Origin of the sequence: Aureimonas glaciei, assembly GCF_014643375.1 — a bacterium.
Lineage (GTDB): Bacteria > Pseudomonadota > Alphaproteobacteria > Rhizobiales > Rhizobiaceae > Plantimonas > Plantimonas glaciei.
In genome coordinates this window covers 162,602-216,810 of sequence record NZ_BMJJ01000010.1, presented here as the reverse complement: position 1 = coordinate 216,810, position 54,209 = coordinate 162,602, and the positions used below count along the sequence as shown (strand labels likewise).

The 54,209-nt window shown below is 67.8% G+C and carries 62 protein-coding genes (2 of these 62 running past the window's edge); 26 read left to right on the top strand and 36 right to left on the bottom strand.

Going from position 1 to position 54,209, the window contains the following annotated elements; all coding sequences use genetic code 11:
• The 4 genes from prmC to IEX88_RS19890 form a co-directional block, all read right to left on the bottom strand.
• On the bottom strand, positions 1-580 hold the 5' portion of the coding sequence (gene prmC / locus IEX88_RS19905; RefSeq protein WP_188854082.1) for a peptide chain release factor N(5)-glutamine methyltransferase. It extends 317 nt beyond the left edge of the window; the window shows 580 of its 897 coding nt (coding positions 1-580); it begins with the start codon at positions 578-580; the stop codon falls past the left edge of the window.
• 44 nt (positions 581-624) lie between these two features.
• On the bottom strand, positions 625-1,704 hold the full coding sequence (gene prfA / locus IEX88_RS19900) for a peptide chain release factor 1 (RefSeq protein ID WP_188854080.1): 1,080 nt from the start codon (positions 1,702-1,704) through the stop codon (positions 625-627).
• Positions 1,705-1,800: 96 nt separating this feature from the next.
• The gene (ptsP, locus tag IEX88_RS19895) at positions 1,801-4,068 is read right to left on the bottom strand and encodes a phosphoenolpyruvate--protein phosphotransferase (RefSeq protein WP_188854140.1); all 2,268 of its coding nucleotides are present in this window, start codon (positions 4,066-4,068) and stop codon (positions 1,801-1,803) included.
• A 114-nt stretch (positions 4,069-4,182) separates the two neighbouring features.
• A complete protein-coding gene (locus IEX88_RS19890) occupies positions 4,183-5,436 on the bottom strand; it encodes an aspartate kinase (protein ID WP_188854078.1) in 1,254 nt (417 codons plus the stop codon).
• A 223-nt stretch (positions 5,437-5,659) separates the two neighbouring features.
• Between IEX88_RS19890 and IEX88_RS19885 the strand changes: the two genes are divergently transcribed.
• From IEX88_RS19885 to IEX88_RS19860, 6 genes are all read left to right on the top strand, one after another.
• Positions 5,660-5,971, top strand: coding sequence for a BrnT family toxin (locus tag IEX88_RS19885; protein ID WP_188854138.1), 312 nt, complete (start codon positions 5,660-5,662; stop codon positions 5,969-5,971).
• The gene (locus IEX88_RS19880) at positions 5,922-6,188 is read left to right on the top strand and encodes a CopG family antitoxin (RefSeq protein ID WP_188854076.1); all 267 of its coding nucleotides are present in this window, start codon (positions 5,922-5,924) and stop codon (positions 6,186-6,188) included. The genes IEX88_RS19885 and IEX88_RS19880 overlap by 50 nt, the downstream gene beginning before the upstream one ends.
• Before the next feature lie 86 nt (positions 6,189-6,274).
• A complete protein-coding gene (ubiG, locus tag IEX88_RS19875; RefSeq protein ID WP_188854074.1) occupies positions 6,275-7,018 on the top strand; it encodes a bifunctional 2-polyprenyl-6-hydroxyphenol methylase/3-demethylubiquinol 3-O-methyltransferase UbiG in 744 nt (247 codons plus the stop codon).
• A gap of 125 nt (positions 7,019-7,143) precedes the next feature.
• Complete coding sequence (locus IEX88_RS19870; RefSeq protein WP_188854072.1) at positions 7,144-7,599, top strand: hypothetical protein; 456 nt, start codon at positions 7,144-7,146, stop codon at positions 7,597-7,599.
• A 182-nt stretch (positions 7,600-7,781) separates the two neighbouring features.
• Positions 7,782-8,252, top strand: a complete 471-nt coding sequence (locus IEX88_RS19865; protein WP_188854070.1) for a Dps family protein — start codon at positions 7,782-7,784, stop codon at positions 8,250-8,252.
• Between the two features lie 455 nt (positions 8,253-8,707).
• On the top strand, positions 8,708-9,718 hold the full coding sequence (locus IEX88_RS19860) for a sensor histidine kinase (protein WP_188854068.1): 1,011 nt from the start codon (positions 8,708-8,710) through the stop codon (positions 9,716-9,718).
• A 78-nt stretch (positions 9,719-9,796) separates the two neighbouring features.
• Here the strand turns inward: IEX88_RS19860 and IEX88_RS19855 are convergent, their stop codons facing one another.
• The 6 genes from IEX88_RS19855 to IEX88_RS19830 form a co-directional block, all read right to left on the bottom strand.
• Entirely contained in the window at positions 9,797-10,081 is a 285-nt protein-coding gene (locus IEX88_RS19855) for a DUF1289 domain-containing protein (RefSeq protein WP_188854066.1), read from the bottom strand.
• Positions 10,082-10,380: 299 nt separating this feature from the next.
• Complete coding sequence (locus IEX88_RS19850) at positions 10,381-10,671, bottom strand: DUF1289 domain-containing protein (protein ID WP_373289627.1); 291 nt, start codon at positions 10,669-10,671, stop codon at positions 10,381-10,383.
• A 69-nt stretch (positions 10,672-10,740) separates the two neighbouring features.
• The gene (locus tag IEX88_RS19845) at positions 10,741-11,154 is read right to left on the bottom strand and encodes a DUF1178 family protein (protein WP_188854062.1); all 414 of its coding nucleotides are present in this window, start codon (positions 11,152-11,154) and stop codon (positions 10,741-10,743) included.
• Complete coding sequence (locus IEX88_RS19840; RefSeq protein ID WP_188854060.1) at positions 11,151-12,014, bottom strand: carbon-nitrogen hydrolase family protein; 864 nt, start codon at positions 12,012-12,014, stop codon at positions 11,151-11,153. Before IEX88_RS19840 ends, IEX88_RS19845 begins: the two co-directional genes overlap by 4 nt.
• A gap of 119 nt (positions 12,015-12,133) precedes the next feature.
• Positions 12,134-12,391, bottom strand: coding sequence for a glutaredoxin 3 (grxC, locus tag IEX88_RS19835; RefSeq protein ID WP_188854058.1), 258 nt, complete (start codon positions 12,389-12,391; stop codon positions 12,134-12,136).
• 41 nt (positions 12,392-12,432) lie between these two features.
• Positions 12,433-13,197, bottom strand: a complete 765-nt coding sequence (locus IEX88_RS19830) for a ComF family protein (protein ID WP_188854056.1) — start codon at positions 13,195-13,197, stop codon at positions 12,433-12,435.
• Between the two features lie 89 nt (positions 13,198-13,286).
• Here IEX88_RS19830 and IEX88_RS19825 point away from each other — a divergent pair, with 89 nt between their 5' ends.
• Complete coding sequence (locus IEX88_RS19825) at positions 13,287-14,162, top strand: class I SAM-dependent methyltransferase (RefSeq protein WP_188854054.1); 876 nt, start codon at positions 13,287-13,289, stop codon at positions 14,160-14,162.
• Positions 14,163-14,287: 125 nt separating this feature from the next.
• On the opposite strand, the gene IEX88_RS19820 is transcribed toward IEX88_RS19825, so the two are convergent.
• The 5 genes from IEX88_RS19820 to IEX88_RS19800 form a co-directional block, all read right to left on the bottom strand.
• Positions 14,288-14,569, bottom strand: coding sequence for a hypothetical protein (locus IEX88_RS19820; RefSeq protein WP_188854052.1), 282 nt, complete (start codon positions 14,567-14,569; stop codon positions 14,288-14,290).
• Positions 14,570-14,773: 204 nt separating this feature from the next.
• Positions 14,774-15,181: a (deoxy)nucleoside triphosphate pyrophosphohydrolase gene (locus IEX88_RS19815; protein ID WP_188854050.1), complete on the bottom strand. Its 408-nt coding sequence runs from the start codon at positions 15,179-15,181 to the stop codon at positions 14,774-14,776.
• Positions 15,182-15,243: 62 nt separating this feature from the next.
• Complete coding sequence (locus IEX88_RS19810) at positions 15,244-16,011, bottom strand: GNAT family N-acetyltransferase (RefSeq protein ID WP_244640376.1); 768 nt, start codon at positions 16,009-16,011, stop codon at positions 15,244-15,246.
• A gap of 4 nt (positions 16,012-16,015) precedes the next feature.
• Positions 16,016-17,257, bottom strand: a complete 1,242-nt coding sequence (gene argJ, locus IEX88_RS19805) for a bifunctional glutamate N-acetyltransferase/amino-acid acetyltransferase ArgJ (RefSeq protein ID WP_188854046.1) — start codon at positions 17,255-17,257, stop codon at positions 16,016-16,018.
• An 81-nt stretch (positions 17,258-17,338) separates the two neighbouring features.
• Positions 17,339-18,262, bottom strand: coding sequence for a peptidylprolyl isomerase (locus IEX88_RS19800; RefSeq protein WP_188854044.1), 924 nt, complete (start codon positions 18,260-18,262; stop codon positions 17,339-17,341).
• A gap of 387 nt (positions 18,263-18,649) precedes the next feature.
• Here IEX88_RS19800 and secA point away from each other — a divergent pair, with 387 nt between their 5' ends.
• Positions 18,650-21,337, top strand: coding sequence for a preprotein translocase subunit SecA (secA, locus tag IEX88_RS19795; protein WP_188854042.1), 2,688 nt, complete (start codon positions 18,650-18,652; stop codon positions 21,335-21,337).
• A gap of 424 nt (positions 21,338-21,761) precedes the next feature.
• Here secA and IEX88_RS19790 read toward each other — a convergent pair whose 3' ends face one another.
• From IEX88_RS19790 to IEX88_RS19775, 4 genes are all read right to left on the bottom strand, one after another.
• Positions 21,762-22,766, bottom strand: coding sequence for a L,D-transpeptidase family protein (locus tag IEX88_RS19790; protein ID WP_188854040.1), 1,005 nt, complete (start codon positions 22,764-22,766; stop codon positions 21,762-21,764).
• 353 nt (positions 22,767-23,119) lie between these two features.
• A complete protein-coding gene (locus tag IEX88_RS19785; protein WP_188854038.1) occupies positions 23,120-24,073 on the bottom strand; it encodes an acetyl-CoA carboxylase carboxyltransferase subunit alpha in 954 nt (317 codons plus the stop codon).
• A 235-nt stretch (positions 24,074-24,308) separates the two neighbouring features.
• The gene (locus tag IEX88_RS19780) at positions 24,309-25,313 is read right to left on the bottom strand and encodes a site-specific tyrosine recombinase XerD (RefSeq protein ID WP_188854036.1); all 1,005 of its coding nucleotides are present in this window, start codon (positions 25,311-25,313) and stop codon (positions 24,309-24,311) included.
• On the bottom strand, positions 25,310-25,492 hold the full coding sequence (locus tag IEX88_RS19775) for a hypothetical protein (RefSeq protein WP_188854034.1): 183 nt from the start codon (positions 25,490-25,492) through the stop codon (positions 25,310-25,312). The genes IEX88_RS19780 and IEX88_RS19775 overlap by 4 nt, the downstream gene beginning before the upstream one ends.
• A gap of 205 nt (positions 25,493-25,697) precedes the next feature.
• Between IEX88_RS19775 and IEX88_RS19770 the strand changes: the two genes are divergently transcribed.
• On the top strand, positions 25,698-26,276 hold the full coding sequence (locus tag IEX88_RS19770; RefSeq protein WP_188854032.1) for a shikimate kinase: 579 nt from the start codon (positions 25,698-25,700) through the stop codon (positions 26,274-26,276).
• A complete protein-coding gene (aroB, locus tag IEX88_RS19765; protein WP_188854030.1) occupies positions 26,273-27,418 on the top strand; it encodes a 3-dehydroquinate synthase in 1,146 nt (381 codons plus the stop codon). The genes IEX88_RS19770 and aroB overlap by 4 nt, the downstream gene beginning before the upstream one ends.
• Before the next feature lie 12 nt (positions 27,419-27,430).
• Here the strand turns inward: aroB and IEX88_RS19760 are convergent, their stop codons facing one another.
• Both IEX88_RS19760 and IEX88_RS19755 read right to left on the bottom strand, forming a co-directional pair.
• Positions 27,431-28,147 (bottom strand): YoaK family protein, encoded by a 717-nt coding sequence (locus IEX88_RS19760; protein WP_210319302.1) that lies wholly within the window; start codon positions 28,145-28,147, stop codon positions 27,431-27,433.
• Positions 28,144-28,452, bottom strand: coding sequence for a BolA family protein (locus IEX88_RS19755; RefSeq protein ID WP_373289626.1), 309 nt, complete (start codon positions 28,450-28,452; stop codon positions 28,144-28,146). The genes IEX88_RS19760 and IEX88_RS19755 overlap by 4 nt, the downstream gene beginning before the upstream one ends.
• 147 nt (positions 28,453-28,599) lie before the next feature.
• Here IEX88_RS19755 and IEX88_RS19750 point away from each other — a divergent pair, with 147 nt between their 5' ends.
• The 5 genes from IEX88_RS19750 to IEX88_RS19730 all read left to right on the top strand — a co-directional run bounded on the left by IEX88_RS19750 (position 28,600) and on the right by IEX88_RS19730 (position 33,813).
• Positions 28,600-29,220 carry a J domain-containing protein gene (locus IEX88_RS19750; RefSeq protein WP_188854028.1) on the top strand — a complete coding sequence of 207 codons (621 nt, stop codon included), beginning with the start codon at positions 28,600-28,602 and terminating at the stop codon, positions 29,218-29,220.
• A gap of 184 nt (positions 29,221-29,404) precedes the next feature.
• The gene (gene cobS / locus IEX88_RS19745) at positions 29,405-30,391 is read left to right on the top strand and encodes a cobaltochelatase subunit CobS (protein WP_188854021.1); all 987 of its coding nucleotides are present in this window, start codon (positions 29,405-29,407) and stop codon (positions 30,389-30,391) included.
• A 35-nt stretch (positions 30,392-30,426) separates the two neighbouring features.
• Complete coding sequence (locus IEX88_RS19740) at positions 30,427-30,873, top strand: hypothetical protein (RefSeq protein WP_188854016.1); 447 nt, start codon at positions 30,427-30,429, stop codon at positions 30,871-30,873.
• A gap of 4 nt (positions 30,874-30,877) precedes the next feature.
• Positions 30,878-32,779 (top strand): cobaltochelatase subunit CobT, encoded by a 1,902-nt coding sequence (gene cobT, locus IEX88_RS19735; protein ID WP_188854014.1) that lies wholly within the window; start codon positions 30,878-30,880, stop codon positions 32,777-32,779.
• A gap of 14 nt (positions 32,780-32,793) precedes the next feature.
• Positions 32,794-33,813: an esterase-like activity of phytase family protein gene (locus IEX88_RS19730; protein ID WP_188854005.1), complete on the top strand. Its 1,020-nt coding sequence runs from the start codon at positions 32,794-32,796 to the stop codon at positions 33,811-33,813.
• Positions 33,814-34,073: 260 nt separating this feature from the next.
• Here the strand turns inward: IEX88_RS19730 and IEX88_RS19725 are convergent, their stop codons facing one another.
• A complete protein-coding gene (locus IEX88_RS19725; RefSeq protein WP_188854002.1) occupies positions 34,074-34,760 on the bottom strand; it encodes a queuosine precursor transporter in 687 nt (228 codons plus the stop codon).
• Between the two features lie 122 nt (positions 34,761-34,882).
• On the bottom strand, positions 34,883-35,185 hold the full coding sequence (rpmB, locus tag IEX88_RS19720) for a 50S ribosomal protein L28 (protein ID WP_188854000.1): 303 nt from the start codon (positions 35,183-35,185) through the stop codon (positions 34,883-34,885).
• Between the two features lie 282 nt (positions 35,186-35,467).
• Here rpmB and IEX88_RS19715 point away from each other — a divergent pair, with 282 nt between their 5' ends.
• Positions 35,468-36,256 carry a DUF3108 domain-containing protein gene (locus IEX88_RS19715; RefSeq protein WP_188853998.1) on the top strand — a complete coding sequence of 263 codons (789 nt, stop codon included), beginning with the start codon at positions 35,468-35,470 and terminating at the stop codon, positions 36,254-36,256.
• 84 nt (positions 36,257-36,340) lie between these two features.
• Here the strand turns inward: IEX88_RS19715 and IEX88_RS19710 are convergent, their stop codons facing one another.
• From IEX88_RS19710 to gloB, 3 genes are all read right to left on the bottom strand, one after another.
• The gene (locus IEX88_RS19710) at positions 36,341-37,159 is read right to left on the bottom strand and encodes a potassium channel family protein (RefSeq protein WP_188853996.1); all 819 of its coding nucleotides are present in this window, start codon (positions 37,157-37,159) and stop codon (positions 36,341-36,343) included.
• Positions 37,160-37,445: 286 nt separating this feature from the next.
• Entirely contained in the window at positions 37,446-37,895 is a 450-nt protein-coding gene (locus IEX88_RS19705; protein WP_188853994.1) for a cupin domain-containing protein, read from the bottom strand.
• Complete coding sequence (gene gloB, locus IEX88_RS19700) at positions 37,895-38,665, bottom strand: hydroxyacylglutathione hydrolase (RefSeq protein WP_188853992.1); 771 nt, start codon at positions 38,663-38,665, stop codon at positions 37,895-37,897. The genes IEX88_RS19705 and gloB overlap by 1 nt, the downstream gene beginning before the upstream one ends.
• 171 nt (positions 38,666-38,836) lie before the next feature.
• On the opposite strand from gloB, the gene IEX88_RS19695 reads away from it, so the two are divergent.
• Positions 38,837-39,586, top strand: a complete 750-nt coding sequence (locus IEX88_RS19695; protein ID WP_188853990.1) for a class I SAM-dependent methyltransferase — start codon at positions 38,837-38,839, stop codon at positions 39,584-39,586.
• 95 nt (positions 39,587-39,681) lie between these two features.
• On the top strand, positions 39,682-40,665 hold the full coding sequence (locus IEX88_RS19690) for an aldo/keto reductase (RefSeq protein WP_188853988.1): 984 nt from the start codon (positions 39,682-39,684) through the stop codon (positions 40,663-40,665).
• Positions 40,666-40,716: 51 nt separating this feature from the next.
• On the opposite strand, the gene IEX88_RS19685 is transcribed toward IEX88_RS19690, so the two are convergent.
• The 4 genes from IEX88_RS19685 to metX are packed head-to-tail and all read right to left on the bottom strand — an operon-like array spanning position 40,717 to position 43,086.
• Positions 40,717-40,959, bottom strand: a complete 243-nt coding sequence (locus IEX88_RS19685) for a BrnA antitoxin family protein (RefSeq protein ID WP_188853986.1) — start codon at positions 40,957-40,959, stop codon at positions 40,717-40,719.
• The gene (locus tag IEX88_RS19680; RefSeq protein WP_188853984.1) at positions 40,934-41,206 is read right to left on the bottom strand and encodes a BrnT family toxin; all 273 of its coding nucleotides are present in this window, start codon (positions 41,204-41,206) and stop codon (positions 40,934-40,936) included. The genes IEX88_RS19685 and IEX88_RS19680 overlap by 26 nt, the downstream gene beginning before the upstream one ends.
• Positions 41,207-41,239: 33 nt before the next feature.
• Positions 41,240-41,899 (bottom strand): methionine biosynthesis protein MetW, encoded by a 660-nt coding sequence (gene metW, locus IEX88_RS19675; protein WP_188853982.1) that lies wholly within the window; start codon positions 41,897-41,899, stop codon positions 41,240-41,242.
• Complete coding sequence (gene metX, locus IEX88_RS19670; protein WP_188853980.1) at positions 41,899-43,086, bottom strand: homoserine O-acetyltransferase MetX; 1,188 nt, start codon at positions 43,084-43,086, stop codon at positions 41,899-41,901. Before metX ends, metW begins: the two co-directional genes overlap by 1 nt.
• 150 nt (positions 43,087-43,236) lie before the next feature.
• Between metX and pheA the strand changes: the two genes are divergently transcribed.
• Genes pheA through IEX88_RS19655 form a run of 3 tightly spaced genes read left to right on the top strand, consistent with a single transcriptional unit; the run spans position 43,237 to position 46,214 of the window.
• Positions 43,237-44,055, top strand: a complete 819-nt coding sequence (pheA, locus tag IEX88_RS19665) for a chorismate mutase (protein WP_188853977.1) — start codon at positions 43,237-43,239, stop codon at positions 44,053-44,055.
• 39 nt (positions 44,056-44,094) lie between these two features.
• The gene (hisC, locus tag IEX88_RS19660) at positions 44,095-45,204 is read left to right on the top strand and encodes a histidinol-phosphate transaminase (protein ID WP_188853976.1); all 1,110 of its coding nucleotides are present in this window, start codon (positions 44,095-44,097) and stop codon (positions 45,202-45,204) included.
• Complete coding sequence (locus IEX88_RS19655) at positions 45,201-46,214, top strand: prephenate/arogenate dehydrogenase family protein (protein ID WP_188853975.1); 1,014 nt, start codon at positions 45,201-45,203, stop codon at positions 46,212-46,214. The genes hisC and IEX88_RS19655 overlap by 4 nt, the downstream gene beginning before the upstream one ends.
• On the opposite strand, the gene IEX88_RS19650 is transcribed toward IEX88_RS19655, so the two are convergent.
• Positions 46,180-47,211: a DUF2125 domain-containing protein gene (locus IEX88_RS19650; protein ID WP_188853974.1), complete on the bottom strand. Its 1,032-nt coding sequence runs from the start codon at positions 47,209-47,211 to the stop codon at positions 46,180-46,182. The two genes, IEX88_RS19655 and IEX88_RS19650, sit on opposite strands and share 35 nt — an antisense overlap.
• A gap of 56 nt (positions 47,212-47,267) precedes the next feature.
• On the opposite strand from IEX88_RS19650, the gene IEX88_RS19645 reads away from it, so the two are divergent.
• Entirely contained in the window at positions 47,268-47,780 is a 513-nt protein-coding gene (locus IEX88_RS19645; RefSeq protein ID WP_188853973.1) for a gamma-glutamylcyclotransferase, read from the top strand.
• A gap of 3 nt (positions 47,781-47,783) precedes the next feature.
• Here the strand turns inward: IEX88_RS19645 and IEX88_RS19640 are convergent, their stop codons facing one another.
• From IEX88_RS19640 to ftsE, 4 genes are all read right to left on the bottom strand, one after another.
• Positions 47,784-48,560 (bottom strand): lysophospholipid acyltransferase family protein, encoded by a 777-nt coding sequence (locus tag IEX88_RS19640; RefSeq protein ID WP_188853972.1) that lies wholly within the window; start codon positions 48,558-48,560, stop codon positions 47,784-47,786.
• Between the two features lie 115 nt (positions 48,561-48,675).
• Positions 48,676-49,440 (bottom strand): YdcF family protein, encoded by a 765-nt coding sequence (locus tag IEX88_RS19635; protein WP_188853971.1) that lies wholly within the window; start codon positions 49,438-49,440, stop codon positions 48,676-48,678.
• Between the two features lie 93 nt (positions 49,441-49,533).
• Positions 49,534-50,523 carry a cell division protein FtsX gene (locus tag IEX88_RS19630; protein WP_188853969.1) on the bottom strand — a complete coding sequence of 330 codons (990 nt, stop codon included), beginning with the start codon at positions 50,521-50,523 and terminating at the stop codon, positions 49,534-49,536.
• Positions 50,516-51,175: a cell division ATP-binding protein FtsE gene (gene ftsE / locus IEX88_RS19625; protein WP_188853967.1), complete on the bottom strand. Its 660-nt coding sequence runs from the start codon at positions 51,173-51,175 to the stop codon at positions 50,516-50,518. The genes IEX88_RS19630 and ftsE overlap by 8 nt, the downstream gene beginning before the upstream one ends.
• Before the next feature lie 208 nt (positions 51,176-51,383).
• On the opposite strand from ftsE, the gene IEX88_RS19620 reads away from it, so the two are divergent.
• From IEX88_RS19620 to IEX88_RS19610, 3 genes are all read left to right on the top strand, one after another.
• Positions 51,384-52,157 carry a hypothetical protein gene (locus tag IEX88_RS19620; RefSeq protein WP_188853965.1) on the top strand — a complete coding sequence of 258 codons (774 nt, stop codon included), beginning with the start codon at positions 51,384-51,386 and terminating at the stop codon, positions 52,155-52,157.
• Entirely contained in the window at positions 52,154-52,690 is a 537-nt protein-coding gene (gene hpt, locus IEX88_RS19615) for a hypoxanthine phosphoribosyltransferase (RefSeq protein WP_188853963.1), read from the top strand. The genes IEX88_RS19620 and hpt overlap by 4 nt, the downstream gene beginning before the upstream one ends.
• A 192-nt stretch (positions 52,691-52,882) precedes the next feature.
• Positions 52,883-53,296, top strand: coding sequence for a response regulator (locus IEX88_RS19610; RefSeq protein WP_188853961.1), 414 nt, complete (start codon positions 52,883-52,885; stop codon positions 53,294-53,296).
• A gap of 107 nt (positions 53,297-53,403) precedes the next feature.
• Here the strand turns inward: IEX88_RS19610 and tlpA are convergent, their stop codons facing one another.
• Positions 53,404-54,066, bottom strand: coding sequence for a thiol:disulfide interchange protein TlpA (gene tlpA, locus IEX88_RS19605; protein ID WP_188853959.1), 663 nt, complete (start codon positions 54,064-54,066; stop codon positions 53,404-53,406).
• Between the two features lie 44 nt (positions 54,067-54,110).
• On the opposite strand from tlpA, the gene argH reads away from it, so the two are divergent.
• Positions 54,111-54,209 carry the 5' portion of an argininosuccinate lyase gene (argH, locus tag IEX88_RS19600; protein WP_188853958.1) on the top strand. 1,359 nt of this gene lie beyond the right edge of the window, so the window shows 99 of its 1,458 coding nt (coding positions 1-99); the start codon lies at positions 54,111-54,113; its stop codon lies off the right edge, out of view.

Genomic DNA, 54,209 nt, shown 5'->3' with positions numbered 1-54,209 from the left:
TATCGCCGCTGGGGATATAAGGCGGGTTCGACACGACGAGGTCGAGCGGCGCGGCGACGGCGCTGAGATAGTCGCTGGCGACGGCGTGGAATCGCGCCGCGACGCCCGCCGCTTCCGCATTGCCGCGGGCGGTAACGAGCGCCCCCGGCGATAGGTCGACGGCGACGACCCGCAGCGCCGGATAGAGCGCCAGCAGCGAGACCGCGATGGCGCCCGTGCCGGTACCGACATCCGCCAGGAGGCAGGCGCCGCGCTCGGCAAAAACCGCCTCGATCGGCGCCCGGCAAAGCTCGACCAGGGCCTCGGTGTCCGCGCGCGGCTCGAGCGTCTCCGCCGACATCGCGAAATCATGCGCGTAGAAGGCGCGCCGGCCGAGAATGCGGTGCACCGGCTCGCCTTGCAGACGCCGCGCCGTCATGGCGCCGAGCCGCGCCGTCGCGGTCGGGTCGACCGCCTCCCCCGCGCGCAGGATCAGCCCGCCGGCCTCGCAGCCGAGTACCGCGGCGAGCATCAGCCGCGCATCGGCCTCGGGACTGTCCACGCCCGCTCCCCGCAGCGTGGCGCGCAGTGCGGCCAGCACCGAGGCGACCGTCTCCGCGGGTGTGTCTGTCGCCGGTGAAATGGTCAGGCCTCGCCGCCGACGCTGGCCAGAAGCCGCGCCTGGTGATCGGCGATCAGCGCCCCGACCAGTTCGTCGAGATCGCCCTCCATCACCTTGTCGAGCTTGTAGAGCGTCAGGTTGATGCGGTGATCCGTCACCCGCCCCTGCGGGAAATTGTAGGTGCGGATGCGCTCGGAACGGTCGCCCGAACCGACCTGGCTGCGGCGCGCCTCGGAGCGTTCGTCGTCGGCGCGCTCGCGCTCCATGTCGTAGAGCCGGGCGCGCAGCACCTGCATGGCGCGGGCGCGGTTCTGGTGCTGCGACTTCTCGGCCGAGACGACCATGATGCCGGTCGGCAGATGGGTGATGCGCACGGCCGAGTCCGTCGTGTTGACGTGCTGGCCGCCGGAGCCGGAGGCGCGCATGGTATCGATGCGGATGTCCTCGGGCCGGATCTCGACGTCGATGTCCTCGGCCTCGGGCAGCACCGCCACCGTCGCCGCGGAAGTGTGGATGCGCCCGCCCGATTCCGTCGCCGGCACCCGCTGCACCCGGTGCACGCCCGATTCGAATTTCAGCTTGGAGAAGACGCCTTTGCCGTTGATCGAGGCGATGACTTCCTTGTAGCCGCCGACCTCGCCCTCGCTCGCCGACAGGACCTCGACCTTCCAGCCGTTCACCTCGGCATAGCGCTGGTACATGCGGAAGAGATCGCCGGCGAAGAGGCCTGCCTCCGAGCCGCCGGTGCCGGCGCGGATTTCGAGGATGGCGCTCTTTTCGTCGGCGGCGTCCTTCGGCAGCAGGAGAAGCTGGATCTCCTCGGTCAGGGCCGCGTCCTGCGCGCGCAGGTCCGCGACCTCCGCCGTGGCGAGATCGCGCATTTCCCGGTCGGCGCCGGAATCGTCCATCATCGCGCGCATATCGCGCAACTCGTCCTGGATACGGCGATGGCGTTGGATCGCGGCGACGATCGGTTCGAGCCCGGCATATTCGGAAGCCAGCGCGGCAAAGCTGTCGCGGTCTCCGCCCTTGGCCATCTCGGCCTCGATGTAGGAAAAGCGTCGGACGATCTCGTTCATCGTGTCGGAAGGCAGCGTCGCCATGGAATCCTGGAATCTCTGAAGGTCTGGGTGCCGTCGCGTCGGCGGCGAACGACGTGGTCGCCGCGTCGCGTCGGGACGATGGGCGCTTGAGCCTCGCTAATGCGGGATGGAATGCGCCACGGCAAAATCCGTCAGCAGCTGGCGCATCGTGCCCTGGCGTCGCGGATCGGCCATATGCTCGGCCATCAAGCGCTCCAGCTTCGCCAGTTCCAGCTCGATCATCATCGCCTTCACCGGGCCGATCGCCGAGGGCGTCATCGAGATGGAGCGGAAGCCGAGGCCCATCAGGGCCATGGCCGCCAGCGGCTTGCCGGCCATCTCGCCGCACAGGCTCACCTCGACGCCGTTGCGCGTGCCGGCGTCCAGAATGCTCTTCAGCGCCGAGAGAAAGGGCGGCGACAGGTCGTCGAAGCGGCCGGCCATGCGGGCATTGCCGCGATCGACGGCGGAGAAGAACTGGAACAGGTCGTTCGAGCCGATCGAGACGAAGTCGACCAGCGCCATCAGCTCGTCGAGCTGGAACAGCAGCGAGGGCACCTCGATCATGGCGCCGAGCTTCAGCTGGCGCGGCATGAGGTGGCCGAACTTGGTGAGGTGGCTGAGCTCGCGGGCGATGAGATCGCGCGCCCGGTGCAGTTCGGAAAGCTCCGTCACCATCGGAAACATGATGCGCAGCTCCCGCCCGCGCGCCGCCTTGAGGAGCGCGCGCAGCTGCGTGCGCATCAGGCCGGGACGGTCGAGCGCGAGCCGGATGGCACGGTAGCCGAGCGCCGGGTTCTCCTCGGCCGACTGGTGGAGATAGGGAAGGAGCTTGTCGCCGCCGATGTCGAGCGTGCGGAAGGTCACCGGCTTGTCGCCGGCCGCGTCGATCACCGCGGAATAGAGGCGCTCCTGCTCGCTCGCCTTCGGCATCGACGAGGCGATCATGAACTGCAGCTCGGTGCGGAACAGGCCGATGCCGGCCGCGCCGGAATCGACGAGCTGCGGCAGGTCGACGAGGAGGCCGGCATTCATGAGAAGATTGACCGCGACGCCGTCGCGCGTCTCGGCCGGCACGTCGCGCAGAGCGCGGTACTGTTCCTGCCGCTTGGCGCGGAACTGCACCTTTTCCACGAACACCGCCTCGACCTCGGGCGAGGGGCGCAGGTGCACCCCGCCATCGGCGCCGTCGACGATGATCGCGTCGCGGTTCTCCGACATCGACACCACGCCCTTGGCCTGGCCGACGACGGGAAGGCCGAGCGCCCGGGCGACGATGACGACGTGGCTGGTGGCCGTCCCCTCTTCTAGGATCAGGCCGCGGATCTTGTCGCGGCGATAGTCGAGAAGCTCGGCCGCGCCCATCGAGCGGGCGACGATGATGGCGTCGGACGGCTCGTCGTCGCCCTCGCCGATCTCGGTGCGGCCCATCAGCTGGCGCAGCAGCCGGTTGGCGAGGTCGTCGAAATCGTGCAGCCGCTCGCGGATATAGGGATCGGTCATGTGCATCATGCGCGCGCGCATGTCGCTCTGCACCTTCTCGACCGCCGCCTCGGCGGTCAGGCCGTTGCGCACCGCCTCTTCCAGCCGCCGGACCCAGCCGCGGTCGTGCGCGAACATGCGGTAGGCCTCGAGCACGGCACGATGCTCACCCTCGGCGGCGATGTCGCGCCGCGACAGCATATCCTCGATCGAGATGCGCAGGAACTGCAGCGACTGCTCGAGCCGCGTGATCTCGGCGTCGACATCCTCGTTGAAGAGGTTGGTCACCACCACCCGCGGCTCGTGCAGGACGACATGGCCAAGGCCGATGCCGTCGGCGAGGGCGACGCCGTTGAAGGAGACCGGACGCGACAGGTCGAGCACGACGCCGGGGCGCGACAGGCCCTCGAGGCTGCCGGCGGCGATCATCTCGGCGACGACCATGGCGACCGTCTCGAGCGCCTCGACCTCCTCCTCGCGGTAGACGCGCTTGGCGCGGTTCTGCACGTCGAGAACGCCGAGGGTGCGGCCGGCCCGGAGGATCGGCACGCCGAGAAAGGCGTTGAACGGCTCTTCACCGGTGCCGGGGATAAAGGTGAAGGCCGGGTGCTTCTGCGCTTCCGACAGGTTCAGCGAGCGCGCGGTGGCGGCAATCGTGCCGACGAGGCCCTCGCCGAGCTTCAGCTGGGCCAGGTGCACGGAACCCGGGTTCAGGCCCTCGGTGGCGTAGAGCTCCAGCACGGCGTCGGCGCGCAGCACATAGATCGAGCAGACCTCGGCGACCATGTTCTGGGCGATCTGGCGCACGATTTCGTCCAGACGCGCCTGCGGCTGCAGGGGCTCGGCCATGAGCTCCCGGATCTTGCGCATGAGCACGCGGGGACCGGACGAATCGCTTCTGATCAAGGTCGTCTTCCAAAGGGCGGCAGAGAGCCACCGCCGTCGGCCACGAGGAAACGACCGCCCGGCGCGCCCGGACGATCCAAGGTTGTGGTCTGCGGCAGACCCGTCACCCGGTCAAGCTTTGTCGAGACCGTAGACCGAATGCAAGCTGCGCACCGCCAGTTCCGAGAACTCGCCGTCGATCAGGATCGAGATCTTGATCTCCGAGGTGGTGATGGCGCGGATGTTGATCCCGCGCTTGGCCAGCGCCTTGAAGGCCGTGGCTGCGACGCCGGTGTGGCTGCGCATGCCGACGCCGATGACCGAGACCTTGGTCAGGCCGAGCTCGCTCTGGATGACGTCGAAACGCATCTCCGGCTTGGCCTTTTCCAGGATTGCCGTCGCCTTCGGCAGATCGCTCGCCGGCACCGTAAATGTCATGTCGGTGCGGGTGCCGTCCTCGGAAATGTTCTGGACGATCATGTCGACATTGACGCCGGCGTCGGCCAGCGGCCCGAAGATGGCCGCGGCGACGCCCGGCTGGTCCTCGACCCGCCGCAGCGAGATCTGCGCCTCGTCCTTGGCATAGGCGATGCCGGTCACGACCTGCTGTTCCACGATTTCATCCTCGTCGCAAATGAGTGTTCCCGGCGGATTCAGGAGATCCCCCATGCCCGGCGCGTCCGGATCCTCGAAGGAGGAGCGCACGAACAGCCGGACCTTGTGCACCATGGCCAGTTCGACCGAACGGACCTGCAATACCTTGGCCCCGAGCGAGGCCATTTCCAGCATCTCCTCGAAGGAAATCTTCGCCATGCGCCGCGCCTTCGGCTCGATGCGCGGGTCGGTGGTATAGACGCCGTCGACATCGGTGTAGATGTCGCAGCGGTCGGCCTTGATCGCCGCGGCGATCGCCACCGCGGAGGTGTCCGAGCCGCCGCGGCCGAGCGTGGCGATGCGGTTGTCCGGCGCGATGCCCTGGAAGCCGGCAACGACAGCGACCTGGCCTTCGGCGAAGCGGCGGACGATTTCCTCGCCCTCGATCTCCTGGATGCGCGCGGCGCCGTGCGCACCGTCGGTGCGGATGGCGATCTGCCAGCCCATCCAGGACCGGGCGTTGACGCCCATGCCCTGCAGCGTGATGGCCAGAAGCCCCGCGGTGACCTGCTCGCCACTGGCGACGACCGCGTCATATTCGCGCGCGTCGTGCATCGGCGAGGCCGCCCGGCACCATTCGACGAGTTCGTTGGTCTTGCCGGACATGGCCGAGACGACGACGGCGACCTGGTGACCGGCGTCCACTTCGCGTTTGACGTGGCGCGCGACGTTCCGGATTCGGTCGATGTCGGCGACAGAAGTGCCGCCGAATTTGAGAACGAGACGCGCCATGAATAATGCTAGCCCGGACGGCGGGCGTGAAGCCACCCGCGGTGTGTCGAAAAGGAAGCTGGCGGAAACGCCATAGTCTTCCGCAGCGCGCCGGAGTTAGCCGAAATGCGCGGACACTGCAAGAAAGCCGGTCGCAACGCCCCTGCGGCGCGGCTTCGCCTCGCATCCTGTCTTGGCGTCGACGGCGCTTTTGTATATACGAACGTCAACCAGTTCGGACGAGGTGGATGTGCTTGCTGGATTCGATTGGGATGCAGGCAACTGGCCCAAATGCGGCAAGCATGGCGTGTCGCGTGCAGAGATCGAAGCGCTGTTCGGCCGCCAGCCATACGTCTTGCCTGATCGCACGCAAAGCGACGAGACCCGCTACAATGCGATCGGCGAAACGGACAGCGGTCGCTGTGTCTTTATCGTCTTCGCCATTCGGCAGGATCGCATCCGCCCGATCTCGGCTCGCTTCATGCATGAAAAGGAACGGCGAAACTATGAGCGACAAAAGAACCTTAAAGCCGTTCCCAACCCACCGGAGCGATGAGGAGGCAGAGGAATTCGTCGCGACGGCGGATCTGTCGGAATACGACTTCTCCGGCTTCAAGCCGATGCGGTTCGAGTTCGAGAAGAAGGCCGCCCAGTTGAACATGCGAATCCCGCAGGGCCTCCTCGACGCCGTCAAATCGAAGGCGGAGGCCAGGGGCATGCCCTTTACCCGCTACATCCGGATGCTGATGGAGGAGGACGTATCGAGACCGTGAACCCCGTCGCGTCGTTCCCTCGCTTGACTTTCGCCCCCTGGGGCGAACATGCGGAGGGTGAAGACAGCGATGGCGGGACCGGGATCATGAGCGAAGCGCGGCAGACGACGATCGACGCCTCGGAAGTCGAGCGCTTTTCGCGCCTGGCGGCCGAATGGTGGAACCCGGCGGGAAAGTTCAAGCCTCTGCACAAGTTCAACCCGGTGCGGCTCACCTATATCCGCGAGCAGCTCGGCATGAACTTCGGACGCGAAACGCAAGGCATGCGCCCGTTCGAGGGTCTCAGCCTTCTCGACATCGGCTGCGGCGGCGGGCTGATCGCCGAGCCGATGGCGCGACTCGGGGCCTCCGTCGTCGGCGCCGACGCGTCGGCGACCAATATCGAGGTGGCCAAGATCCACGCCGCGCAGAGCGGGCTCGCCATCGATTACCGCGCGACGACGGCCGAGGCGATCGCCGAGGGCGGCGAAACCTTCGACGTCGTGCTGGCGCTCGAAGTCGTCGAGCATGTCTCCGACGTGCCGTTTTTCCTCACCACCTGCGCCCATCTGGTGAAGCCGGGCGGGCTCCTCCTCGTCTCCACCATCAACCGCACGATGAAGGCCATGGGCCTTGCCATCATCGGGGCGGAATACGTGCTGGGCTGGCTGCCCAAGGGCACGCATCAGTATGACAAGCTGGTGCGTCCGGAGGAGATCCGCGCGCCGGTGGAGGGGGCGGGCCTGTCGGTGATCGACGAGACCGGCGTCGTCTATCACCCGCTCGCCGATGCCTGGCGCCGATCGAGCGACATCAGCGTCAACTACATGGTCCTCGCCCGCCGCAACTGATCGCCCCGACGACGCGGATCGGCCATCGTGCCGCGCTCGCGACGATTGCTTCCGATCTTGCTCATGTTTATATCGAAGGTGACGGGCACGCAGTGCAGGCGCCCTTGCGGGCGACGGGAGTTCATATGGCAACAGCGCTGAAGAACCAGTCGACCGTGGTGGCTTTTCCGGCCTGCCCTGCGGCCGCGGTCGCCCGCAGCTTCGTGCCGACGACGGCCGAGCGCATCGATCTCGACCGACTGCGCTGGCTCGCGCTGCGCAGCCTGATCGCGCCCAAGCCCGATCTCGAGCGTGCCTGCTTTCTCCTTTCCGGCGAGCCGGACGTCTCACTCTCCCGCTTTTCCGTCGCCTTCTTCCGTGGTCTCGCCGACAAGGCGCGGCGCGAAATGGTGTTCTACCGGCCGGGCACGAAGACCGTCAGCGACGACGAGATCTGGCTCCTGCGCCTTGCCGCGGCCTGCCGCGCCGGCGACGACAGCGGCGCGCGCGCCCTCATCGCCTGGCGCGTACAGCCGGACGGCCAGCGTTGGCTGCGGTTTCTCGCCGCCGGCATGGTGCGGATGCTGGGCACCACCGACTAACCATCGCGCGGAACCGCGACCCGTCAGGAACCCTTCTACCTTTGATCCGCCCCGTGGATATCGCGGCTGGACCGCCGCCAGTTTAGAATGATTCAAAACAGGGTTGCCATTGCCGGGCCGACCGCCTAGTTTGGAATTATTCCAGGAATAGACGCCGGCGCGACCGGCCAAAGGAGAGACCGATGGGACTGACCGCCGCCAAGATCGAGCCGAGCGCCAAGCAGGAACTCGTCGAGGGCCTGACCCAGGCGCTGGCCGAGACCTCCGTCGAGACGATGAAGGCGCAGAATTTTCACTGGAACGTCACCGGCATGTCCTTCGGGCCGCTGCACGAGCTGTTCCAGAAGATGTACGAGGATCATTTCGAGGGACAGGATCTGCTCGCCGAGCGGATCAAGCAGTTCGACATGCATGCCGAAGGCCGCTACTCTGTCTACCTCGCCCGCAGCGCGGTGAAGGAGCATGACGGCCACGCCGACGCCAAGGAAATGATCGCCGCCCTCCTCGCCGACCAGGAGCAGATCTCCACGACGCTCTCGGCTCTCTGCGAGATCGCCGACCAGCACGGCGATTGGGCGACCAACGACCTCGCCACCGCCCGCATCGAGGCGCATGACAAGTTCGCCTGGATGCTGCGCGCCCACCTGAAGTAGGCGCCGCGTCCCATCCGTTCTGCAAGCGGCCCTGCCAGGGATGGCGGGGCCGCTTTCGTTTGGGCATATCGCGGCACCGGCCGGATTCCCCCGGGCCGAAGAGCAGCGCCCCGTTTCGCCCGCCCGGATGCCGACGCGTCGCGGCTGTCGAAAAGAGCCCTCGCGGGTCGGCCGCGGCAAACGCGAGCCGTACGATTGCGAGGCCGAAAGCAGGTCCGGAACCGCAGCAGGACGCGTCCTCCGCCGGTCCATCCCGCCAGATGGACGGCGGAACAGCCTTTTTGTCGAAAAGCGGGTATAGCTACGGGTTATTGCGCCCAGTCGCCCGTCGGTCGCTACAAGAGCGCGGCACTTGTCCCCTCAACGAGCCATCTCTTCTGGCGAGCCGTTCGTAGCCGGCTGCGGTGACCTGGCACATTTGCCCGGTCGCGGGGTGGCTGCATTTTGGAGAGTTCATGACCACGACAGCCGAGACGCTGAAGCCCCTTCTGTGGGAATCGAAGAACCTCGTGCGCGCCATCCAGGCGGCCGGCGTCACCCTGTGGTCGTGGAACGTGGACACCGACGCGCTGGCGATGGACGACCTGGCCTACGATCTGTGGGGTATTCCGCACGGCATCGACGTCACCTTCGAGGATCTGTCCGACCACATTCATCCTGCCGACCGGGACCGGGTCCGCGCCGCCTTCACCGCGACGCGGGCGATCGTCGGGGCTTTCGAGATCGACTTCCGGATCATGATCGGCGACGAGCTCAAGTGGATATCCGCCCGCGGACAGGGCGACGATGCCGGCATGGTCCGGCGGCTCATGTTCGGCATCTTCATCGACGTCACCGGACGCAAGCAGGCCGAGGAAGGTCGCGAACTCCTGGCCGGTGAGATGAGCCACCGCGTCAAGAATCTCCTGGCGATCGCCTCCGGCCTCACCGCCATCACCTCGCGCTCGACCAAAACCACGACCGACATGGCGCGCGATCTCACGCTGAGGCTGACGGCCCTGGGTCGCGCGCATGATCTGGTGCGTCCCGTGCCCGCGCAGACCAGGGCCCCCTCGGCCCTGCTCGGGGATCTGCTCACGGTCCTTCTCGCCCCCTATGACGATCTCGGCGCCTTCAGTGGTCGCATCCGGGTCTCCGTTCCGCGGATGAGCGTCGGGGACGCGGCGACGACAATTCTCGCGCTGATCGTTCACGAACTGGCGACGAACTCGCTGAAATACGGGGCTCTCTCCGTCGATACCGGCACCCTCGACGTGTCCTGCTCCGCCCAGGACAAGGCGGTGACGGTCGTCTGGACGGAAAACGGCGGCCCGAAGGTCACCGCACCCGTGGGCAAGGGCGGCTACGGAAGCAAGCTCGTCGAGCGCAGCGTGAACGGCCACCTGCAGGGCTCGATCCACTACAACTGGGCCGAAACCGGCCTCGTGGTGACCCTAAAGGTCTCGCCCGGGCGTCTGGCGATCTGAGGCCTGGATCAGCCCCGTTGACAGGCCGCCATCTCCCCGACGGCGGCGGCCGCGCAGCGACCCGCATGGCTCGGCTCCTTAAACCTCGTCGTCCTCGGCGATCGGACACGGCACACCCTCGATCGCGCATTTCCGCTGATAGGCCATCACCCAGAAGGCGGGATTGCGCGTCGAGTCCGCCAGCCGCCCCATCAGCGTCTCGATGAATTCCTTCTTCGCCGCGCCGCTGCCGTTGCGCGGAAAGGACTGCTTTTCTTCCTTGGTCATCGCGCAGCCGACGCAGCGGCCCTGGCGCTTGTATTTGCACACGTCGACGCAGGGGCTCGGCGCGTCGGCCCAGAGGTCGAGTTCGGTGTCGGACATGGGCATTTCCTCAGGCGTTACGCAGCAAGGCAGGCTCGGGCGACAGTCGTGCCGGGCTCGGCAGGGACGCTGCTTCTTCTCCCCGGCGGGGAGTAGGTTGCGGCAGCGGGATGAGGGGGCGGCGCAGCCGCGCGCCGCGTGACGACTGTGATCTGGACACTCACTCCGACCGCCTCGGGCGCTCCCCTCATCGGCCTGCCGGCCACTTCTCCCCAGAGGGGCGAAGAAGGCGCGGTGCCGTTGCGGCTTGCCTTCAAGTTCCGCGGTTCCAGAACGCTCAGCGAACCGCAGACCCCGATCTAGGCAGCCCGATCCGCTTTTTCCAGCTTGTCGAGCGGACAGGGGGCGTCCTTGCGGTCGCATTTGCGGCGGTACATGCGCGTCCAGTAGCCGAGCTTGCCCATCGCCGCGAGCCGCTGCTCCAGCATCACGAAGAAGGCCTGCTTCTTCGATTTCTTGGACAGGCGCTTGAAGGACTTCTTCTCGGGCTTGGTCATGGCGCAGCCGACGCAGCGGCCGGCATCGCGGAACTTGCACACGTCGATGCAGGGGGACGGCGCCTTCGCCCAGGTCTTGGCCAATCGAAACACTCCGGGAAATTTTGGGCAACGCCGACGACAGCGGCGGGAGATCGGTGGGCGCCAGCCGCGCGGGCGAGCCTAGTTCTTGTCTTCCGGCAGCGGCGGCATCGGCAGGACGGCGATGCCCTCCTCGACGAGGCCCTTCACCTCCGGCGGCGAGGCCTCGCCGTAGATCTGCCGCGCCGGCGTCTCGCCATAGTGGATGCGGCGCGCCTCCTCGGCAAAGCCCGGGCCGACATAGTCGGCCCTGGCGCGGGCCTCGCGTGCCATCTGCTGCAGCGCCGTCATCATCTTCGCCGCGTCCTCGGGTCCGGTCTCGCGCCGCGTGCCGCTCACCGCCGGCCGCATCAGCGCCTTGTCGACCGACGTCGTGCCGCAAACCGGGCAGCCGACGAGATGGCGCGCGTTCTGCGTCTCGAAATCCTCGCTGGAACGGAACCAGGCGTCGAAGGAATGTCCCGCGGGCTCGCACCGCAGGGCGAAGGTGATCACTCGGCGGCCTCGCTGGAGGCGACGGCCGCGACGGTGAAGTCGCGGGCATTGCGCAGGTTCGGGATCTTCTGGCGCGCCTCGGCCACCGCGGCGGTATCGATGGTCGCCAGCGCCACGCCGGGCGCATCGCCGTCGACCTCGGCCAGGATCCGGCCCCAGGGGTCGATGATGATGGAATGGCCATAGGTCTCGCGGCCGTCCGCGTGCACGCCGCCCTGCGCGGCGGCGACGACGAAGGCGCCGTTCTCGATCGCCCGGGCGCGCAGGAGCACGTGCCAGTGCGCTTCGCCGGTCTGGCGGGTGAAGGCGGCGGGCGCCGTCAGCACCTCGGCGCCCGCCAGCGCCTCGGCGCGGAAAAGCTGGGGAAAGCGCATGTCGTAGCAGACGGCAAAGCCGAGCCGGGCGGCGCCGCCGGCCATGGCCAGATCAGCGACGGCAGCATTGCCGCCCGGGCGATAGGTGGCCGACTCGCGCCAGCTCTCGCCATTGTCGAGATCGACATCGAACATGTGAATCTTGTCGTAGGTCGCCTGAAGGCTGCCATCGGGGCGAAACAGAAAGGCCCGGTTGGCGACCATGCCGCCCTCGACGGCGACGGCGACCGAACCGACATGCAGATGGATGGCGTGGCGGCGGGCGAGTTCGGCGGCCGTGCGCACGATCACGTCCTCGGGACCGACCTTCAGCTTGGCCATCAGCCCCGCCTTGTCGCGCTGCACCATGCCGGTCATTTCAGGGCTCTGCACATAGGTGGCGCCGCCGGCCACCGCCTTTTCGACGAGGGCAGCGAAGTCTTTAGCATTGGCATCGGGATCGACGCCGGAACGCATCTGCAGGACGGCGGCGGTGAAGACGGCCATGTCGGTTCCTCTAGGGGCCGATCCGGAGAAGCGCGCGCCGGGCCTCTCCAGGGATCATGCGATAACGAAAGACCGGGCGACCGAGGCTGAGCGCCCTAGCTGCGCCCGGCGCTGCCGGGTCAGGCGGCGAGCAGCGGATCGAGCTTGCCGGCGCGCTCCAGCGCATAGAGATCGTCGCAGCCCCCGACATGGGTCTCGCCGACGAAAATCTGCGGAAAGGTCGCGCCGCCCTTGGACCGCTCGATCATCTCCCGGCGCAGTTCCGGCGAATGGCTGGCGTCCTTTTCCTCGAAGGCGACGCCCTTCTTGTCCAGGAGTTGCTTGGCCCGGGCGCAGTAGCCGCAGAACTGCCGGGTATAGATGGTGACGTCGCTCATGTCATGGTCCTGATGCCTGCTGTCCCTCCGATATGGACGCCTCATTCTTCCGCCGCAACCCCGGCAAAGGTCAAGACGTCGACATCGCCGGCCCCGGCCCGTTTCAGGGCCCGGCTGGCCGCGCCGACGGTGGCGCCGGTGGTGAAGACGTCGTCGACGAGGAGGACGCGCTTGCCGAGGACGGCGGCACGACGCTCCGGCCGCACCGTGAAGGCGCCGCGCACATTGTCCTCCCGCTGCCGGCGACCGAGACCGACCTGGCTGCGCGTCGCCTTCACCCGCACCAAGGCCAGTGGCTCGTAGGCCAGAACCCGCCCCCGCGCCGCCGCGTCGCCCGAAAGGCGGCGCGCCAGTTCCGCCGACTGGTTGAAGCGCCGCCACCAAAGGCGCCGATGATGCAGCGGCACGGGGACGATGATGTCAGCCGCCGCCAGCAATTCTTGCCCGGCGCGCCCCATCCAGGCCGCCATGGCTGGCACCAGATCGGTGCGATCCCCATATTTCAGCGAGGCGACGAGACGGGCGGCCAGGCCGTCATAGATCACCACCGAGCGGTGGCGAGCAAAGGAAGGCGGGTCGGCGATCGCCTGGGGCGACACGGCCCCCTCCCCCGGATCATAGGCGAAGGGCAGGCCGAGGATCGCGCAATAGGGCGGCTCGATGAACCGGAGACGGGTCCAGCACGCGCCGCACAGGGCATCCGGGCTGCCGACCGCCGAAGCGCAGCCGGCGCAGACCGGCGGGAACAGCAGCTGTCCGACCGAGCGCGCCAGAAGACCGGCAGCGTGCTGCAGCGACAGATCCATGCCCGCCTCCGGAAAATGCCGAAAGGGCGAGGATAGACGCGCCAAAATCGGTTACAAGCCGGGGAAGACCCGAGAAAGCGGAAAGTTTCATGAGCGCCACCCCTCTGTTCGATCGGGCTCTGCTCGACCGCCGCCGCCAGCGCGTCGCCCTCGACCCGGCGGCGGCGTCGGCGCGCTTCCTGCTGGCGAATGTGGCGCTGGAACTGGCCGAGCGGCTGTCGCTGGTCGAGCGGCAGTTCGCCCTCGGCATCGATCTCGCCAGCCATTCCCCTGATATGGCGGACCTGCTGCGCCAGAGCGGCAAGATCGACATGCTGGTGCGGGTGGAGCGCCTCTCCGCTCTGGTCGGCGAAGGTCTGGCGATCGTCGCCGACGAGGAAGCCCTGCCACTGCGCGACGGCGCCGCCGATCTCGTCGTCTCCGCCCTGTCGCTGCATCTCACCAACGACACGCCGGGCGTCCTGATCCAGGCGGCGCGCGCCCTGCGGCCGGACGGCCTGTTCCTGGCGGCGCTGCTCGGCGGCGAGACGCTGACCGAGCTGCGCACGTCGCTGCTGGAAGCCGAGGCGGAGATTCGCGGCGGTGTGTCGCCGCGGGTTCCGCCCTTCGTCGACATCCGCGATGCCGGGGCGCTGCTGCAGCGCGCGGGGCTCGCTTTGCCGGTGACCGATCAGGACCGGCTCACCGTGCGCTATGATTCCATGTTCGGCCTGATGCGCGATCTCCGGGCCATGGGCATGGCCAACATGCTGACCGCCCGAAGCAGGGTGCCGACGCCGCGCCGGCTGTTCCTGCGTGCCGCCGAGATCTATCAGGAACGTTTTGCCGATTCCGACGGGCGCGTGCGCGCCACCTTCGACATCGTCTACCTCTCGGGCTGGAAGCCGCACGAGAGCCAGCAGAAGCCGCTGAAGCCCGGCAGCGCCAAGGCGAGTCTCAGTGCCGCCCTGGCCGATCGCTCTTAGGAGGCCGTGCGCGGGAGCGATCCCGTCCGGCAAAACCCGCTGCGGCAAACAAAGGTCTGGCGTTTGAGGGTGACTCGGTCGATCGCGCGAAACGCCGGACCCGTGCGGCAGGCTGGACTGCCGGCTCAGCAGGCGCCGCGCTGCGTCCCGTCCGGGAAGAGCAGGCAGGGACCCTTGCTCGGATCGGTGAGCACGCTGCGCCGCGACACATAGCTCTGGCGGTTGGTCGTGCCGTTCGACCCGGTGGTGATCGGGTCCAGTTCCCTGGCGCGCTCCGCCGCCACGCGCTGCTTGGCCTGTTGATCGGCGGTCGGCACCACGATCATCGCCAGCGCGACGGCGATCGAACCGAACAGAAGGGTGGCGCGAAACAAACCGCTGCGCGCTTCCACGAGCGTGTCGGACACTCCCGACTTCTGGCTGACGTCATTCACGGGACACCTCCTTGCGAGTCGGCGGACCCGGCCGCCGTCACATCATTCCTGTGCCCCGAGAATGCCGTTCGACCGGTGAAAATTGCCTTAAACTGTCCGCTCTCCCTTCAGGAAGGATTAGTACATAAGGCAGTCTATCAGCTCACTGCGCCAGGCCGTCGCCGGGCTGGAACAGGCCTAGAGAAGGTCGACGAGGAAGGGAATGATCGGCGCATCGGCCGGCGGCATGGGATAGTCGCGCAGCGATTTCGGCCGCACCCATTTCAGCCGCTGCCCCTCGCGCGGGGTGGCGATGCCCTCGAACCGCCGGCAGACATAGAGCGGCATCAGCAGGTGAAAGTCCTGATAGGCATGGCTCACGAAGGTGAGCGGCGCCAGACATGCCGCCTGCGTGACGATGCCGAGCTCTTCCTGCAGTTCCCGGATCAGCGACACTTCCGGCGTCTCGCCCGGCTCCACCTTGCCACCGGGAAACTCCCACAGGCCGGCCATCGACTTGCCTTCCGGGCGCTCGGCGATGAGCACCCGGCCGTCGGCATCGACCAGCGCGCAGGCGACGACGAGAACCAGACCACTTGCCGACATGCTGAATACTTTCTGAACGGCGAGCCCGCGCCGGGCGGGTCGCAATGCCGCGTCTCGATCGATCAGGCCGGCGGGGCGCGGTAGACGTAGCGGTAAGCCTCGGTGAAACCCAGCTTGCGGTACATGGCCAGCCCGGCCGCATTGTCCGCCTCGACCTGCAGCCAGCCGGTCCGGGCGCCGTTCGCCAGCGCATGCGCCAGCGCCGCGGTGACGATGCCGCGACCGATCCCGCGCTGGCGGCTGCCGCTGGCCACGGCGACGTCGAGAACGCCGGCGAGGTCGTTGTCGCGGATTGCCAGGCCCACCGCGATCGGCCGCGCGGCCTCCTCCAAAAGGAACAGCGTCGAGGGCGGCCGGATCGATTCCAGGATCTCCGTCAGCCCCTCGCGCAGTTCGGCCGGCCGCTCGTGCACGACGAGGCTCGCCTCGATGTAGCGACCGATATCCTCGATCTGCATCGGGTCGGGCGCGCTTTCGCGGTCGAGACGGGGAAGGTCGAGACTGGCCAGATCGGCGGTGAAGACAATGGATTCGCCGAAGGATGACCAGCTGAGATCGTCGAGGTGCCGGACGAGGTGCTGCGGCGCCAGCGGCGACTGGCGAAACAGCAGCGGCCGGCCGAAACCCGCAAAGCGCGCAGCGGCGCGCTCGACGCGCGCGGGGATGTCGAGATGGTCGGACGGGTCGAGCGGATTGACCGAGTTCAGGCGCTTGGCCGGAAAGCCGGCCGTCAGCCGCACCGCCCAGGTGCCGTCGAACTCCGTCTGGCTCGCCGGCCAGGCGCGAAATCCCGCGGCCTCGAGGCGCCGAACGACGGCCAGGCGCGTCATGCTCTCAGCTTCGATAGTCGCCATTGATCTCGACATATTCCTTGGTGAGGTCGCAGCTGTAGACCGTCCAGCGCCCCGTCCCGAGCCCGAGCGCCACGTAGATCGGGACTTCGGGCCGCTGCATCACGGCCGCGGCGGCGGCCTCGCTGTAATCGGGGTCGCGTTCGCCGTTCAGCGCCACGCGCACGTCGCCGAAGGAGATGGTCAGCCGGTCGCGGTCGGCCGGCTCGCCGGCCTTGCCGACGGCCATGACGACACGGCCCCAGTTGGCGTCCTCGCCGGCGACGGCGGTCTTGACCAGCGGCGAGTTGGCGATCGACAGCGCGATGGCCTTGGCCGAGGCGTCGCTGACGGCGCCCTCCACCGTCACCTGGATTTCGTGCCGCGCCCCCTCGCCGTCGCGCGCCACCTGGCGGGCGAGATCGAGCAGCATGTCGGCGAGCGCGGCGCGGAAGTCCTCGAGCCTGACATCGGCGATGTCGGTGATCTCCGGGCAGCCGCGGGCTGCGGCAGCGCCGGTCGCGACCAGGAGCAGCGTGTCGGAGGTCGAGGTGTCACTGTCGACGGTCACCGAATTGAAGCTCGGCTCGACCGCGGCCGACAGCATGGCCTGCAAGGTCGCGGCTGGCAGCGGCGCGTCGGTGGCGAGAAACGAGAGCATGGTCGCCATATCCGGCGCGATCATGCCGGCGCCCTTGGCGATGCCGTTCAGCGTGACGGTGACGCCGTCGATCGCGACCGCCCGCGTGGCGAGCTTGGGATAGGTATCGGTGGTCATGATGGCGTCGGCCGCGTCGCGCCAACGCTCGCCGGTCGCGTCCTCTGCCATGCCCGCGAGCAGGTGGCTGAACTTGGCCGCATCGAGCGGCTCGCCGATCACCCCGGTCGAGGCGAGGAAGACCTCGCCCGAGCGGCATCCCACCGCCTCGGCAGCGGCGACCGCCGTCATCGCCGTGGTTTCGCGCCCGCGCCGTCCGGTGAAGGCGTTGGCATTGCCGGAATTGACGACGATCGCGCGGACGCTGCCGCCCTTCAGGTTGGCCCGGCAGAAATCGACCGGCGCGGAGGGGCATTTTGAACGGGTGAAGACACCGGCAATGCTGGCGGGTGTGTCGAGCACCATCATCAGGACGTCGGTCCGGCCCTTGTACTTGATGCCGGCTGCCGCCGTCGCGATGCGCAGGCCCTCGATCGCCGGCAATGTCGCATAGTCGGTCGGTGCCAGCGGCGAGACGCTTGCGCTCATGGAAATCCCCATCCCCGTGCTTGATCGAAAAAAAGGGGCGCGCCGTTGCCGGCACGCCCGTCGGTGAGGGCCTCGGCCCGGTTACTGCGCGGGCGCGGTGGCCGGCGCGGCGTCGGCCGGTGCAGCTTCCGCCGGCGCTCCGCCCTCGACCGGCGTGGCGGCCGCCTTTTCCATGGCCTCGACGGCGGTCTTCATCGCCGGATCGACATAGACGACCTTCTGCTCCTCGCGGGCCTTCTGCACCAGCGCCATGTACTTCTCGCGCATGATGACCTGGCGGATCTGTTCCTTCACCGCGTCGAAGGCCGGCTGCTGCTGCGGCCGCTTTTCGGTCACCTGGATGATGTGCCAGCCGAACTGGGTCTCCACCGGCTGCTTGGTGTAGGTGCCGACCTCGAGCGCGTAGGCCGCGGTCTCGAACGGCGGCACCATCTGGCCGGGGCCGAAGAAGCCGAGATCGCCGCCTTCGGGACCGGAGGGGCCGGCGGACTGCTCGGCCGCGAGCTTCATGAAGTCGGCGCCGTCGTCGAGCTTCTTGATGATCGCCTCGGCCTCTTCCTTGGTCTTCACCAGGATGTGGCGGGCATGCAGTTCCTCGACCGGCTTGATCTTGGCGACTTCGGCGTCGTAGCGGGCCTGCAGCTCGGCATCGGTGATCCCGTCGACGCCCTGCTTCTGGAAGTAGGCATTGTGCAAAGCGCGGTCGCGCAGGAAGGCGATGCGGGCCTCGACCACCTTGTCCTTGGCGATCCCGGCCTTCTCGGCCTCGAGCGCCAGCGACTTGATGTCGATCAGCGCCGAGAGCACGGCGAGCTTGCGCTGCTCGGGCGGCAGCTTGCCGAACTGCTCGCCGAGATCGGCGGCGGCGAGGTCGAGATCGCCCGCCGTGATCGGCTGATCGCCGACCTTGGCGACGACATCGCTGTCGGCCGCGAGCGTCGGCGCGGCCAGCGCGATCAGCGAAAAGCCGGTGGCGGCGAGCAGGCGCTTGATGGTCTGTGTCATGATGATTCCTCGGATCACTTCGGGGCAGGACTTCGGCACCGGGGCCGGAGCCTTCCTGAAAACGTGGTCTTGAAAGTCTTTGCTTTACGGTCTTTTGAGGGCCAGACAGGCCCCGCTTGCGGCGTTGACATCGCTTTGCCCCCCTCTTATCTCTCTCGCGTCGTCAAAGTCCAGCCGCGCCCCCTTGCCGCGACACAGCAAAAGGGGACGGGCCTCATGCCAGCGCGATACGCAAGCCTCTGAACCTGCTTAGCATTTCTTTTTGGCAAGCCGGCATGGCGGCTGCGTCCCGTGTTGGGTCGGGGCGAGGGCCGGATCGCTTTGCGGCCGTCGCCGCGCGATCAAATCGCTGGCAACGTCTCGCTTCATCTTTGGAAAGGCCTGTTCATGGTCAGTCTCGGCGGCATCGCCCGCAAGTTGCTCGGTTCGTCGAATGATCGGGTTGTTCGACGCTTCGAGCCCTTCGTGCGCGAGATCAATGCGCTCGAGCCTTCGCTCGCCGCCCTGAGCGACGAAGCGCTGCGCGGGCGCACCGACGAGTTCCGCGCCCAGATCGCGGCCGGAACGCCCGTCGACGACCTGCTCGTTCCGGCTTTCGCCACCGTCCGCGAGGCAGCCAAGCGCGCGCTCGGCATGCGCCACTTTGACGTGCAGATGATCGGCGGCATGGTCCTGAACCGCAAGTCGATCGCCGAGATGCGCACCGGCGAGGGCAAGACCCTGGTCGCCACCCTGCCGGTCTATCTCAACGCGCTGGCCGGCAAGGGCGCGCATGTCGTCACCGTCAACGACTACCTCGCCACCCGCGACGCCGAGTGGATGGCGAAGGTCTATCGCTTCCTCGGCATGTCGGTCGGCATCATCACGCACGGCCTGTCGGACGATCAGCGCCGCGCCGCCTATGCCTGCGACATCACCTACGCCACCAACAACGAGCTCGGCTTCGACTACCTTCGCGACAACATGAAGTACGAGCGCGGCCAGATGGTCCAGCGCGGCCACCATTTCGCGATCGTCGACGAGGTCGATTCGATCCTGATCGACGAGGCGCGCACGCCGCTGATCATCTCCGGCCCCCTCGACGACCGCTCCGACCTCTACAAGACCATCGACGCCTTCATCCCGCAGCTGGGACCGGAGGACTACGAGCTCGACGAAAAGCAGCGCCAGGTCTCCTTCACCGAGGACGGCACCGAGAAGCTCGAGCGTTTGCTTGAGTCGGCCGGCCACCTCGTCGGCGCCTCGCTCTACGACATCGAGAACGTGTCGATCGTCCACCACGTCAACAACGCCCTGAAGGCGCACACGCTGTTCCAGCGCGACAAGGACTACATCGTCCGCAACGACGAGATCGTCATCATCGACGAGTTCACCGGCCGCATGATGCCGGGCCGGCGCTATTCGGAAGGCCTGCACCAGGCGCTCGAGGCCAAGGAGGGCGTCACCGTCCAGCCCGAGAACCAGACGCTCGCCTCGATCACCTTCCAGAACTATTTCCGCATGTACGAGCGGCTGGCCGGCATGACGGGCACCGCCTCGACCGAAGCGTCCGAGTTCGGCGACATCTACGGTCTCGACGTCCTGGAAATCCCGACCAACCTGCCGGTCAAGCGCATCGACGAGGACGACGAGGTCTACCGGACGGCGGACGAGAAGTTCAAGGCGATCGCCAACGAGATCAACGAGGCCGCCGGCCGCGGCCAGCCGGTCCTCGTCGGCACCACCTCGATCGAGAAGTCGGAAATGCTGGCCGAGCGGCTGGCCAAGGGCGGCCTCAAGAATTTCCAGGTGCTGAACGCCCGCTATCACGAGCAGGAAGCCTACATCGTCGCGCAGGCGGGCGTTCCCGGCGCGGTGACGATCGCCACCAACATGGCCGGCCGCGGCACCGACATCCAGCTCGGCGGCAATGCCGACATGCGCATCGAGCACGAGCTGAAGGACATGCCGGAAGGCCCCGAGCGGACCGCCGCCGAGGCGGCGATCCGCACCGACATCCAGCGCCTGAAGGAAAAGGCGCTGGCGGCCGGCGGCCTCTATGTCCTGGCCACCGAGCGGCATGAATCGCGCCGCATCGACAACCAGCTGCGCGGCCGCTCCGGCCGCCAGGGCGATCCCGGTCGGTCGAAATTCTTCCTGTCGCTGCAGGACGACCTCATGCGCATCTTTGGCTCCGACCGCATGGACACCATGCTGACCCGGCTCGGCCTGAAGGAGGACGAGGCCATCGTCCACCCCTGGATCAACAAGGCGCTGGAAAAGGCGCAGAAGAAGGTCGAGGCGCGCAATTTCGACATCCGCAAGAACCTCCTGAAATACGACGACGTGATGAACGACCAGCGCCGCGTCATCTTCGAGCAGCGGCTCGAGCTGATGGACGCCGAGGGCCTGTCCGAGACCATCACCGACATGCGTCACGCCACCATCGAAGCCGCCGTCGCCCGGCACATTCCCGAGCGCGCCTATGCCGAACAGTGGCAGACGGCCGAGCTCCGGGAAGAGTGCCTGGAGCTCCTCAACCTCGACCTGCCGATCAAGGAATGGGCCGACGAGGAGGGCATCGACGAGAACGACATCCGCGAGCGCATCACCAAGGCCGCCGACGCCGTCTTCGCCGAGAAGACCGAGCGTTTCGGCCTGGAGACGATGACCTACATCGAGCGCTCCGTCGTCCTGCAGACGATCGACCTTCTGTGGCGCGAGCACCTCGTCAATCTCGATCACCTGCGCTCGGTCGTCGGATTCCGCGGCTATGCGCAGCGCGACCCGCTGAACGAGTACAAGTCGGAAGGGTTCGAGCTGTTCGAGACCATGCTCGGCCATCTGCGCGAGCGCACCACCGCGCAGCTGATGCGCGTCGAGATCGTGCGGCCGGACGAGCAGCCGTCGCAGCAGGAGGACGACCTGCCCTTCATGACCGCGCACCATATCGATGCGACGACGGGCGAGGACGATGCCACCGGCGTGTCGGCCGACAACGAGGATCCCAGCCTCTGGGGCCCCGTCGGCCGCAACGAGCCCTGCCCTTGCGGCTCGGGCAAGCGGTTCAAGCACTGCCACGGCACCTTCGCCTGACAGGCTGCGCCAAGGCCGAATGAAAAAGAGACCGGAGCGCGAGCCCCGGTCTCTTTTTTTATGGGCCGGCCGTGTCCTTGGACCGCGGCTTGGTCTGGAAGGGCGACGGACCTCGCCGGTCCTCTGCCGCGGACGCATGGCCCGCGCGCCTCGTGCCAGGGACGGAAGTCGGCGCAGGCAGGTGCATGGCTGGCGTTTTGGGAAACACGACCGGCGCATCCGACCAAGAGCGGCTCATGCGGCGCAGACACGGCGTCCGGAGCGGCTGGAGGGACGGGAGACGCGACCCGCGATCGCTGCGCCTGTGCGGCGCCGCCGTCCCGTCGAACCCGCCCTCCGCGGCACCGCTCCGGTGCTGCGGCGGCTACGGGCGGCGACGCTGGATCGTCTGACCCGGATCGTCGTTTCCGGCTTTCCGTCCAGCCTACTTCGTGAAGCCGTCGAACACCGTTGCCCGCTTGGTCTTCAACGGCTTGCCAAAACGGTCGAAACCTTCGCGGCGATGCTGCTCGGCGGCGTAGGCGTCGGCGGTGATGGGCGTGCCGGTCTTGTAGGTGAAGGTCGACACCGGGGCGAGGTCGTGCGGCTGCATCTGGGCGAAGAGCTTGTCCTCCTCGGCCTGGTCGGCGACGCGCTTGGCGGCGACGGCCGGGGATTCCTCGACCACCGGGCAAGGGTCCGTCGCTGCCAGCTTCTGGCCTTCCTCGAGCTTGGGATCGAAGACGTAGCGCTTCTCGCAGACGCCGACATTCGGCACGCGCTTGGTCAGTTCGAAGCGGTCCGACCCTTCCTTCAGCATCTTCCAGAAGGCGTAGTGCTCGGACTGGCGATGCCGGGCGAGATTCTTCGGCGTCATGCGGAAGGGGAAGGCCTGGATCTGGAACGAGCGCTGGCCGCCGGCAAAGCTGTCGCGGGCGAGTGCATAGAGTTCCTCGACCTGCCAGTCGTCCATGGCGTAGCAGCCGGACGAATTGCACGAGCCGTGGATCATCAGGTTCTGGCCGGTGAAGCCTTGCGAGCGGTCATAGGCGTTGGGATAGCCAATGTTGACGGCGAGGTGGTGCTGCGAGCCGGGATTCAGCTGGCCGGACACGACGGTGTAGAAGCCCTCCGGCGCCTGCCGGTCGCCCTCGGCCTTCTTCGGCCCGAGCTTTCCCGACCAGGCGCAGATCGCATAGGTCTTGAGAAGCTCGTACTCGCCGCTGGTCTTCTGCTTCCAGACCTCGAGCGCCGATTCCTCCTTGAACAGGCGAACCAGGATGGGCGACTTCACGCCCATGTCCTTGGCCTTCATCACCTTGACGAGGGCGTCCGGCACGGGTGCCTGGGCGCCCTGGAGGTCGCCGAAGTCGGAACCGGGCTGACAGGCCGAAACGGCCATCAGGCTGACGGCGAGGACGGCGGCGGTGATCAGACGTCTGACGAGCATGCCCGTCCCCCTTTTCGGCAGACGGTCGCCCGACCGCGCTGCTTTTCAACCCTGGCGCCGTCCGCCATTCCGGCCGAAGTCGCCTGTCGGTCCCTCGCAAACCCTTGCCGGGACTCAGACAATTTGTCTCTTGTTTGACTCCGCCGGTCCTAACAATCCGTTAAGCTCGGCTCAGCCCCGTGGCAGAACCCGTGGCAGGCCCCCTGCCAAGCCACTTTGGCCCCTGCGCCCATGGCCGTCGTTGAAGCCATAAACCACGGTGGGATTGTGACGAAAACCGCGGCGTAACGCTAGGTCACAGCGTGACTGGAAAGTCACGGTCGCACCCAAAAGGCCCTGTCGGATGGGCGAAGCTAGAGATTGCGGCCGATCGCGAGGAACTTTTCGCGGCGCTCGCGGCGCAGAGTCTCGCCATCGCGCGGCGTCAGCTCGGCCAGGGCCGCGCGGATGCGGCCGGCCGTGGTGTCGATGGCTTCGCTGGCCGCGCGATGCGCACCGCCGATCGGCTCCGTCACGATTTCGTCGATGACGCCGAACCCCTTGAGATCCTGAGCGGTGATCTTCATCGCCTGGGCGACGTCCTGCGCCCGCGTCGCGTCGCGCCAGAGGATCGAGGCACCCGCCTCGGGCGAGATGACGCTGTAGATCGCGTGCTCGAGCATCAGCACGCGGTTGGCCGCGGCCAGCGCGATGGCGCCGCCGGAGCCGCCCTCGCCGATGACCACCGAAATCAGCGGCACCTTGAGGTTGAGGCAGGCTTCGGTCGAGCGGGCGATGGCCTCGGCCTGGCCGCGCTCTTCCGCGCCGATGCCGGGATAGGCGCCGGCGGTGTCGACGAGCGTCAGCACCGGGATGCCGAAGCGCTCGGCCATCTCCATGATGCGCACCGCCTTGCGGTAGCCCTCCGGCCGGGCCATGCCGAAATTATGCTTCAGCCGGGTCTGGGTGTCCGATCCCTTTTCCTGGCCGATCACCGCGATCGACTGCCCGTCGAACCGGCCGAAGCCGGAAATGATGGCGTGATCCTCGGCGAAGAAGCGGTCGCCGGCCAGCGGCGTGAAGTCGGTGATCATCCGCTCGACATAGTCGAGGCAGTGCGGCCGGTCGGCATGTCGGGCGACCTGGGTCTTCTGCCACGGCGTCAGCTTCTTGTAGAGGTCGAGCAGGGCGTCGCGCGAACGCTTCTCCAGCCGCTGGATCTCTTCGGTGACGTCGACGCCATCCTTGTTCTCGCCGATTCCCTTCAGCGCGATGATCTGGCTTTCGAGGTCGGCGACGGGCTTTTCGAAGTCGAGATAATTGTGCATGAGCGACCGAGGCCGTCCTTTCGACACAGGGAGATCCCCGCCGCCCGGTCGAGGGCCTGCAGGGCTTGTCGGCCGCCGGCGGAAGGGCGGGTCAGAGTGCGGCGCAAACTGACGATGTGCCCGCGTCTTGTCAAGAAAGCCCGACCGCCCGTCCGCCGCAATGTGACATAGCCCGCGCGCGCGCTCTGTCCAGCCGGCGAAACCATCCGGAAACAGCCCCTTGCGCCCCCTGCCCTCAGTCGCCGCTCGCCTCCGACAGTGGATGGTGATCGGTGACGAGGCGGATCAGCCTTTCCTCGAGCACATGGGTGTAGATCTGCGTCGTCGAAATGTCGGCATGGCCGAGGAGCTCCTGCACGGCCCGCAGATCGGCGCCGTTCTGCAGGAGATGGCTGGCGAAGGCGTGGCGCAGCACGTGCGGCGAGACCCGCGCGGCGGGAATGCCGGCGCGCGCCGCCAGCGCCTTGAGGTCGCGGGCGAAGGCCTGGCGGGTCAGGTGGCCGCTCTCCGACAGCGCTGGAAACAGCCAGGGCTGCTCGGCCGCGGACGGTTGTCCCGGCACCTTCAGGGCCGCAAGCGCCTGCCCGAATCCTTCCAGGGCATCGCGGGCCCGCTCGCCGATCGGCACCATGCGCTCCTTGTCGCCCTTGCCGCGGACGATCACCAGCCGGTTCGCCGGCCGCAGCACAGAGCGCGGCAGGCTGACGAGCTCGGAGACGCGCAGGCCGGTGGCGTAGAGAAGCTCGACCAGGGCATGCAGACGCCGCGCCCGGGCGAGCGCCGGACCGGACAGGGCGGGGTCGTCGGCCGAGGCGGCGGCCGCGTCGATCAGGCGATCGACCTCGTCCTCGCTCATGATCTTGGGCAGCGGCCGCGCCTTGCGCGCCGTCTCGATCGGCCCGGTCGGGTCGTCGCCGCGCAGGCCCTCGGCGTAGAGGAACCGGTAGAACTGGCGCAGCGAGGACATCCGCCGCGACTGGCTGGAGGCGGCAAAGCCGCGCGCGGAGAGATCGGAGACGAAGGCGCGGATATCGTCGCTCGACGCCGCCGAAAGGCTGGTGCCGCGGGCGCCGAGAAAGTCGCTGCTGTCATCGAGGTCGCGGCGATAGGCCGACAGCGTGTTCTCCGCCGCGCCGCGCTCCACCGCCATCATCTCGATGAAGGTCTCGATGTCGACCGCGTCGCGGTTCGCCGGGCGCCGCGCATCGCGCGCGCCGTCGTCGTCGTCTCCGACCGTCATGGGCGCAGCGGCGCGATGGGCTCGCCGGGCGCCGGCGGCGGCTGCAACTGGTCGAGAGGCAGCGTGATTTCGACGGGATGCTGCGCCGGTTCGACGAAGAACACGAGCGCGGCCATGGCGGCGAGAACGACACCGCAGAGAAAGACGAGCGTCGTCAGGAGACGGACGAGCGTGGGCATGACGGTGGGGCCATTCTGACCGGAGGACATGGCATTCGGGACCGCTTTGCCAGCGGCGTTACGCCTCTCTTCCTTTAAAGATTACAGCCGGGGGTGCAAGCGCGAAGCCGCTACCACCGCCGCCGCAGGCTCTCGCCACGCCTTGACGCCAGCCCCAAATTCCTGTCTCCCAGACGGGATTTCATGGGGAAGACGACGGTAGACAATGAGGAGCGCATCCCGCCCGGACGACCATCCCGACATCGCCGCGCGGCTCGGCGGCCGCTGCGTCACGCTGATCGGCCTGATGGGCGCCGGCAAGTCGACGGTCGGCAAGAAATTGTCGCAGATGCTCGGCCTTCCCTTCCACGACACCGACACCGAAATCGAGAGCGCTGCCCAGATGAGCGTCGCCGAACTCTTCGCCTCCTATGGCGAGCCGGAATTCAGGGCGCTCGAGGCGCGGGTGGTGGCGCGGCTGTCGAGCCAGGGGCCGCAGGTGCTGGCCACCGGCGGCGGCGCCTACATGGCGGCGGAGACACGGCAGCTTCTGCGCCAGCGCGCGGTAACCGTCTGGCTGAAGGCCGATGTCGACGTTCTGATGGAGCGCGTCCAGCGCCGCGCCACGAGGCCCCTCCTGGCGACCGCCGATCCGCGCGGCACCATGCTCGGCCTCATCGAAAAGCGCTATCCCGTCTACGCCGAGGCCGACATCACCATCGTCTCGCGCAATGTCCGGCGCGAGGTGATCGCCGAAGAGATCGTCGAGGCCCTCGACCGCTATCTTGCCGAGAACCCGGCATGACCGCCCTTCTCGAGCCCACGACCGCCCGCCAGACGGTCCGTGTCGATCTGGGCGAACGCAGCTACGACATCCTCATCGGGCCCGGCCTCGTCGCCGCGGCCGGCGCGGAGATCGCCCGCCGCCTGCCCGGCATCCGCGCCATGGTCGTCACCGACGCGACCGTCGCCGATCTTCACCTCGCGGCGTTGATGACCTCCCTCGCCAGCGCCGGCATCGATGCGACGCCCCTCGTCCTTCCCGCTGGCGAGAAGACGAAATCCTTCGAGCGCCTGGAAGAGACCGTCGAGGCCGTGATCGCGGCGCGGCTGGAGCGCGGCGACGCCGTGATCGCGCTCGGCGGCGGCGTCATCGGCGACCTCTCGGGCTTCGTCGCCGGGATCGTGCGGCGCGGCATGCGCTTCGTCCAGATCCCGACCTCGCTGCTCGCCCAGGTCGATTCGTCGGTCGGCGGCAAGACCGGCATCAATTCGCCGCAGGGCAAGAACCTCGTCGGCGTCTTCCATCAGCCTGCCTTGGTGCTGGCCGATACCGGCGTCCTCGACACGCTGAGCCGGCGGGAATTCGCCGCGGGCTATGCCGAGGTCGTGAAATACGGGCTGATCGACCGGCCGGATTTCTTCGCCTGGCTGGAACGGCACCGCGAAGCGATCTTCGCCGGCGGGCCGGAACGGGCCGAGGCGATCGCCGAAAGCTGCCGGGCCAAGGCTGCGGTGGTGGCCGCCGACGAGCGAGAGGACGGCGCGCGGGCCCTTCTCAATCTCGGACACACTTTCGGGCACGCGCTGGAAGCGGCCTGCCACTACGATTCCGACCGCCTCGTCCATGGCGAGGGCGTCGCCATCGGCATGGCGCTGGCGCACCGTTTTTCCGTGCGCCTCGGCCTCTGCAACGGTCAGGATGCGGTCCGGGCCGAGCGCCATCTGGAGGCAGCCGGCCTGCCGACGCGCATCGACCAGATCCCCGGCGGCGGCTTTCCGGTCGCGGAGCTGATGCGCGGCATCGGCCAGGACAAGAAGGTCAGCCGCGGCCGCCTGACCTTCATTCTCACCCGCGGCATCGGCGCGGCCTTCGTCGCCCGGGATGTCGACCCGGCGGCGGTGGAAGCCTTTCTCGCCGACGAACTGGCGCACGCCGCCGCCTGACACCGTCAGCGGTCAGCCGAAATAGTGCTTGCGCCAGCGCTGGGGAATGAGCCCGGAGATCACCGCGAGCGCGGCAGCGAATGCCGCCGCGACGAAGATCGCGGAGGGCCCGAGCAGGCCGACCGCCAGCGCCCCGAGGACGGCGCCGACCAGCATGCCCGTCCACGGCACGATCTCGATCCAGAAGCGGCCGGAGGGCGCGCCGACGAGCCAGCGGCCGAGGCCGCGGCCGAAACGCGACAAGGCGCCCGTGACATAGGTGACGCCGAGCGCATGGCCGTCGACCCGCTCGACGGCGACATTCACCAGTCCCATGGCGAACACCACGGCCAGCGTCGCCACCAGCGCCTGGTCGAGCGCGTGGAGGAGACCTGCAAGATCCAGCACCGCGGCCACGAGGCCGACGATCAGCGCGTGGCGGCGATGGGTCAGGTGCACGAAGACGACGCCGGCGCTGTTGCCGAGAACGAAGACGATCACCAGGAAAGCGAGGTGGGCGGCCTGGGCGCCAAAGCCCTCGCCGACGGCAACCGCCAGCCGCGTCGTATTGCCGCTCATGAAGGAGACGAAGTCGCCGGCGACGAGAAAGCCGATCGCGTCCGTCATGCCGGCGAGGCACGACAGGCCCGCGGCAAAGCCGAGACCGGTCGCCATCTGCCGGCGGCGCAGGACCCTGCGGCGGTGCGCCCGCGGCGCCTCGGCCTTCGCTGGCGGCGAAAGGGCGCTCACCGTCGCAGCGGCTCTCCGGGCGCCTTCGCCTCGATCGCCAGCGCATGCACGCCCGACTCCAGTTCCTGCGCCAGGACGAGGTTCACGGCGCGGTGACGCTCGACGCGGGAGAGGCCGGCAAAGGTCGCCGAGACGATGGTGACGCGGAAATGCGTACCCGCCGAACCGTCGAAGCCGGCATGGTGCTCGCTGGCGCCGTGGTGATGGCCGGCATGTAGGTGGCTTTCGTCGACGACGGTAATGGTTTCCGGGCTAAACACTTCCCGCAGCCTGGCTTCGATCGTGTCGCGAGAATACAGGGTCATTCCGGGTTCCGATGGCATGAGAGGACAAGTGCGGCTATGGAGGACGGTGCGACACCGTCCTGGCGGTGCTTCGCCTTCGCGGTGGAGGGGTTTTTCCGTTCTGTCAATTCTTGTTCGCCCCGTACTAGGTCACCATAATCCAACGCGATGAAACTCGATTCAAAATATTTCGACGGAATACGTGTCAAACCCGCGCGCCAGGCAGCGGCAGAGAAGGCGCGCGCGCCTGACTGCGCCTGGGAGGGCTGCACACAGCCGGGCAGTCACAAGGCCCCCCGCGGCCGGGATCATGAAGGTCAGTATCTGAACTTCTGCGTCGATCACGTCCGCCAGTACAACAAGTCGTACAACTACTTCTCCGGGTTGAACGACACCGACATCCAGACCTATCTGAAGGACTCGCTGACGGGAAACCGTCCGACCTGGACGATGGGCGCGGCCGCCGGCGACGCTTCCGCTACCCAGGCGCCCCCGCGGGCGGCGCGGCGCTGGAGCGGCAAGGCGAAGGACCCGTTCAACCTCTTCGGCGACGACGCCGTGCGGGCACGGCAGGCGTCCAAGACCAAGAAGGTCCGTTCGCTCGAGTCGAAAGCCTTCGTCACGCTCGATCTCACCGAAGAATCGTCTGGTGAGACGATCCGAACGCGCTATAAAAGCCTGGTGAAGCAATACCACCCCGATGCCAATGGCGGCGATCGTGGGCACGAAGACCGGCTGCGCGAGGTCATCCAGGCCTACAAACTGTTGAAACAGTCCGGTTTTTGTTAATCGCTGAACGACCGGGCCGGTGCCCGCCTCGACGTCTCCAGTCACTTCGGCGGGGACGCGGCGGCGCGGCGGACGGTCGGTGGCATTTCGGTGCCGGTTTCGGTCCGGGACGGCAGATGCCGCGCTCCCGGCTCGCGTGAGTTGACGGCACCGCGTCCAGGGGGCGCGGGCCCTTGGAGGTAGCATGAACAAAGCGGTTCAGGACGTCGCCCGGCTTCCGAACACCACGGTCTCCGTCAAGGACACCTTCGGTTTCGACAGCAGCCTGATCGTTCCAGCCTATCGGGAACCGGACCTGCACGTGCCCGAGGTCGATCCGGACTATCTCTTCGACAAGCCGACGACGCTCGCCATCCTCGCCGGCTTTGCCAAGAACCGCCGCGTCATGGTCTCGGGCTTCCACGGCACCGGCAAGTCGACGCATATCGAGCAGGTCGCCGCCCGCCTCAACTGGCCTTGCGTGCGCGTCAATCTCGACAGCCATGTCAGCCGCATCGACCTCGTCGGCAAGGACGCGATCACCGTTCAGGACGGCATGCAGGTGACGGAGTTTCGCGAGGGCATCCTGCCCTGGGCCTACCAGAACAACGTCGCGCTGGTCTTCGACGAGTACGATGCCGGCCGGCCGGACGTGATGTTCGTCATCCAGCGCGTGCTCGAGGCCTCCGGCCGCCTGACGCTCCTCGACCAGAGCCGCGTCATCACGCCGCATCCGGCCTTCCGCCTCTTCGCCACCGCCAATACGGTCGGCCTCGGCGACACCACCGGCCTCTATCACGGCACGCAGCAGATCAACCAGGCGCAGATGGACCGCTGGTCGATCGTGACGATCCTGAACTACCTGCCGCACGACAACGAGGTCGGCATCGTGCTGGCCAAGGCGAAGCACTTCCAGACGAAGGAAGGCAAGCCGATCGTCTCGAAAATGGTCCGGGTCGCCGACATGACGCGCTCGGCCTTCGTCAACGGCGACCTGTCGACCGTGATGAGCCCGCGCACGGTGATCACCTGGGCCGAGAACGCCGAGATCTTCGGCAATGTCGGCTTCGCCTTCCGGCTCACCTTCCTCAACAAGTGCGACGATCTGGAGCGTGCCCTGGTGGCGGAGTTCTATCAGCGGGCGTTTGGCGAGGAACTGCCGGAATCCAGCGCCAACGTGGTTCTGGACTGATGCGGCTGGATCGGCGCACCCTGCTCGGAGCGGTCTTGCTGACGATGGTCGGCGCACCTGTCCAGGCAGAGCTGCCGTCGGTCCTGCGCGTCAGCGGCGACGTCACGGCGGAGAGCTACAAGGGTCTCGAGACCTTCCTTCTCAATTCGATGGACACGGTCGTCGGCCTCAAGATCAGCTTTCCGCAGTCGGAGTCGGTCGAAACCGGCGACCTGAACGCCTCGGCCGACGACGGCAAGTTCGTGGCCTATCTCTCCGGCCCGGACTCGGAGACGGAGATCGTCGCCAATGAAGGGTTCTCCTTCCAGCACGGGAGCCACATCTTCGACGGCTTCTTTGTCGTCAAATCGGGCGGCATGAACCAGGGCATCATCTCGCTGTTCCTTGAGCCGGCGGATGAGGCCTCGGTGCTTTTGTCCGGTGCTCCGGTAAAGGACATCTCGATCGACCGACTGGATCCCACCATCCGCAAGCAGGACTGAAGCCTTGGCCCGCATCGGCGACAATTCCAAACCCGGCAGCACCAAGGGCGGCGGCGATCGCGAGCCGTTCCGGCGGGCGGTGGCCGGCTGCATGCGGGCGATCGCCGGCGACTCCGAGCTCGAAGTCGTCTATGCCAGCGAGAAGCCCGGGCTGAACGGGCCGCGTGCCCGCCTGCCGGAATTGCCCAAGCGCGTCACCGCCAACGACATCGCCGTCACCCGCGGCCTGTCCGACGCCATGGCGCTGCGCCGGGCCCGCCACGACATCAAGATCCACGCCACGCTCTCGCCCGAGGGCAAGGCCGCCCGCGCCGTATTCGACGCCGTCGAGCAGGCGCGCGTCGAGGCGATCGGCGCCAATGCCATGTCCGGCGTCGGCGACAATCTCGCGGCCATGCTGGAAGACAAGTATTTCCGCTCCAACCTCGCCGACGTCACCGACCGCGCCGAAGCCCCCTTGGAAGACGCGATCGCGCTGATGGTGCGCGAGCGCCTGACCGGACGCGCCGTGCCGCAAAGCGGCCAGGCCGTCGTCGACGTCTGGCGCGACTGGATCGAGGCCAAGGCCGGCGACCGGATGGAGCGTCTCGCCGCCAGCGTCGAGAACCAGAACGCCTTTGCCCGCAACATGCGCGACCTCCTCGCCGCCATGGAAATGGCCGAGGAACTCGGTCAGGAGAACGAGCCGGAAGACGGCGAGGACGAGGAAAAGGGCGACAGCCAGAGCCGCGACAACGAGGACGGCGGCGCCGAGAAGGATGCCGGCGAGGACGAGGCCAAGGCGGAAGACAGCCAGTCCGAGGCCGAGAGCGAGGATGCGGCCGAGGCCGAGGATTCCGAGGTCACCGCCGACGACCCGGTCGACGACGACAGCCAGGACACCGAAACCCCCGGCGAGTCGCGCCGCCCGAACCAGGCGCTGTCCAACCTTCTCGGCGATCCCGAGTACAAGGTCTACTCCACCGCCTTCGACGAGATGGTCGGGGCCGAGGAGCTGTGCGACGAAGCCGAGCTCGACCGGCTCCGGGCCTTCCTCGACAAGCAGCTGACGACGCTGCACAGCGTCGTCGGGCGCCTCGCCAACCGGCTGCAGCGCCGACTGATGGCGCAGCAAAACCGCTCCTGGGATTTCGACCTTGAAGAGGGCTATCTCGACAGTGCGCGGCTCACCCGCCTCGTCACCGACCCGATGCAGCCGCTCTCCTTCAAGCAGGAGCGCGACACCGCCTTCCGCGACACCATCGTGACGCTGCTCATCGACAATTCCGGCTCCATGCGCGGCCGCCCGATCACCGTCGCGGCGACCTGCGCCGACATCCTCGCGCGCACGCTCGAGCGCTGCGGCGTCAAGGTCGAGGTGCTCGGCTTCACCACGCGCGCCTGGAAGGGCGGCCAGTCGCGGGAAGCCTGGTTGAAGGCCGGCAAGCCGCAGAAGCCCGGCCGCCTCAACGATCTCCGGCACATCGTCTACAAATCCGCCGACGCGCCCTGGCGGCGGGCCCGGCGCAATCTCGGCCTGATGATGCGCGAGGGGCTCCTGAAGGAGAACATCGACGGCGAGGCGCTGATCTGGGCGCACAACCGCCTGCTCGCGCGCCCCGAGCAGCGGCGCATCCTGATGATGATCTCGGACGGCGCGCCGGTCGACGATTCGACGCTGTCGGTCAATCCCGGCAACTATCTGGAGCGCCATCTGCGCTCCGTGATCGAGGAGATCGAGATGCGCTCGCCGGTCGAGCTTCTGGCCATCGGCATCGGCCACGACGTGACGCGCTACTACCGCAAGGCGGTGACCATCGTCGACGCCGAGGAACTGGCCGGCGCGATGACCGAGCAGCTCGCCGACCTCTTCGCCGACGAGAGCCAGGGCCGACGCCCGCCCCGCCGCGCCAGCGCCCGCCGGTGATGGTGGAGACGGGCATGAAACGGCGCCGTCAGGCGCCGCTGGCGGCTGCGCTGTGCGCCGGCCTCGCCTGGCTGCAGCCCGCATCCGCAATCGCAGAGCAGCGCGAGATCACCGTCGCCGCCTCCCCGATTGCGAGCTTCGCAGCGGACGCCGCGGTGAAGCGCTTCGGCGCGCTCGGCTATGTCGGCGGCTTCAGCTACTCCTCCCGGGACGGACGGCTCGCCGGCGTCTCGGCCATCCGGCTGCTGCACGGCCGCTCCCGCTTTCTGGCCGTTACCGATACCGGCTACTGGTTTTCCGGCGCGATTCGTCGCGATGCCGAGGGACGCCCGACCGGCTTCGACGAGACCGCGATGGCACCGATCCTCGGGCCCGACGGCGAACCGCGGACCCGGCGCAAGGGCCTTGCCGACGCCGAAGGCCTTGCTATCGACGGCGACCGGGCCCTCGTCTCCTTCGAGCGCGATCACCGCATCGAGGCCTTCGCGAACCCCGACAATCCGTTCGACAGCCGGCCCTCCGGCGTCGCCCAGCCGATCCCCTTGCGGGAACTGCGCGGCAATGCCGGGATCGAGGCCATCGCCGTGGATGCCGGCGGGGCGGGACGCGAAAAGCGCACAGTGATCGTCACCGAGCAGTCGATCGACCGGGACGGCAATCTCTTCGCCGCCATCCTCGGGCCGGCAGGCGGCCTCTTCAAGGTCGTGCGCGAGGAGCCCTGGAGCGTCACCGACAGCGCCTTCCTGCCGGACGGCGACCTGCTCCTTCTCGAGCGCCGCTACCAGGGTTTCGGCCGAATCGGCATGCGGCTGCGCCGCCTCGGCGGAGGTGAGATTCGGCCGGGGGCGCTGGTCGATGGTCCGGTGCTGATGGAAGCCGATTTCGGGCAGCAGATCGACAACATGGAAGGGCTGGACGTCTCGGTCGGCGACGACGGCCACACCTATATCGCCGTTGTCTCCGACGACAACGGCTCCATGTTTCAGCGCAATCTGTATCTGGAATTCGTGCTCGACGGCCCGGGGCCATCCTGACGGCTGTGGCGTCCGAGTAGACGTCGGTGCTGGGCTGCGTTGCCTCTCAGGGCACTCCCCTCTCAGGTCGTCCCACGCTCTTCCCTGTCTGGTCGTCATCTTCGCGCGAAGCGCGGGGATCCATGCCTCAGCGACCGTGCGCCCGTCCGGCGCCGGAGGACCGCGTCGCCGTCATGGCATGGATCCCCGGGGCCAAGGCCCGGAGGATGACGAATGCAGAAGGTTAGGAGCGCAGCCGCCGCACGCCGACACCAGCCCCCTCAGACCGCGGCGTCGGCCGGCCGGTACGGCATGAAGCGCTGCATCAGTATGCGGTAGGGGACGAGCGCGAAGACGGCGATAAGCAGCTTCACCATAAAATCGCCGATAGCCCAGGAAACCCAGCGCGGCGCCTCGCCGGCCATCACGCCGAGGAGCGGCGCGTTCGCCAGCGCAAACTCGTCGCCGGGGCCCAGCAGCAGGAAGAAAGGCGCGAAGGCGAGGGTGAAGAAGGTCAGCGTGTCCACGACGGAACCGGCAAGCGAGGCGAAGGCCGGGGCGCGCCACCAGCTGGAGCGGCGCAGGCGATTGAACACCGCGATGTCGAGCAGCTGCGCCATCAGGAAGGCCGCGCCCGAAGCGCAGGCGATGCGAAAAAGCCGCTCGCCGGCGGTGGAATAGCCGAGCAGGCCGAGGTCGAAGAGAATCGGCGGGACGACGATCGATGCGAGAATCGCGACGGCGAAGCCGGCATAGACCACGTTCCGCGCCACCGCCGGCCCATAGCGCCGGTTGGTCAGGTCGGTGACGAGAAAGGCGAAGGGATAGGTGAAGGCGCCCCAGGTCAGGATGTCGCCAAGGGAGAGCGTGCCGATCTGCCCCGACAGGGGAAACTGGACGAACACGTTCGAGGCGACGACGATGAGCGTCATCGCCGCGACCGGAAGGGCGGGGAATCGAGCAGTCATTTTTTTTAACCTGGGTGATGGAACCAGAGATCCGGGTGCCGGCGGCACCCGAAAGACGATCGCCCTATGGGGCTATCGTCAAATGGATCAGGGAACGCCCCTTCGGGCGAACCCCGGATGGATCAGGCGGCGGCCGAAGCGTCGCCGGCGAGCTTCTTGGCGATCTGGCGCTTCAGAAGCCGGGCGCGCTGCGACAGGTCGCTCTCGTCGGCCTTGACGAGGAACGCGTCGAGGCCGCCGCGGTGCTCGACCGAACGCAGGCCCGAGGCGCTGACGCGCAGGCGGAAACGCTGGCCGAGTGCGTCCGAGATCAGCGTCACGGCGCTGAGGTTCGGCAGGAAGCGGCGACGCGTCTTGTTGTTCGCGTGGCTCACATTGTTGCCGTATTGGACGGCCTTGCCGGTCAGTTCGCAAGCGCGCGACATGGAGGTACACCTTTCAAGCTCGTAACGTCCGCCGCGGATCGCCACCGGCGTCGGCCAGGCACGATCAATCATCCGCGGGGCATGATCGGAATTGTTGGCTCGTATAGGCCGCCCTCCCGCCGTCGTCAAGCCAAACGGTCGCCGCGGCGCGCCGTAGAGCGGCACCGGCAGAGTTTCGCCGGAATTCATGGCAAGATGCGGAGTGACGCTGGCGGATGCTGCGCCCATATAGGGTGTGGACCGAGCCGCCCTGACCGGAACATTCCAGGATTGAGGAAGAGCATGACGCACAAGGCCCGTACCCTTCCCTTCATCGCCCTCTTCTGCCTGCTCGCCGCCGGTCCGGCCACACCGGCTGCCGCCGAACCGCTGTCGACCCGCTACGACGTCTCGCTGATCGGCCTGCCGGTCGGGCGCGCCTCCTTCGACACGACCATCACCGGCAATGCCTACAGCGTCGAGGGAACGCTGGCTTCCAGCGGCCTTGCCGACATCGTTACCACGATCAAGGGCAAGAGCAGCGTCGCCGGCCGGATCCAGGGCACGAAACTTTTCGCCCACAGCTACGGGCTCGATTATTCCAGCGACAAGAAGACCTATCGAAGCGCCGTCACCTTCCGGTCGGGAAAAGTCTCGTCGGCCGACGTCGCGCCGAAGGTGACGAAGCCGAAGAAGGATTACGTGCCCGTCGCCCAGAGCCAGCTGTCGGCCGTCGTCGATCCGCTGAGCGGGCTGATGCTGAAAGGCAAGGCGACGCCCGAATCGCTGTGCCAGCGCCGCCTGCCCTTCTTCGATGGCTGGTCGCGTCTCGACCTCGTTCTGTCGCCCGGCGGGACGCGGCCCTTTTCGACGGACGGCTACAAGGGCGATGTCGTCGTCTGCAACGTCCGCATCGAGCCGGTGAGCGGCTACCGCGCGGCCTCGCGCGGCATGAAGTTCATCCAGCGCCAGACGATCGAGCTCTGGTTCGCGCCGATCAAGGAGACCGGCATCTTCGCGCCGGTCTACGCCCGGATCCCGACCGAGATCGGCCCGCTCACTTTGCGCGCCTCGGTCTTCGCCAAGAACTGAATCGGCGCGAGGCGGGTCGCGAACGCCGGGGCCTCGCCAACTGGTCGGGCGTCGCACAGCCGGCGCGCCGCCGCTGGCCAGCGGTCAGTCGTCGACGTCCGGGATCTTCAGGCGAAAGCCGCAGGCCTTGCAGTGGACCGCGTCCGGCTCGTGCCGCTGCAGGGCGCATTGCGGACAGCTGAAGTCGACCTTGTACGGCCGGAAGATCAGCTGGGCGAGCCGGACGAACAGCGAGATGCCGATCAGCATGGTGACGATCGAGGTCAGCTTGCCCCAGGGACCCGGCAGGGTGATGTCGCCGAATCCGGTCGTCGTCACCGTCGCGACGGTGAAATAGAGCGCGTCGATATAGCCCGAAAAGCCCGAGCCGGCGCGAAAGAAGCTGGTGTAGATGAAACCGGTCGCCACGAACAGGAAGGTGATCAGGTTGACGATCGCCCGGCCCGTGTCCTCCCATCGCTGGAGCCCGTGTCGCCGCAGCGGGATCCAGATGATGCCATTGCGCGAGATCGACCACAGCCGGAGAATCCTCAGGAAACCGAAGTTCGCCAGCCAGTAGGGGAAGAGCAGCGTCGCCAGGATGACCAGATCGACCAGAACGGTCGGCCGACGCAGCCAGCGCAGCGTATCGGCACTGGCGAGCCCTCGCGCCGCGATGTCGGCGGCCAAGAGGACGGCGATCGCGTAGTCGATCCACAGGAAGGCGCCGGTGTCGCGCAGCACCGGGGTGGCGATGAAGAAGGCGATGGTGAGGAGGTCGATGATCACCACGGTCAGCTGGAAGCGCTGCGCCCGCTTCGTCCGGCCGTGATAGAGCTCGCGCAGCCAGAGCCGGAGGCCAGCGATGGACTGCGACGGCGCCGGCTCGGACGCCCGATGGGTGGGATCGCTGGATGGGGGCATCGCTTGCCTTACTGGGCCTGCATCGCCTTCGGCGGCGACCGCCCCGTCGGCATTCCGGGCGGATCGACCGCCTTGTGGTAGCCCGTGGTGCAAGGCACCACAAGCCGGCGCTGCCGCCCGACGGCGCGCCGGGACGGATGGCTTGTCCGGCGGGGCACCGCCGCCGCTGCCCCTGGGTCCCAGCTTCCTGGCGCGCGAAGGCACCGGGCCGGACGGTGCTGCCGTCAATAGCCTCGTGCCCGCCGCGACGGACCGCGCCGCAGCCCTCCGCGCGGCGCCGCTTCGCTCAGCCCTGCGCCGACCGCGGCGTCGGGCGCCAATCCTTGGGCGCCATTTCAAAACTGTCGAAGCTGAAGCCCGGCGCGACCGTGCAGCCGACGAGGGTGAACTCGCCGAGCGTCGTCGCGGTCTGCCACCAGCCGGCCGGCACGACGAACTGCGGTTGCTCGTTCAGCTCGACATTCGGCCCCAGCCGGTGCGCCGAGGCATCATGGCCGTTCGAAGAGACGGTGATCACCAGCGGCGCCCCGGCATACCAGTGCCAGGCCTCGGCCGCGTCGGTGACGCGGTGCCACTCCGAGGTCTCGCCGGCCTCCAGCATGTAGTAGATCGCCGTCGAGCGCGGCCGGCCGGTCGAATCGACCTCGGTGTCGCGAAAGGTTTCGCGGTACCAGCCGCCTTCGGGATGCGGCTTCAGCTCGAACTGGCGGACGATGGAAAGCGCCTTGGAGCTCATCAGTATCCGTTCCTCTTCTCGCGCAATGCGGCGAATACCGCGACAGGGTCGGCGCCGTCCATCTTCATCTCGGCCTGCAGGTCGGCATTGTCGGCGCGCAGGAAGGGATTGGTGTGCTTTTCCTCGCCGAGCGAGACCGGCAGGGTCGGCTGGCCGGCGATCCGCAGCCGCTCGATAACCTCGACGCGGTTGCGCAGGGCCGGGTTGCCGGGATCGACGTCGACGGAAAAGCGGGCATTGGTCGTCGTGTATTCGTGGCCGCAATAGAGCATGGTCTCGTCCGGCAGCGCCCGCAGGCGCTTCAACGATTCCCAGAGCATCGCCGCATCGCCCTCGAACAGGCGGCCGCAGCCGAGCGAGAACAGCGCGTCGGCGGCAAACAGCGCCTTGGCGTCCGGCAGGTAGTAGGACACCTCGCCGATCGTGTGGCCGGGGGTATCGATCACCTCCACCGCGATGCCGCCGACGGTCAGCCGATCACCGCCGGTGACGGTCCGGTCGATGCCGGGAATTTTGGCCCGCTCCTTCTCCGGCCCGAGGATCTCGGCCCCGTAGCGGGCCTTCAGCGCCTCGTTGGCGGCGACGTGGTCGGTGTGATGGTGGGTGGTCAGGATATGCGTCAGCTGCCAGCCCGCCGCCTCCAGCGCCGCGACGATCGGCCCCTCCTCCGGCGCGTCGATCGACAGCGTGCCGCCCGAAGCGGGATCGTGGACGAGCACGCCGAAATTGTCGCTGCGGCACATGAACTGCCGGATTTCGATGTCTGCCAAGAAGCTTCTCCTTTGCGGCTGCGTCAGTGCCAAGCTAGAGCGCCGCGGGGCGTCGGGGAGATGGTCCGCAGCGGATCGTTGCACGGCGGGCGCCCTTCCGGGGCTACACGGGCTGGTGCGATCAGGCTATAGCATGGGCCCGATGACCGCCCGGAGCCTCGTCCCCTGAGCATGAACGCCGACATCGTCGATCTCCGGGACTTCTACGCCTCCGGCCTCGGCATCGCCGCGGAGCGTGCCGTGGCCGCGTCGCTGATGCAGATGTGGCGGGCCATTCCCGAAGAGAGGCTGCTCGGCCTCGGCTACACCCTGCCCTATCTCGACCGCTTCGCCGGGGATTGCGAGCGGGCGCTCGCCTTCATGCCGGCAAGCCAGGGCGCGGTGAACTGGCCGGTGGGCGGCGCCTCGCGCACCGCGCTTGTCGGCGGCGAGGAACTGCCGCTCGGCGACGCCTCGATCGACCGCATCCTCCTCGTCCATGCGCTCGAGTTCGCCGAAAGCCCGCTCGAGATGCTCGGCGAATGCTGGCGGGTGCTGGCACCGGGCGGGCGGATCGTCATCGTCGTGCCGAACCGCCGCGGCGTCTGGACGCGCTTCGAGCACACCCCCTTCGGCTCCGGCCGCCCCTGGTCGCGCGGCCAGCTGATGCAGTTGTTGCGCGCGGCCATGTTCACGCCCTGCGCCTGGTCCGACGCGCTGCTCTTCCCGCCCTTCCAGCGCCGCTCCCTGCTCGCTCTGGCCCCGGCGATGGAGCGTTTCGGCCGGCAGTTCTGGCCGATCTTCTCCGGCGTCATCGTCATCGAGGCGACGAAGGAGGTCTATCGCGGCATTCCCGTCGCCAGCGCCCGCCGCGAACGCCGCCGCATCGTCCGGCCGGTGCTCGTGCCGCAGGGCGCCGGGGCGACGCGGCGGGAGGGGTGAGAACCGTCGCGGCGGGGTCCGGATGGGGCTGAACTCTTCTCGCGCTGCACTATCTCTGTCGGGCAACTCCAACATCTTCCGGAAGGCACCCCGCCATGGAAAAGCGCACACTCGGCCGCGATCTCGTCGTCTCCTCCGTCGGCCTCGGCTGCATGGGCATGTCGGAATTCTACGGCGAGGGGGACGATGCGCAATCGATCAAGGTCATCCACCGCGCCCTCGACCTCGGCGTCACCTTTTTCGACACTGCCGACATGTACGGCGTCGGCAAGAACGAGGAGCTCGTCGGCAAGGCGCTGAAGGGCCGGCGCGAGGGCGTCGTGCTCGCCACCAAGTTCGGCAATGTCCGCGGCCCCAAGGGCGAGCGGCTCGGCATCAATGGCCGCCCGGACTATGTGAAGAGCGCCTGCGAGGCGAGCCTGAAGCGCCTCGGCGTCGAGGTCATCGACCTCTATTACCAGCACCGCGTCGACCCGAACACGCCGATCGAGGAGACCGTCGGCGCGATGGGCCGGTTGGTCGAAGAGGGCAAGGTGCTGCATCTCGGCCTGTCCGAGGCGGCGCCCGAGACGATCCGCCGCGCCCACAAGGAGCACCGGATCGCCGCGCTGCAGACGGAATACTCTCTCTGGAGCCGCGACCCGGAGGAGGAGATCCTGCCGACGGTGCGCGAGCTCGGCATCGGCTTTGTGCCCTATTCGCCGCTCGGCCGCGGCTTTCTCACCGGCGCCTTCAAGACCGAGGCGGATCTGCCGGAAGGCGATTTCCGCAAGGGGTCGCCGCGTTTCTCCGGCGAAAATTTCCAGAAGAACCTGAAGCTGGTTCAGCTCGTCGAGGCGATCGCGGACCGCAATGGTGTGAAGGCCTCGCAGGTGGCGCTCGCCTGGGTGCTGGCGCAGGGCGAGGACATCGTCCCCATCCCCGGCACCAAGCGGACGAAATATCTGGAGGAGAATATCGCGGCCGCCGCCGTGACGCTCTCCGCCGACGACCTCGAGGAACTGGCCGACGCGTTCGCCCCCGGCGCCACCGCCGGCACGCGCTATCCCGAGGCGGGGATGAAGGCGGTCAATCTCTGACGCATGCGTTGAGTTGTGCGGCCTCCACCGTAACGGCGGAGGCCGACAGATCTATCCGGCGATCGCCTTGCGAAGAACCTCGTCGATACGGCTTTCCCAGTCCGCGCCCGCGGCTTGGAAAGATCTGACGACGTCCGCGCTGATCGCGACCGAAACCTTGGCTTCTGCTCCCCTTGCGGTGCGCGGGAATGCCGCCAGAACTTCCGGCGGCAGAGTGTCGGCCGTCTGCGCCCGAGCGAAGTCAGCGTCCGTCCACTCCGGATTGTCGTCATCGATAATCGGATCGGGTGACATGGCGCCTCATTTCCTTTGAATGCGCACGGCGAAGGCTGATGGCCCGAATATGTCCCTCGCGGACGGCGTAGACAAGACAATGCGCCACGCCGTCGATGAGGCCAAAGGCGCGGAATCGAGCTTCGCCGTAGTCGTGCCGGTCATCGACGAGGAACGCCAAGATCTCGAGATCCTCGGCCCGCGCCAGGGAAATGCCGTGTTTCGCGATATTGGTCGCATCCTTGGCGGGATCGAAGACGATACGCACAACCGCGGCTTCCTCCCGAAATGACGCGCCCCGCTACCGGCTGAGCACGAACACGCCCTGCTGGCCGAACAGGTTCCAGAACGCCCAGGGCATGCGCATGCCCATCTTCTGGCCGGTGGCGTTGATGGCCATCGCCGTCTCGATCTTGGCGCCGATCTCCTCGGTCAGCTCGACGAAGTCGCGCATGGTGCAGAAGTGGATATTGGGCGTCTCGTACCAGCTGTAGGAGACGTTCTTCGTCACCGGCATTCGCCCGGTGAAGCCGAGCGCCAGGCGGATCGACCAGTGGCCGAAATTCGGAAACGAGACGATCGCCCGCTCGCCGATGCGCAAGAGCTCCGACAGGACGATCTTCGGATTGCGCGTCGCCTGGATGGTCTGCGAGAGGATCACGTAGTCGAAGGCGTCGTCGGGATAGTGCACGAGGTCGCGGTCGGCGTCGCCCTGGATGACGGAGAGGCCGCGCGCGACGCATTCGTTGACGCCGGCCTGGCTGAGCTCGACGCCGCGGCCGTCGACATTGCGCCGGCGTTGCAGCAGCTCCAACAGCGAGCCGTCGCCGCAGCCGACGTCGAGCACCCGCGAGCCGGGGGTGACGAGATCGGCGATCAGCTGCAGGTCGATGCGCTGCGACGGCTCGGCCAGGACGGCGTTGCTGGTGGGAAGCGGGGTGCCGCTTGCGTGTGCGTCCATCAGGTAAGCCCCCGCATGCGCGCCGCCGAGGAGATGAAGCCCTCGATCGCCGCGAAGAAATCCGGCTCTTCCAGGAGGAAGGCGTCGTGGCCGCGGTCGGTGTCGATCTCGACGAAGGAGACCGAGGCGGCGGCCGCATTCAGAGCATGCACCACGGCGCGGTTCTCTTCCGTCGGAAACAGCCAGTCGGAGGTGAAGGAGACGAGGCAGAAGCGCGTGCGGGTGTTGCGGAAGGCGTCGGCGAGGCTGCCGCCGTAATCGGCCGCAATGTCGAAATAGTCCATCGCCCGCGTCATGTAGAGATAGGAATTGGCGTCGAAGCGGTCGACGAAGGTCATGCCCTGGTAGCGCAGATAGCTCTCGATCTGGAAATCGGCGTCGAAGCCGAAGCCGAGCTGCGTGCGGTCCTGGAGGTTGCGGCCGAACTTGCGCTGCAGGGCGGCCTCCGAGAGATAGGTGACGTGCGCGGCCATGCGCGCGACGGCGAGGCCCTTGTGCGGGCGGGTGCCGGCGGCGATGTAGCGCCCGGCCTGCCAGTCGGGATCGGCCATGACTGCCTGCCGGCCGACCTCGTGGAAGGCGATGTTCTGCGAGGAATGCCGGGCGCCCGTGGCGATCGGCAGCGCGGCGAAGACCCGGCCGGGATAGCTCACCGTCCATTCCAGCACCTGCATGCCGCCCATCGACCCGCCGACGACGGCAAACAGCGTGTCGATGCCGAGGCGGTCGACCAGCATCGCCTGCGCCCTCACCATGTCGCGGATGGTCAGCACCGGCAGATCGAGCGCGTAGGGCTCGCCCGTCGCCGGGTCGATCGAGGCCGGGCCCGTCGAGCCCATGCAGCCGCCGATGACATTGGAGCAGACGACGAAATACTTGTCGGTGTCGATCGGCTTGCCAGGGCCCACCAGAGCCGCCCACCAGCCGCCCTTGCCGGTCACCGGATTGGGGCTCGCGACATATTGGTCGCCGGTCAGCGCGTGGCAGATCAGGATGGCGTTCGATCGCTCGGCGTTGAGTGTCCCATGCGTCGTATAGGCGATCTGGAAGGGCGCCAGCGACCGGCCGGCATCCAGCCGCAAGGGCTCGTCCGGGCCGAAGCGCGCCACGAGGCTCGACGGCTCGCGCGCCTCGCGGCGGGCGACGTCCTCCGTCTCGGCTGGCGGGGGATTGGCGATGATCGTCATGAAAGAGCGGGTCCGCTTGCCGGGGGAATTGGCCGAGCATCAACACGGTCCGGCGGCCAACGCAAGTTTTCGCCGGTGGCCCGGTGGCTTTGCAACCCCTGCCGCGCCCGGTAGAAGGGCGCACATGCCAAGACAGAACAGAGGTGGACAATGACGGCCCTGACGGCTGCGGACCCTTCGAGGCTCGCCGAACTGCGCGCCAAGATCGACGCGATCGACGAGTCGGTGCATCGCCTCCTGATGCAGCGCGCGATGGTGATCGACGAGCTCATCGAGGTGAAAGGCACCGCCCGCAACGGCGCCGCCTTCCGTCCGGGACGCGAGGCCGACATGATGCGGCGCCTGGCGCAGCGCCACCAGGGCCATCTGCCGCTGACGGCGATCGAGCATCTCTGGCGCGAGATCATCTCCACCTTCACCGCCCTGCAGGCGCCGTTCGAGGTCGCGGTGTCGACGGCGAGTGACTGCGTGGCGGCGATCGAGGCGGCCCGCTTCACCTTCGGCTTCTCCGTCCCGGTCCTGCCCTGCGAGAGCGCCGACGACGTGGTCGAATGGATCGAGGAAGGCGGCGACCGTCTCGGCGTCGTCATGCTGGGCGAGCAGGCTGCCGCCTGGTGGGAAGGACTCACCACCGGCCAGATCGTCGCCCGCCTTCCCTTCTTCGAGACGGAAGGGCGCGAAGCCGGAGCGCCGGCCCTGGTGCTGGCGCCGCCGCTCGCCGATCCCGTGCCGTTCGAAGTCGACTGTCTCATCGTCTCCGGCCCCACGCGCGCGGTGGCGACGCTCACAGCGAGCCCGATGCTCACCGCCGGTTCGGCCGAGACGATCGCCGCCGAGCATTGGGATGCCTCCAGCTCCCTCCTCGTCGCCACCACCGATGCGGCCGCCCTGCAAAGCGAGGCGAAGGCTCTGGGCCTCGACATAAGGCCGGTCGGCGGCTATGCGGCACCGTTTCGCATCCACGGCTGAAAGCCGCCTGCGCATTCCCTTCCTGGAAGGACCACGATCATGACTTCTGGCGCGCTCCCGGCCCCCAAGCCCGGCATCCTGGATATCGAGGCCTATGTGCCGGGCAAGAGCGCGGCGCCCAAGGGCATCCCGCTGCACAAGCTCTCCTCCAACGAGACGCCGATCGGCCCCTCGCCGCGCGCCGTGGAAGCCATGCAGGCGGCCATCGCCCATCTCGAGCTCTATCCGGACGGACAGGCGACGGCGCTGCGCCATGCCATCGCCGAGGCCCACGGGTTGAACCCCGCCAACATCCTCTGCGGCAACGGCTCGGACGAACTGCTCGGACTTCTGTGCAGCGCCTACCTCGCGCCCGGCGACGAGGCCATCCACACCGAGCACGGCTTTCTCGTCTACGATATCTACATCCGCGCCGCCGGCGGCACGCCGGTCGTCGCGCGCGAGACGGACGCACGGGCGGACGTCGACGCGATCCTTTCCTGCGTCACGGAGCGCACCAAGCTCGTCTTCCTTGCCAATCCGAACAACCCGACCGGCACCTATCTGCCCTTCGACGAAGTGCGGCGGCTGCATGCCGGGCTCCCCGGCCATGTCATCCTCGTCCTCGACGCGGCCTATGCCGAATATGTCCGCCGCAACGACTACGGCGCCGGCATCGAGCTGGCCTCGGAGGCGGCGAACGTCGTGATGACGCGCACCTTCTCCAAGATCCATGGCCTGGCCGCGCTGCGCGTCGGCTGGATGTATGCGCCCGAGGCCATCGTCGACGCGCTGAACCGCATCCGCGGCCCGTTCAACATCAATGCGCTCGCCATCGCGGCGGGCGCGGCGGCGATTGGCGACCGCGCCCATGTCGAGCGGGCCGTCGCCCACAACAGCCAGTGGCTGGAATGGCTGACCGGGCGGCTCGAGGCCCTCGACCTCAAGGTGACGCCGAGCGTCGGCAATTTCCTGCTCGTGCACTTTCCGGAGGAGCCGGGTTTCGGCGCCGCCGAGGCGGACGCCTATCTGACGGAGCGCGGCTTCATCCTGCGCCGCGTCACCGGCTACGGCTTTCCCAATGCGATGCGGCTGACGATCGGCAGCGAGGAGGCCAATCGCGGCGTCGTCGCCACGCTCGCCGACTTCCTCGGGCGGCCTGCGACATGAGCGAGCCGCTGTTCGACCGCATCGCCCTCGTCGGCATCGGCCTCATCGGCTCGTCGATCGCCATCAACATCCGCGACCGCGGTCTTGCCCGCCACGTCGCGATCTCGACGCGCAGCGCCGAGACGCTGGCGCGCGCGAAAACGCTGGGTCTCGGCGACAGTTTTCACGCCGACCCCGCCGACGCGGTGGCGGGGGCCGATCTCGTCATCCTGTCGGTCCCGGTCGGCGCTTCCGGCGCCGTGACGAAGCAGATCGCCGCCGCCCTGAAGCCCGGCGCCATCGTCTCGGACGTCGGCTCGGTCAAGGCCTCGGTGGTCGAGCAGATGCAGCCGCACCTGCCGGAGAACGTCCACTTCATCCCGGCCCACCCGATCGCCGGCACGGAACAATCCGGGCCGGACGCCGGCTTTCTCGAACTGTTCGAGGGCCGCTGGACCATCCTGACGCCGGTTCCCGGAACGCCGCCCGAGCCGGTCGCGCAGTTGACTTCGTTCTGGCAGGCCTGCGGCGCCCGGGTCGAGACGATGACGCCCGAGCATCACGACCTGGTGCTGGCCATCGTCAGCCATGTCCCGCATCTCATCGCCTACAACATCGTCGGCACCGCCGCCGACCTCGAGACCGTGACGCAGTCGGAAGTGGTGAAGTTCTCGGCCTCCGGCTTTCGCGATTTCACCCGCATCGCCGCCTCCGACCCGACGATGTGGCGCGACGTCTTCCTCAACAACCGCGATGCCGTCCTGGAAATGCTGGCGCGTTTTTCGGAGGACCTCGCCTCGCTGCAGCGGGCGATCCGCTGGGGCGACGGCGACGCGCTGCATGCGCTGTTCACCCGCACCCGGGCGATCCGCCGCTCGATCGTCGAGGCCGGGCAGGATACCGACGCGCCGAATTTCGGCCGCCAGCCGCTGCACCGGGCAGCCAGCCCCGGCGCCGCCGGCGGGGCCGCCACGCCGACGCCGGCAGCGACGGAGATCAGCGCAACGGGGGAAGCGCCCCCAGCGGAATGACGCCGAGCATCGCCTGACCATCCGTGACGGTGATGCGGATGGTCGTGCGGCCGTTCTCCGTCTTTCCGGCAAAGGCGATGCCCGAGGCGATCGAGCCGGCGATGGGCGCCGCCTGGGGCGCGATCTCTGCAACGAGCGCGGCGATGGCGCCCGGGTCGGTGACGACGATGTCGAACTGGCCGGACACCGTGTGGTCGTCGGCGAAGCGGAACGGACCGGAGACCTCCGCGCTGCCCCCGCCGTCGCCCGTCAGCGCCAGCCGCAGCGAGCGCAGCGTGCCGCTCCGGCCGGCCAGCGCCTCCCCCGGCGTGGTGCCGATGCGACGGCCGGACAGCCAGTCCGCCGCGCCGTCGACGGTGAGGTCGAGGCTGGCGTCGAAGACCGGAAGCGTCTCGAGAGCCGGTCCGAGGACCCTCACGCCCCGGTCGGTGACGGCCAGGTCCAGGCTTCCCTCGCGGCGACGGGCGTGCACTTCGACATGATCGGACTGGACGAGGGCGCGACTGCCCTCCGCCGGCTCGCTGAGCGCCACGACCGGCTCTTGCAGAACCAGGGCGAAATGGTCGAGACCCTCCGTCCAGAAGGTCATGCTGGCCTGGGCGAGGCGCCAGCGGATGTCGAGCGGCGGCGCCGCCGGCGCATCGATGATCAGCGGTCCGTCGAGTTCGGCAATCACCTTGTTCGGCTGATAGATCTGCGCCGCCGTGCGGAGCTCGCCGCCATCGGCCCTGAGATCCTTGGCCGGCGCGTTGACGTGCAGCGCGTCGCACCGCAGGCCGAGGCGGAACGGGTAGCCGAACACCGCCCGGTTGTCGCAGGTGATCCCCACCCCCTGCCCGCCGGCCGTCTCGATCCCGGCGCGGACGGCGATGTCGAGGCGGTTGGCGAGATAGTACCAGGCGCCGGTCAGGGCGGCAGCCAGCACGACCACGACCACCACGATCCACGCGAAGACGCGCCGCGCGCCCGAGGCCGTCTCGTCACTTGACTGCGTCATGTCGATCCCTTTTGTGCAGTCCCAAGAGACCCCCAACCGAGGCCATCCGTCACGCAATGAACGATCTATGGGTCTTTGGCTATGGTTCGCTGATCTGGCGACCGGGCTTTGTCTTCGAGGAGCGCGCCAAGGCGCGCCTCGCCGGCTATCACCGCTCTTTGTGCGTGCGCTCGCATGTGCACCGCGGCACGCCCGAGCGTCCGGGCCTCGTCTTCGGTCTCGACCGGGGCGGCTCCTGCGTCGGGATGGCGTTCCGGGTGCGGCATGACGATCAGGCGGCAGTGCTCGCCTATCTGCGCGGGCGCGAACTGGTGACGAACGTTTATCGCGAGGTGACGGCCTCCGTGCGCCTCATCGACGGGCGGCCGGTCCGGGCCGTCGCCTTCGTCGTCGACCGAGGCCACAGCCAGTATGCCGGCACCGTTTCGGTCGAGCATGCGGCCGAAGTCGTCGCCCGCGCGCATGGCCAGTCCGGCGCCAATGTCGACTATGTCCGCTCCTCGCTGACGGAAATCCAGGCCATGGGTCTCAGGGACCCTTGGCTCGAAGCGGTGGTCGCCAGGCTCTGAGCCTCAAGCCGTCTCGCGCAGCCGCTCAGCGATGACGGGCGTCACCGGCAGGTCGTCGCGCTCGGCATAGGCCGAGCGCAGGAGGCCCAGCGAGCGGCCCTCGATCGCCGCCTTCACCTGACGCAGCAGCGCATGGCGGTCGAGGCCGGGCGGGATGGCGGGCATGAACTCGGCCCGCACCGTGCCCTGGCGACGCACGAAACTGTCGCGCGGCCAGTAGACGCCCGAATTCAGCGCGACCGGAACCAGGGGCACGCCGAGACGGGTGTAGAGGAAATGCACGCCCGGCCGGTATTCCGGCTCGGCGCCCGGCGCCGTGCGCGTTCCCTCGGGAAAGATGATGATCTGCCGCCCCGCGGCGACGGCCTTCTGCGCGCCCGCCAGGATCGAATTCAGCGCCGCGCCGCGCCCGTCGCGGTCGACGGGGATCATGCCGAGCCGGCGCGAATACCAGCCGAACAGCGGAATGTTCATCAGTTCCTTCTTCAGGACGAAGGTCGGCCGGTCGAGCTCGGGCACCAGCGCGAAGACTTCCCAGAAGGACTGGTGCTTGGCGGCGATCAGCGCCGCCCCGACCGGAATGTTCTCCTGGCCGGTGATCGACGCGCGGGTCCCGGTCACCACCTTCAGCAGCCAGAGACTGCGCCGCGCCCAGCTCTTGGTAACCCACCAGACCACGCGATCGGGGCCGAAAAGCACGGCCGGCGCGAAGATCACCATGTGCCCCAGGAGGTTCAGATAGAACAGGGCAGCAAAGACAAGCGAGCGGAAGGCGGTCATCGAAAGAAAGGATTCCGGTTCGTCGGATACTGGCACGCGTCAGGTCGGCCCGGCGCCAGCGCCAGCACCAATGCACGATGACACACGCCGTAGATAGGGTCGCCGAACCGAGATTTCAGGAGGCGCGATCGGCACCGGCCGCATCGCGGCTCCACGCCACCGGGACCTCCATGCCGGCCGCCAGCCGCAGCCGCGCCGCCAGAAGCTTGACGTATTCCGTCAGGAGCACCTTCAGGCCGAGACCGCTCGGCATGGCTCCGGCCACCCAGAGATCGGCCCGGGCTACGGGATAGGGACGAATCACCGCGACATGGGCGAAGCGCTCGAACTCCATTAGCGTGCGGGGCATGTGATAGTCCGAGGTGACGAGGATCAGCGCATCGAAGCCCTGCCGGCGCGCCCATTGATCGGTCATTTCGGCATTGCCGATGGTGTTGAGCGCGTCGTAGTCGAGATCGACGCAGCAATCGAACCAGCGGCGGTCCGTCTCCGTCAGCTTCGACAGGGCCCCGACGCTGGTGTTGCGGTTGACGCCGCTGATCAACAGGCGCTTGGCGCGCCCTTCCTTCAACAGTCCCACCGCCTGGTCGACGCGCAGGGCGCCGCCGGTCAGAACGACGATCCCGTCGGCCGGCGCCACCCGCTGCGGCGTCGCCAGCGCGGCCACTTCCTGGGTGAAGCGGATGAAGCCGCCGGCGAAGTAGCCCATCGCCAAAACGAGCACCATCAGGACCCCGAGAAGGGCGCGGCGCAGCCCGCTTTGCGGGCGCCGCCTCGACCTCGCCCCTCGCGCTTCGGCTGCCGTCGCGGCCGAGGCATGCCGGCCGAAGGCGGGAAAGGCCTCGGTCAGCGACAGCGAAGGGGCGCGGGTGGAGGCCATTGAGCGATCAGCGATCCTGTTTCATCCAGCGAACAGTGGGCGCATTTTCTTAACGAATTCTACTGGGGCGGAACTGTCCCTCGGGCCGACAGCCTAGCCTTCAACCGGTGAAATCATGTCGATGGCTGCCAGCTGTCGCTTGACGGTCAGCCTCGATGTGAACGCAGTCAGGCCGCCGACGGTTGCGACGAGGACGATGACGCCAACATAGCCGGTCCAGCCGATGGCGAAGGAGCCGAACAGGGCACTGATCTGATCGGCTTCCGGCGTCGCCTGGTTCGCCCGGGTCCACAGCCCCATCAGCAGGAAGACCAGGACCGCAGCAGATCCCCCAACCATGGCGCCGACAAGGCCGAGCCTGAGGAAATGGCCCTGGAATTCGTTGGCGATGAAGCTCGCCCGCGCGCCGACGAAATGCAGCACCTCGATGATGTGCCGATTGCCGGTCATGGCGCCGCGGGTGGCGAACACGACGGTGAGGATCGTGGCGATCATCACCAGCGCGAGGATCGCAGCGCCGACCAGCACCGTCGCATTCGCCATGGTGACGAGGCGCGACACCCAGGCGCGATGATCGTCGAGGCTGGCCTGTGGCACCGCGGCGATCAGCCGCGTGCGCAGGGCGGTGAAATCGGGCGGCGCGTCCTCGTCGATCGCGATGAGGACCAGGCGCGGAACCGGCAGGTCGTCGAGATCGAGCCCCTCGCCGAGCCAGGGCGACAGAAGGCGTCCCGTCGCCGCGTCGTCCATCACCTGGACGCCGGCGATTCCCGGCGTCGCCAAAGCGATCTGCCGCACGGTCTCCAGCGCCGCCGCCATGTCGAGCCCGTCGTCCGGCCGCACCTGGGCGGTGATCTCGCGCGAGATCTGGCTTTCCCAGACCGAAGCGGTGTCGGAGACCAGCGTGACCGCGCCGAGCGTCAGGCTGGCCAGAAAGGTCATGATGCCGATCACCGTCATCAGTGCGCGGCCCGCGACATTGCCGGGGGGCACGATCGGCGTCTGGCGCCGGTCGTCCCGGCGTCCGAGCCCGGCCAGGCGGCCGAAGCCGCGAAGGGTCACGCGCCGCACCGCCTCAATCATAGATTTCCAGCCTGCCGTCGGAGAGGATCAGGCGCCGCGCCTCGACCTGGTCCATCAGCCCGAGATCATGGGTGGCGATGATGACGGCGGTTCCCGTCCGGTTGAGCTCCATGAACAGCCGCAGCAGGCGGCGGGCGAGCGGTGGATCGACATTGCCGGTCGGCTCGTCGGCGAGGAGGATGTCGGGCTGGTCGATCAGCGCCCGGGCGATCGCGGCGCGCTGTTTCTCGCCGCCGGAGAGGACGATCGGCAAAGCGTGCATCCGCTCGCCGAGCCCGACCCATTTGATCAGGTCGATCACGTCCTGGCGGTAGCTCGCTTCTTCCTTGCCGCGAACCCTCAGCGGCAGCGCGACGTTCTCATAGGTGGTCATGTGGTCGAGCAGGCGAAAATCCTGGAAGACGACGCCGATGCGCCGGCGAATGGCCGGCAGGTCGGCCCGCGACAGCGTCGACGCGTCGCGGCCGAGCACGGTGATCAGGCCCCGCGTCGGCTTCAGCGCCAGGAACAGCATGCGCAGGAGGCTGGTCTTGCCGGCGCCCGACGGCCCGGTCAGGAACTGGAAGGACTGACGCTTGATCTCGAACGTCAGGTCGCGGAGCACTTCCGGCCCCATGTCGTAGCGCAGACCGACATTCTCGAAACGAATCACCCGTTATTCCTCGGTTCATGGTTGCCGGAAGTCGGCCGCGCGGCCCGGCGACAAGGCGTCCGCCGGCTTCCGGCGCCGAGCGTTCCGTCCCTCTCAACGCGGCCAGTATGGCCATTTCGAGCCCATCGGGAGACGACAAGTCGGGGTCCCCGCTTCACCCTTCGTTAACCATAATTCCTTACCGTTTCCTGAACACAAGGGGATCGCCATGACCGAGACTTCGGCTTCGACCACCACCCACGCGACCCGCCCCGCCTCGACGCGGATCATCGACGGCGAGGCTGTTGTCCTCTCTCGTCGCCATGGCGTCAAATCGCCGGAGGCCGCAGCTGCCCCGATTTTTCCGCCCGTCGACGAGCCCGAGACCGCGCCGGTGACCGACACCGCCTACATTTTCGAGCGGCGACAGCACCCCATGGCACGGGCCCCGCTTCCGGCCCGCCGCTATCCGGAAGCCGACCTCCTGTTCCAGCCGCAGCCGACGCAGCGCTTCGCGCCGCCGACGCGTGTCGACGGCCTGTCGCTCTTTCTCAAGGACACGGCCGGCGCCATGCCGCGCAGCGGACGCATGGCCGGCCTCGGCGCCATGGCCCTGTCGATCCTGTTGCCGGCGATCCTGTTCCTCGCACCGGAAGGGCCGGTCGGTTCGGCCATGGCCGGCGTGCAGTCGGGCGGCTTCCGCGTCGCCGGGCTGAGCGCCCGTATCGTGGCGCGGGGCGATGGCGCGGTTCTGGCGGTCGAAGGAACGATCCACAATGCCGCCGCCCGGGCCACACGCGTCCCGCCGCTGCGCATCGCGCTCAAATCGGCCAACGGCGTCACCCAGACGCGCATGCTCGCCACCAGCGCGACCAGCCTTGCCGCCGGCGGCTCGCTGACGTTCCACTCCGCCGTCGCGGTGCCCGCCGGCTCCCGCGGCGATGTCAGCGTCGACTTCATCGACGATGTCCGTTTCGACGCCACCGGGCCGTCGCCGCGATGATCACGGTTCGCGGGCGCGACATCGAGACGCTGTTCTCGCAGGAGACCATCGCCGTGGAGGTCGAGCGCCTCGCCGGCGAGATCGCCCGGCGCATCACTGGCGAGATCCTGGTCGTGGCTGTGCTCAAGGGCTCCTTCGTCTTCGCCGCCGATCTCATCCGCGCCATGCACCGCGCCGGCCTCGCCCCCGAGGTCGAGTTCATCTCGCTGTCGAGCTATGGCGCCGGCACCGAGGGCGGGCAGGTGCGCATCCTGCGCGACGTCGAGACCGACGTGACCGGACGCACCGTCCTGATGATCGACGACATTCTGGAATCCGGCCGCACCCTCAAATTCGCCCACGACCTGATGCTGTCGCGCGGCGCCGCCGGCGTCGAGATCGCCGTGCTCCTGGACAAGCGGATGAAGCGCAAGGCCGATATATCAGCCGACTATGTCGGCTTCGACTGTCCGGACCATTTCGTCGTTGGCTATGGCATGGACGTCGCCCACGCCTTCCGCGAACTGCCCTTCGTCGGCAAGGTCGTCGACTGAGGCGGAAGCCCAGATCCAGACAAGTCGAAGCAATGCCATCGCGTTTCGTTAAGGTTCACGCGCCTAGACTCGGGTTCATGCCGGCAGCCAAGGCGACGCCAGTTTCGGGAAAGCCCGCCATGCCAGGACAAGTCTGGCGGGGTCTGCCGAGATCGCGCCTGACGCCCCGGCCGGTCGAGACGAGGACGCGACATGGCAAGAATTCTGGTGGCCGAAGACGATGAGGGTGTGCGCCTTCTGGTGACGCGCGCCTTGCGTCTGGAAGGCCACCAGGTGGAGACGGCCGAGGACGGCGAGTACGCGCTGGAAGCCCTCGTCGAGGCCGATGGCGGCTACGACCTTCTCCTCTCCGACATCCGCATGCCGGCGATGACGGGGATCGAACTCGCCCATGCGGCCAACGGCCAGTGGCCCGCGCTGACGATTCTCCTGATGACCGGCTATGCCGAGCAGCGCGAGGCCGCCGACGATCTGGCGCGCATCATCGTCGGCGTCGTCGACAAGCCTTTCACCATCGCCGGGATCCGCAAGGCGGTCAGCCAGGCCCTCAGCGCCCCGCGATTCGTCGCCGAGGGTGCCGTGGCCCCGCTCCGCCGTTACGCCTGACGGGAGACGGCTTTCCTGAGGGCCGCCCTTCTTTCACGGCGGGATCGAGATCCGGCCCTGGCGATCCGCGAACGCCGCTCGGCTCGCGTCTCGATCGGCGGGCCGGCTCAGGCGCCGCTCTTCATCGCGGTGATCAGGCGCAAGGCGTCGGGGCTCGCCCATTCCGCCGGGCCCGTCAGCACCGCCCGGGCGCAGCCCTTGGGGTCGACCAGGAGACTGACGGGCAGGCCGATCGTCACCCCTTGCGATTTCAGGTCGTTGAAGACGGCCATCGTCTGGTCGCGGAAGAAGGGCAGCGCGGTCAGGCCGGTCTCGGCATAGAAGGCCTTCGGCTTGTCGGCGGGACCGAGATCCACATTGATCGGGATGACGCCGAAATCGGGCCCGCCCTGCCCCGCCTCGAGCGCGTCGAGCGCCGGCATTTCCTGCCGGCACGGGACACACCAGGTCGCCCAGAGGTTCACCAGGAGCGTCTTGCCGGCAAAATCGCGCAAGGTCAGCGGCTTGTCGTCACCGTCTTTAAAGGCGACCGCGGAGACGTCGAAGGGCGCGTCCAGCGGCGTGACGGCGGCGACTTCACCGCGCGCCTCGGCCAGCAGCGCCTGTTTCAGCGCGTCGTTTGCCGGGCAGGCGGCGGTCCGTTCATTGCCAGAACCGGCCTGGTTCACGTATATGCCCACGGCACCCGCCGCGATCCCCGCGACCAGCGCCAGCGCGCCGATCCGCAGGAATTTCCGGGATGCGCGGACGGGACGGGTTTCTTCCGGCATGACGATGCGACCTTTTTGCACGTGTTTGATGAGCGAGTAGCACGATGACCGAGAGACCGGTGGGCAATGAAATGTGGGGCGGACGATTCGCCGCGCGTCCCGACGCCATCATGCAGGAGATCAACGCCTCGATCGATTTCGAC

Coding starts and splice junctions, on each gene's coding strand:
- prfA (WP_188854080.1), bottom strand. CDS start 1,704: ATGGCGACGCTGCCTTCCGACACGATGAACGAGATCGTCCGACGCTTT.
- IEX88_RS19890 (WP_188854078.1), bottom strand. CDS start 5,436: ATGGCGCGTCTCGTTCTCAAATTCGGCGGCACTTCTGTCGCCGACATC.
- IEX88_RS19880 (WP_188854076.1), top strand. CDS start 5,922: ATGAGCGACAAAAGAACCTTAAAGCCGTTCCCAACCCACCGGAGCGAT.
- ubiG (WP_188854074.1), top strand. CDS start 6,275: ATGAGCGAAGCGCGGCAGACGACGATCGACGCCTCGGAAGTCGAGCGC.
- IEX88_RS19870 (WP_188854072.1), top strand. CDS start 7,144: ATGGCAACAGCGCTGAAGAACCAGTCGACCGTGGTGGCTTTTCCGGCC.
- IEX88_RS19865 (WP_188854070.1), top strand. CDS start 7,782: ATGGGACTGACCGCCGCCAAGATCGAGCCGAGCGCCAAGCAGGAACTC.
- IEX88_RS19860 (WP_188854068.1), top strand. CDS start 8,708: ATGACCACGACAGCCGAGACGCTGAAGCCCCTTCTGTGGGAATCGAAG.
- IEX88_RS19855 (WP_188854066.1), bottom strand. CDS start 10,081: ATGTCCGACACCGAACTCGACCTCTGGGCCGACGCGCCGAGCCCCTGC.
- IEX88_RS19840 (WP_188854060.1), bottom strand. CDS start 12,014: ATGGCCGTCTTCACCGCCGCCGTCCTGCAGATGCGTTCCGGCGTCGAT.
- grxC (WP_188854058.1), bottom strand. CDS start 12,391: ATGAGCGACGTCACCATCTATACCCGGCAGTTCTGCGGCTACTGCGCC.
- IEX88_RS19830 (WP_188854056.1), bottom strand. CDS start 13,197: ATGGATCTGTCGCTGCAGCACGCTGCCGGTCTTCTGGCGCGCTCGGTC.
- IEX88_RS19825 (WP_188854054.1), top strand. CDS start 13,287: ATGAGCGCCACCCCTCTGTTCGATCGGGCTCTGCTCGACCGCCGCCGC.
- IEX88_RS19815 (WP_188854050.1), bottom strand. CDS start 15,181: ATGTCGGCAAGTGGTCTGGTTCTCGTCGTCGCCTGCGCGCTGGTCGAT.
- IEX88_RS19810 (WP_244640376.1), bottom strand. CDS start 16,011: ATGACGCGCCTGGCCGTCGTTCGGCGCCTCGAGGCCGCGGGATTTCGC.
- argJ (WP_188854046.1), bottom strand. CDS start 17,257: ATGAGCGCAAGCGTCTCGCCGCTGGCACCGACCGACTATGCGACATTG.
- IEX88_RS19800 (WP_188854044.1), bottom strand. CDS start 18,262: ATGACACAGACCATCAAGCGCCTGCTCGCCGCCACCGGCTTTTCGCTG.
- secA (WP_188854042.1), top strand. CDS start 18,650: ATGGTCAGTCTCGGCGGCATCGCCCGCAAGTTGCTCGGTTCGTCGAAT.
- IEX88_RS19790 (WP_188854040.1), bottom strand. CDS start 22,766: ATGCTCGTCAGACGTCTGATCACCGCCGCCGTCCTCGCCGTCAGCCTG.
- IEX88_RS19785 (WP_188854038.1), bottom strand. CDS start 24,073: ATGCACAATTATCTCGACTTCGAAAAGCCCGTCGCCGACCTCGAAAGC.
- IEX88_RS19780 (WP_188854036.1), bottom strand. CDS start 25,313: ATGACGGTCGGAGACGACGACGACGGCGCGCGCGATGCGCGGCGCCCG.
- IEX88_RS19775 (WP_188854034.1), bottom strand. CDS start 25,492: ATGCCCACGCTCGTCCGTCTCCTGACGACGCTCGTCTTTCTCTGCGGT.
- IEX88_RS19770 (WP_188854032.1), top strand. CDS start 25,698: ATGAGGAGCGCATCCCGCCCGGACGACCATCCCGACATCGCCGCGCGG.
- aroB (WP_188854030.1), top strand. CDS start 26,273: ATGACCGCCCTTCTCGAGCCCACGACCGCCCGCCAGACGGTCCGTGTC.
- IEX88_RS19755 (WP_373289626.1), bottom strand. CDS start 28,452: ATGACCCTGTATTCTCGCGACACGATCGAAGCCAGGCTGCGGGAAGTG.
- IEX88_RS19750 (WP_188854028.1), top strand. CDS start 28,600: ATGAAACTCGATTCAAAATATTTCGACGGAATACGTGTCAAACCCGCG.
- cobS (WP_188854021.1), top strand. CDS start 29,405: ATGAACAAAGCGGTTCAGGACGTCGCCCGGCTTCCGAACACCACGGTC.
- IEX88_RS19730 (WP_188854005.1), top strand. CDS start 32,794: ATGAAACGGCGCCGTCAGGCGCCGCTGGCGGCTGCGCTGTGCGCCGGC.
- IEX88_RS19725 (WP_188854002.1), bottom strand. CDS start 34,760: ATGACTGCTCGATTCCCCGCCCTTCCGGTCGCGGCGATGACGCTCATC.
- rpmB (WP_188854000.1), bottom strand. CDS start 35,185: ATGTCGCGCGCTTGCGAACTGACCGGCAAGGCCGTCCAATACGGCAAC.
- IEX88_RS19715 (WP_188853998.1), top strand. CDS start 35,468: ATGACGCACAAGGCCCGTACCCTTCCCTTCATCGCCCTCTTCTGCCTG.
- IEX88_RS19710 (WP_188853996.1), bottom strand. CDS start 37,159: ATGCCCCCATCCAGCGATCCCACCCATCGGGCGTCCGAGCCGGCGCCG.
- IEX88_RS19705 (WP_188853994.1), bottom strand. CDS start 37,895: ATGAGCTCCAAGGCGCTTTCCATCGTCCGCCAGTTCGAGCTGAAGCCG.
- IEX88_RS19695 (WP_188853990.1), top strand. CDS start 38,837: ATGAACGCCGACATCGTCGATCTCCGGGACTTCTACGCCTCCGGCCTC.
- IEX88_RS19690 (WP_188853988.1), top strand. CDS start 39,682: ATGGAAAAGCGCACACTCGGCCGCGATCTCGTCGTCTCCTCCGTCGGC.
- IEX88_RS19685 (WP_188853986.1), bottom strand. CDS start 40,959: ATGTCACCCGATCCGATTATCGATGACGACAATCCGGAGTGGACGGAC.
- metW (WP_188853982.1), bottom strand. CDS start 41,899: ATGGACGCACACGCAAGCGGCACCCCGCTTCCCACCAGCAACGCCGTC.
- metX (WP_188853980.1), bottom strand. CDS start 43,086: ATGACGATCATCGCCAATCCCCCGCCAGCCGAGACGGAGGACGTCGCC.
- pheA (WP_188853977.1), top strand. CDS start 43,237: ATGACGGCCCTGACGGCTGCGGACCCTTCGAGGCTCGCCGAACTGCGC.
- hisC (WP_188853976.1), top strand. CDS start 44,095: ATGACTTCTGGCGCGCTCCCGGCCCCCAAGCCCGGCATCCTGGATATC.
- IEX88_RS19655 (WP_188853975.1), top strand. CDS start 45,201: ATGAGCGAGCCGCTGTTCGACCGCATCGCCCTCGTCGGCATCGGCCTC.
- IEX88_RS19650 (WP_188853974.1), bottom strand. CDS start 47,211: ATGACGCAGTCAAGTGACGAGACGGCCTCGGGCGCGCGGCGCGTCTTC.
- IEX88_RS19645 (WP_188853973.1), top strand. CDS start 47,268: ATGAACGATCTATGGGTCTTTGGCTATGGTTCGCTGATCTGGCGACCG.
- IEX88_RS19640 (WP_188853972.1), bottom strand. CDS start 48,560: ATGACCGCCTTCCGCTCGCTTGTCTTTGCTGCCCTGTTCTATCTGAAC.
- IEX88_RS19635 (WP_188853971.1), bottom strand. CDS start 49,440: ATGGCCTCCACCCGCGCCCCTTCGCTGTCGCTGACCGAGGCCTTTCCC.
- IEX88_RS19630 (WP_188853969.1), bottom strand. CDS start 50,523: ATGATTGAGGCGGTGCGGCGCGTGACCCTTCGCGGCTTCGGCCGCCTG.
- IEX88_RS19620 (WP_188853965.1), top strand. CDS start 51,384: ATGACCGAGACTTCGGCTTCGACCACCACCCACGCGACCCGCCCCGCC.
- hpt (WP_188853963.1), top strand. CDS start 52,154: ATGATCACGGTTCGCGGGCGCGACATCGAGACGCTGTTCTCGCAGGAG.
- IEX88_RS19610 (WP_188853961.1), top strand. CDS start 52,883: ATGGCAAGAATTCTGGTGGCCGAAGACGATGAGGGTGTGCGCCTTCTG.
- tlpA (WP_188853959.1), bottom strand. CDS start 54,066: ATGCCGGAAGAAACCCGTCCCGTCCGCGCATCCCGGAAATTCCTGCGG.